49 protein-coding genes and 1 tRNA gene (2 of these 50 running past the window's edge) are annotated in these 57,671 nt (G+C 36.6%); 34 read left to right on the forward strand and 16 right to left on the reverse strand.

Annotated features, from left to right (window positions below):
• Together CQ046_RS05405 and CQ046_RS05410 are read left to right on the forward strand one after the other, a co-directional pair.
• Positions 1–827, forward strand: the 3' portion of a protein-coding gene (locus CQ046_RS05405; RefSeq protein WP_105701317.1) for an efflux RND transporter periplasmic adaptor subunit. It extends 259 nt beyond the left edge of the window; the window shows 827 of its 1,086 coding nt (coding positions 260–1,086); the start codon falls outside the window, past its left edge; the stop codon is at positions 825–827.
• Positions 828–896: 69 nt separating this feature from the next.
• On the forward strand, positions 897–3,995 hold the full coding sequence (locus CQ046_RS05410; protein ID WP_105701274.1) for an efflux RND transporter permease subunit: 3,099 nt from the start codon (positions 897–899) through the stop codon (positions 3,993–3,995).
• Positions 3,996–4,078: 83 nt separating this feature from the next.
• On the opposite strand, the gene CQ046_RS05415 is transcribed toward CQ046_RS05410, so the two are convergent.
• On the reverse strand, positions 4,079–5,578 hold the full coding sequence (locus CQ046_RS05415; RefSeq protein WP_105701275.1) for a DUF4394 domain-containing protein: 1,500 nt from the start codon (positions 5,576–5,578) through the stop codon (positions 4,079–4,081).
• Between the two features lie 322 nt (positions 5,579–5,900).
• Between CQ046_RS05415 and tuf the strand changes: the two genes are divergently transcribed.
• The 18 genes from tuf (at position 5,901) to CQ046_RS05505 (ending at position 27,623) form a co-directional block, all read left to right on the forward strand.
• Positions 5,901–7,112, forward strand: a complete 1,212-nt coding sequence (gene tuf, locus CQ046_RS05420; protein ID WP_105701276.1) for an elongation factor Tu — start codon at positions 5,901–5,903, stop codon at positions 7,110–7,112.
• A gap of 60 nt (positions 7,113–7,172) precedes the next feature.
• Positions 7,173–7,243: transfer RNA gene (locus tag CQ046_RS05425), tRNA-Trp, on the forward strand.
• A gap of 12 nt (positions 7,244–7,255) precedes the next feature.
• Positions 7,256–7,462 carry a preprotein translocase subunit SecE gene (gene secE, locus CQ046_RS05430; RefSeq protein ID WP_002976410.1) on the forward strand — a complete coding sequence of 69 codons (207 nt, stop codon included), beginning with the start codon at positions 7,256–7,258 and terminating at the stop codon, positions 7,460–7,462.
• Positions 7,463–7,482: 20 nt separating this feature from the next.
• A complete protein-coding gene (nusG, locus tag CQ046_RS05435) occupies positions 7,483–8,025 on the forward strand; it encodes a transcription termination/antitermination protein NusG (RefSeq protein ID WP_002976412.1) in 543 nt (180 codons plus the stop codon).
• A 106-nt stretch (positions 8,026–8,131) separates the two neighbouring features.
• Positions 8,132–9,229, forward strand: coding sequence for a hypothetical protein (locus CQ046_RS05440; RefSeq protein WP_123906575.1), 1,098 nt, complete (start codon positions 8,132–8,134; stop codon positions 9,227–9,229).
• 307 nt (positions 9,230–9,536) lie between these two features.
• Positions 9,537–10,157, forward strand: a complete 621-nt coding sequence (locus tag CQ046_RS05445) for a hypothetical protein (protein ID WP_105701278.1) — start codon at positions 9,537–9,539, stop codon at positions 10,155–10,157.
• An 8-nt stretch (positions 10,158–10,165) separates the two neighbouring features.
• Complete coding sequence (locus CQ046_RS05450; RefSeq protein WP_105701279.1) at positions 10,166–10,813, forward strand: hypothetical protein; 648 nt, start codon at positions 10,166–10,168, stop codon at positions 10,811–10,813.
• Positions 10,814–10,819: 6 nt separating this feature from the next.
• Positions 10,820–11,488 (forward strand): hypothetical protein, encoded by a 669-nt coding sequence (locus CQ046_RS05455; RefSeq protein WP_105701280.1) that lies wholly within the window; start codon positions 10,820–10,822, stop codon positions 11,486–11,488.
• 269 nt (positions 11,489–11,757) lie between these two features.
• Complete coding sequence (gene rplK / locus CQ046_RS05460; protein ID WP_105701281.1) at positions 11,758–12,201, forward strand: 50S ribosomal protein L11; 444 nt, start codon at positions 11,758–11,760, stop codon at positions 12,199–12,201.
• A gap of 11 nt (positions 12,202–12,212) precedes the next feature.
• The gene (gene rplA, locus CQ046_RS05465; protein WP_002976422.1) at positions 12,213–12,905 is read left to right on the forward strand and encodes a 50S ribosomal protein L1; all 693 of its coding nucleotides are present in this window, start codon (positions 12,213–12,215) and stop codon (positions 12,903–12,905) included.
• A gap of 17 nt (positions 12,906–12,922) precedes the next feature.
• Positions 12,923–13,507 carry a 50S ribosomal protein L10 gene (rplJ, locus tag CQ046_RS05470; RefSeq protein WP_105701282.1) on the forward strand — a complete coding sequence of 195 codons (585 nt, stop codon included), beginning with the start codon at positions 12,923–12,925 and terminating at the stop codon, positions 13,505–13,507.
• Positions 13,508–13,553: 46 nt separating this feature from the next.
• Positions 13,554–13,922, forward strand: coding sequence for a 50S ribosomal protein L7/L12 (gene rplL, locus CQ046_RS05475; RefSeq protein WP_105701283.1), 369 nt, complete (start codon positions 13,554–13,556; stop codon positions 13,920–13,922).
• A 273-nt stretch (positions 13,923–14,195) separates the two neighbouring features.
• Entirely contained in the window at positions 14,196–14,699 is a 504-nt protein-coding gene (locus CQ046_RS05480) for a hypothetical protein (protein ID WP_123906576.1), read from the forward strand.
• 129 nt (positions 14,700–14,828) lie between these two features.
• The gene (locus tag CQ046_RS05485) at positions 14,829–15,962 is read left to right on the forward strand and encodes a hypothetical protein (protein ID WP_123906577.1); all 1,134 of its coding nucleotides are present in this window, start codon (positions 14,829–14,831) and stop codon (positions 15,960–15,962) included.
• Between the two features lie 38 nt (positions 15,963–16,000).
• Entirely contained in the window at positions 16,001–18,595 is a 2,595-nt protein-coding gene (locus tag CQ046_RS05490) for a T9SS type A sorting domain-containing protein (RefSeq protein WP_105701286.1), read from the forward strand.
• Between the two features lie 441 nt (positions 18,596–19,036).
• Complete coding sequence (rpoB, locus tag CQ046_RS05495) at positions 19,037–22,858, forward strand: DNA-directed RNA polymerase subunit beta (RefSeq protein WP_105701287.1); 3,822 nt, start codon at positions 19,037–19,039, stop codon at positions 22,856–22,858.
• A 106-nt stretch (positions 22,859–22,964) separates the two neighbouring features.
• Entirely contained in the window at positions 22,965–27,230 is a 4,266-nt protein-coding gene (rpoC, locus tag CQ046_RS05500; RefSeq protein WP_105701288.1) for a DNA-directed RNA polymerase subunit beta', read from the forward strand.
• Between the two features lie 87 nt (positions 27,231–27,317).
• Positions 27,318–27,623, forward strand: a complete 306-nt coding sequence (locus tag CQ046_RS05505; RefSeq protein WP_027375539.1) for a DUF3467 domain-containing protein — start codon at positions 27,318–27,320, stop codon at positions 27,621–27,623.
• A 54-nt stretch (positions 27,624–27,677) separates the two neighbouring features.
• On the opposite strand, the gene CQ046_RS05510 is transcribed toward CQ046_RS05505, so the two are convergent.
• From CQ046_RS05510 to CQ046_RS05535, 6 genes are all read right to left on the reverse strand, one after another.
• Positions 27,678–28,844: a LuxR C-terminal-related transcriptional regulator gene (locus CQ046_RS05510; protein WP_165790470.1), complete on the reverse strand. Its 1,167-nt coding sequence runs from the start codon at positions 28,842–28,844 to the stop codon at positions 27,678–27,680.
• Positions 28,845–29,510: 666 nt separating this feature from the next.
• A complete protein-coding gene (locus CQ046_RS05515; RefSeq protein ID WP_105701290.1) occupies positions 29,511–30,101 on the reverse strand; it encodes a hypothetical protein in 591 nt (196 codons plus the stop codon).
• Positions 30,102–30,132: 31 nt separating this feature from the next.
• Positions 30,133–33,786 carry a beta strand repeat-containing protein gene (locus tag CQ046_RS05520; protein WP_165790462.1) on the reverse strand — a complete coding sequence of 1,218 codons (3,654 nt, stop codon included), beginning with the start codon at positions 33,784–33,786 and terminating at the stop codon, positions 30,133–30,135.
• Between the two features lie 97 nt (positions 33,787–33,883).
• Entirely contained in the window at positions 33,884–34,540 is a 657-nt protein-coding gene (locus CQ046_RS05525; RefSeq protein ID WP_123906578.1) for a hypothetical protein, read from the reverse strand.
• 77 nt (positions 34,541–34,617) lie between these two features.
• Positions 34,618–34,785 (reverse strand): hypothetical protein, encoded by a 168-nt coding sequence (locus tag CQ046_RS24015; RefSeq protein WP_317046988.1) that lies wholly within the window; start codon positions 34,783–34,785, stop codon positions 34,618–34,620.
• Positions 34,786–34,885: 100 nt separating this feature from the next.
• Entirely contained in the window at positions 34,886–35,308 is a 423-nt protein-coding gene (locus tag CQ046_RS05535; protein WP_105701293.1) for a transposase, read from the reverse strand.
• A gap of 1,178 nt (positions 35,309–36,486) precedes the next feature.
• Here CQ046_RS05535 and CQ046_RS05545 point away from each other — a divergent pair.
• The 8 genes from CQ046_RS05545 to CQ046_RS05580 all read left to right on the forward strand — a co-directional run bounded on the left by CQ046_RS05545 (position 36,487) and on the right by CQ046_RS05580 (position 42,718).
• Positions 36,487–37,137 (forward strand): Crp/Fnr family transcriptional regulator, encoded by a 651-nt coding sequence (locus CQ046_RS05545; RefSeq protein ID WP_105701295.1) that lies wholly within the window; start codon positions 36,487–36,489, stop codon positions 37,135–37,137.
• A gap of 125 nt (positions 37,138–37,262) precedes the next feature.
• A complete protein-coding gene (locus CQ046_RS05550) occupies positions 37,263–38,105 on the forward strand; it encodes a DUF5777 family beta-barrel protein (RefSeq protein ID WP_105701296.1) in 843 nt (280 codons plus the stop codon).
• 1 nt (position 38,106) lies between these two features.
• Positions 38,107–38,454, forward strand: a complete 348-nt coding sequence (locus CQ046_RS05555; protein ID WP_228406883.1) for a hypothetical protein — start codon at positions 38,107–38,109, stop codon at positions 38,452–38,454.
• 10 nt (positions 38,455–38,464) lie between these two features.
• A complete protein-coding gene (locus CQ046_RS05560; RefSeq protein WP_105701318.1) occupies positions 38,465–39,010 on the forward strand; it encodes a YceI family protein in 546 nt (181 codons plus the stop codon).
• On the forward strand, positions 39,007–39,531 hold the full coding sequence (locus tag CQ046_RS05565; RefSeq protein ID WP_105701298.1) for an ankyrin repeat domain-containing protein: 525 nt from the start codon (positions 39,007–39,009) through the stop codon (positions 39,529–39,531). Before CQ046_RS05560 ends, CQ046_RS05565 begins: the two co-directional genes overlap by 4 nt.
• A 4-nt stretch (positions 39,532–39,535) precedes the next feature.
• On the forward strand, positions 39,536–40,315 hold the full coding sequence (locus tag CQ046_RS05570) for a T9SS type A sorting domain-containing protein (protein WP_105701299.1): 780 nt from the start codon (positions 39,536–39,538) through the stop codon (positions 40,313–40,315).
• Positions 40,316–40,480: 165 nt separating this feature from the next.
• Positions 40,481–41,326 carry a GNAT family N-acetyltransferase gene (locus CQ046_RS05575; protein WP_105701300.1) on the forward strand — a complete coding sequence of 282 codons (846 nt, stop codon included), beginning with the start codon at positions 40,481–40,483 and terminating at the stop codon, positions 41,324–41,326.
• A gap of 108 nt (positions 41,327–41,434) precedes the next feature.
• Entirely contained in the window at positions 41,435–42,718 is a 1,284-nt protein-coding gene (locus CQ046_RS05580; RefSeq protein WP_105701301.1) for an ectonucleotide pyrophosphatase/phosphodiesterase, read from the forward strand.
• A 274-nt stretch (positions 42,719–42,992) separates the two neighbouring features.
• On the opposite strand, the gene CQ046_RS05585 is transcribed toward CQ046_RS05580, so the two are convergent.
• Positions 42,993–43,871 (reverse strand): NAD(P)H-binding protein, encoded by an 879-nt coding sequence (locus CQ046_RS05585; RefSeq protein WP_105701302.1) that lies wholly within the window; start codon positions 43,869–43,871, stop codon positions 42,993–42,995.
• Between the two features lie 81 nt (positions 43,872–43,952).
• Here CQ046_RS05585 and CQ046_RS05590 point away from each other — a divergent pair, with 81 nt between their 5' ends.
• Entirely contained in the window at positions 43,953–44,381 is a 429-nt protein-coding gene (locus CQ046_RS05590; protein ID WP_105701303.1) for a winged helix-turn-helix transcriptional regulator, read from the forward strand.
• Between the two features lie 54 nt (positions 44,382–44,435).
• Here CQ046_RS05590 and CQ046_RS05595 read toward each other — a convergent pair whose 3' ends face one another.
• Both CQ046_RS05595 and CQ046_RS05600 read right to left on the reverse strand, forming a co-directional pair.
• Positions 44,436–45,488, reverse strand: a complete 1,053-nt coding sequence (locus CQ046_RS05595; protein WP_105701304.1) for an NAD(P)-dependent alcohol dehydrogenase — start codon at positions 45,486–45,488, stop codon at positions 44,436–44,438.
• A 24-nt stretch (positions 45,489–45,512) separates the two neighbouring features.
• Positions 45,513–45,917, reverse strand: coding sequence for a cupin domain-containing protein (locus CQ046_RS05600; protein ID WP_105701305.1), 405 nt, complete (start codon positions 45,915–45,917; stop codon positions 45,513–45,515).
• Positions 45,918–46,048: 131 nt separating this feature from the next.
• On the opposite strand from CQ046_RS05600, the gene CQ046_RS05605 reads away from it, so the two are divergent.
• The 3 genes from CQ046_RS05605 to CQ046_RS23510 all read left to right on the forward strand — a co-directional run bounded on the left by CQ046_RS05605 (position 46,049) and on the right by CQ046_RS23510 (position 48,806).
• On the forward strand, positions 46,049–46,951 hold the full coding sequence (locus CQ046_RS05605) for a helix-turn-helix domain-containing protein (protein ID WP_105701306.1): 903 nt from the start codon (positions 46,049–46,051) through the stop codon (positions 46,949–46,951).
• 131 nt (positions 46,952–47,082) lie between these two features.
• The gene (locus CQ046_RS05610; RefSeq protein WP_105701307.1) at positions 47,083–48,423 is read left to right on the forward strand and encodes a carboxylesterase family protein; all 1,341 of its coding nucleotides are present in this window, start codon (positions 47,083–47,085) and stop codon (positions 48,421–48,423) included.
• Positions 48,424–48,638: 215 nt separating this feature from the next.
• Positions 48,639–48,806 carry a hypothetical protein gene (locus CQ046_RS23510; RefSeq protein ID WP_165790471.1) on the forward strand — a complete coding sequence of 56 codons (168 nt, stop codon included), beginning with the start codon at positions 48,639–48,641 and terminating at the stop codon, positions 48,804–48,806.
• A 74-nt stretch (positions 48,807–48,880) separates the two neighbouring features.
• Here CQ046_RS23510 and CQ046_RS05615 read toward each other — a convergent pair whose 3' ends face one another.
• The 6 genes from CQ046_RS05615 to lpxK form a co-directional block, all read right to left on the reverse strand.
• Positions 48,881–50,353, reverse strand: a complete 1,473-nt coding sequence (locus tag CQ046_RS05615) for an alpha-amylase (protein WP_105701319.1) — start codon at positions 50,351–50,353, stop codon at positions 48,881–48,883.
• Between the two features lie 44 nt (positions 50,354–50,397).
• On the reverse strand, positions 50,398–51,495 hold the full coding sequence (gene dinB / locus CQ046_RS05620) for a DNA polymerase IV (protein WP_105701308.1): 1,098 nt from the start codon (positions 51,493–51,495) through the stop codon (positions 50,398–50,400).
• Positions 51,496–51,698: 203 nt separating this feature from the next.
• Positions 51,699–52,154 (reverse strand): GNAT family N-acetyltransferase, encoded by a 456-nt coding sequence (locus tag CQ046_RS05625; protein ID WP_105701309.1) that lies wholly within the window; start codon positions 52,152–52,154, stop codon positions 51,699–51,701.
• Between the two features lie 84 nt (positions 52,155–52,238).
• A complete protein-coding gene (locus tag CQ046_RS05630; protein WP_105701310.1) occupies positions 52,239–52,754 on the reverse strand; it encodes a TlpA family protein disulfide reductase in 516 nt (171 codons plus the stop codon).
• Positions 52,755–52,945: 191 nt separating this feature from the next.
• The gene (locus CQ046_RS05635; RefSeq protein ID WP_105701311.1) at positions 52,946–53,761 is read right to left on the reverse strand and encodes a purine-nucleoside phosphorylase; all 816 of its coding nucleotides are present in this window, start codon (positions 53,759–53,761) and stop codon (positions 52,946–52,948) included.
• Positions 53,745–54,770, reverse strand: coding sequence for a tetraacyldisaccharide 4'-kinase (gene lpxK / locus CQ046_RS05640; RefSeq protein WP_105701312.1), 1,026 nt, complete (start codon positions 54,768–54,770; stop codon positions 53,745–53,747). Before lpxK ends, CQ046_RS05635 begins: the two co-directional genes overlap by 17 nt.
• Positions 54,771–54,858: 88 nt before the next feature.
• Here lpxK and truA point away from each other — a divergent pair, with 88 nt between their 5' ends.
• Together truA and CQ046_RS05650 are read left to right on the forward strand one after the other, a co-directional pair.
• Positions 54,859–55,611: a tRNA pseudouridine(38-40) synthase TruA gene (gene truA / locus CQ046_RS05645; RefSeq protein ID WP_228406884.1), complete on the forward strand. Its 753-nt coding sequence runs from the start codon at positions 54,859–54,861 to the stop codon at positions 55,609–55,611.
• A 458-nt stretch (positions 55,612–56,069) separates the two neighbouring features.
• A protein-coding gene (locus CQ046_RS05650; RefSeq protein ID WP_105701314.1) for an ABC transporter ATP-binding protein crosses the window boundary here: on the forward strand, positions 56,070–57,671 show its 5' portion. It continues 156 nt past the right edge of the window; only the first 1,602 of its 1,758 coding nucleotides appear in the window; it begins with the start codon at positions 56,070–56,072; the stop codon falls past the right edge of the window.

Genomic DNA, 57,671 nt, shown 5'->3' on the forward strand with positions numbered 1-57,671 from the left:
TGGGTGACTATGTGAAAAAAGGGCAGGTACTGGCAACCATAAGAAGTACTGAGCTTGCAGAAATTCAAAAAGATGTTAGCGATGCAAAAACAGATCTGGTAGTGGCTAAAAATAATCTTCGTGTCTCGAAAGAGCTCTATGAAGGAAAGCTGAATACAGAAAGAGATGTCCTGGAAGCCAAAAGCCAGCTGCAAAAAGCCGAAGACCAGCTGCAGAGAGCTACAGCGGTAAGCACAGTTTATAACGTGAGAACCGGAAATATATACAGTGTTGTAGCACCTATCAACGGTTATATTGTTCAAAAAAGTATCAATAAAGATATGCAGCTGAGAAGTGATAGAAGCGAAAATATTTTTGATGTTGCCAATACCACTAATGTATGGGCCATCATGAATGTCAACGAATCTGATATTGATAAAATTAACCTTGGAATGAAAGCTCAGGTATCCACACTTTCTTATCCGGATAAAATTTTTGACGGAAAAATTGATAAAATATTCAAAATTATTGATCCGCAAACCAATGCTATGCAGGCAAGAGTTGTATTAGATAATGCCAACGGACTGCTGATTCCAGACAGTAAAGCTACTATAAAAGTTTCCAGTCTGGAAAACAATAGTACATTGGGTGTTCCATCCAAAGCCGTGATCTTTGATGATAATAAGAGTTTTGTGGTGATTTTTAAATCCAGAACAGATGTGAAAATCAGAGAAATCAAAGTTTTAAAACAGGTAGGGGAGGTCACCTATATTGCAGAAGGTCTGAAAGAAGGAGAAGAAGTGATTACCAACAACCAACTGCTGATCTACCGTTCACTGAACAGCTAGTCTTATTAAACCATTAAGAATATTTACATTTTTCTTTAACGGCTTTTTTAGGTCATCAATTTATCTATCATGAATAAATTCATAAAAAATATAATCGCTTTTTCATTAAAAAATAAAGCATTTACCTTTATCTGGGTAGCGATTTTAGCCATCTCCGGTTTTATAAGCTTCAAAAATATGCCTATTGAAGCTTTTCCGGATGTAACCAATACCCAGATTGTAATCATCACTCAATGGAATGGGCGTAGTGCAGAAGAAGTAGAACGCTTTGTCACTACCCCCATCGAATTGGCGATGAGCCCGGTTCAGAAAAAGACAAGTGTGAGGAGTACCACCATGTTTGGGCTTTCCATTGTTAAAATTCTGTTTGACGACGGGGTGGACGATACTTTTGCCAGAAATCAGGTCAATAACCAGTTAAGAACCATTAGCCTTCCTGATGAGGTAGACCCCGAAGTACAGCCACCCTACGGGCCAACCGGTGAAATCTTCAGATATACCCTGGAAAGTAAAACAAAAGATTCCCGAACCCTGCTTACCCTGCAAAACTGGGTGATAGACCGTGCTTTAAGAGGAGTTCCTGGTGTTGCAGATATCAATGTTTTCGGAGGACAGGATAAAGTTTTTGAACTCAGTATCGATCCAAGAGCATTAGATAAATACAATCTGACTCCGCTTCAGGTATATGATGCTGTCACAAAAAGTAACCTGAATGTAGGAGGGGATGTGATTGAAAAAAATGGACAGGCCTATGTGGTAAGAGGAATTGGTCTCGTAAAATCAGTAGCAGATATCGGAAATATTACCATTCAGAATGACAGTGGAAACCCAGTTTTGGTAAAAAATGTAGCAGAAGTTCATGAGAGCTCTATGCCTAGAGTAGGGCAGGCCGCTTTGAATCATCATGACGATACGGTAGAAGGAATTGTTGTCATGAGAAAAGGAGAGAACCCAAGAGAAGTATTAATAGGAGTAAAGGCTAAAATCAAAGAGCTTAACGAGAAAGTACTTCCGAAAGATGTCAAGATGGTTACTTTCTATGACCGCGACAATCTGATGGATTTCACTACCCACACCGTAATGCATAACCTTATTGAAGGAATTGTACTGGTAACGGTAATCGTTTTAATCTTTATGGCAGACTGGAGAACAACCCTGATTGTTTCCATCATCATCCCTCTGTCCTTGCTGTTTGCCTTTTTATGTTTAAAACTGGCCGGGATGAGTGCCAACCTGCTTTCATTAGGAGCGGTAGACTTTGGAATTATCATTGACGGAGCCGTCGTCATGGTGGAAGGCCTCTTCGTTATGCTCGACCATAAAGCGAAACGATACGGAATGGAGAAGTTTAATAAACTGGCAAAGGGTGGCTGGATCAAACAGACCGGAACCGGATTAGGAAAAGCAATCTTCTTTTCAAAATTAATTATTATCACCTCTCTGATTCCTATCTTCTCATTTCAGAAAGTGGAAGGGAAAATGTTTTCTCCTTTGGCTTTTACATTAGGGTTTGCACTAATGGGAGCTTTGATATTCACGTTAACATTGGTTCCTGTTCTTTCCCATATTCTTTTAAATAAAAACGTAAGAGAAAAAAATAACCCGTTTGTTAACTTCTGGGACAGAATCGTTCTGAAAGGCTTTAATTTAACATTTAAGCATAAAAAAACTAGTATGATTGTCGCGATCTCTTTCCTGGCAGTCACTTTATTTTCAGGTAAATTTCTTGGGACAGAATTCCTTCCTCAGCTGAATGAAGGTTCATTGTGGATTACTGCTGAAATGCCGATGAGTTCCTCGCTAAAAGAATCTCTGAAAACGGCAGACCTTTTAAAGAAAGACATTATGAGCTTCTCGGAAGTGACAGATGTCTTGGCACAAACGGGAAGAAGTAATGACGGAACGGATCCCAACGGATTTGGATTCGTACAGTTTGCCGTAAACCTTAAGCCAAGGGAAGAATGGAAACGCAAAATTACTTATGATGAACTCATCAATGAAATTGACAAAAAGCTAAGAAGCTATCAGGGGATTACTTTCAATTATTCCCAACCTATTTCGGATAACGTAGCAGAAGCGGTAGCTGGTTTTAAAGCCGAAAACGGAATCAAAATCTATGGTGACAATCTGGAAACCCTGGACAAATTAGCTCATGAAGTTTTATTAAAGATTAAAGACGTAAAAGGAGTTAAAGATCCTGGAATTATTAAAAATATCGGCCAGCCGGAAGTAAGTGTTGTTTTGGATAGAGATAAAATGGCAGCTTACGGAGTAATGCCTGCGGATGCACAAGCAGTATTGGAAATGGCTTTTGGAGGAAAAACCGCTTCAGAAATGTTTGACGGGGAAAGAAAATTCCCGATCCGCCTTCGTTATTCTCAGGAATACAGAACCAATGAAAATGATATTGCCGCTTTGATGGTGCCTACACAGGATGGAGCAAAGATACCTCTAAAAGAAATAAGTACCATCGTTAAAGATAACGGAGCCGCATTTATTTACAGAGATAATATCAAACGATATATTGGAGTTAAATTTTCCATTCGTGACCGGGATTTGGGAAGTACAATTGCCGATGCTCAGAAAAAAGTGGAGACAATTGAACTTCCGGACGGTTATTCTGTAGGATGGACAGGTCAGTTTGAAAACCAACAGCGTGCGTCGCACAGGTTGGCACAGGTAGTGCCGGTGAGTATCCTGATGATTTTCTTCCTGTTGTTTATTCTGTTTGGAAATATGAAAGATTCTCTTCTGGTATTAGCAAATGTACCCTTTGCTCTGATTGGTGGAATTATCGCCTTGCATGTTACCGGAATCAATTTTGGAATTTCTGCAGGAGTAGGTATGATTGCCCTTCTGGGAATTTGTATCCAGAATGGGGTAATTCTTATCACGGAGTTTCATCAAAATGTTAAAGACGGAATGGATATAGACACAGCAATATTCAGCGGGGTAAAATCCAGAACCAGACCTGTAATTATGACAGCTCTTATGGCTTCTATCGGATTGATGCCGGCAGCCTTGTCTACAGGAATCGGGTCGGAATCTCAAAAACCTCTGGCAATTGTTATTATTGGAGGATTGATTACTGCAACAGTACTTACTCTGCTTATTTTCCCGATTATCTTCTGGATTTTCAACAGAACGAAAAAGCTCAGCCAAATTTAATTTATCTTTCATTTATATTAGTAAGAAGCGCGGAAAACAAAGTTTTCCGCGCTTCTCGATTATTGAAATAAAATAGGATGAGTTTAAAAACCTAATCCCAGGGTAAAAGCTTTTACGGTATTTGGGTAATCAGAAACAGAAGTGGCTGCTCCTGTTGTCGTATTGATAGAGTAAATTTTTGTAGATGAACCTACTGATGCCATTAAGTAAGCCTTTTGGCTCATACTTCCAATATCAAAACCATTAGCATTGGTAATGTTGATTCCTAAAGAACCTGTTTCAGCCAAAGTTCCGTTATTGGGAGGATTTTGCTGATACAATTTATCTGTATTATGATCAATGACAAATAGGGTAGTTGAGGTAGCTCCAGCAAAGTTGTTAGTGTAGGCAGCTGCGCTTATCATCGGACTTCCCGGATTTAATGCAAGATCTACGGCTGCAATTGTTCCGTCATTAGGATTGAGACGGAGATTTTGTCCTGTATTACTCACGACTCTTATTCTGTCCACAGTGGGATTAAAGTCAAATCCGAAATCAGTTCCGGAAAGTAAGGTTGAGAATGGAGACGCTCCCACAGCAGTAGCAGCACCTGTACCTAAATTGATCGTATACATTCTGCTTGAGCTTCCCAAAGCATACAATTGTCCGTTGGCAGGACGGAAATCTATTCCTAAAATATTCTCACCACTTTGTAATCCTGCTATTGTTTTTGAAACAGGCATAGGACTGTTTGGATTGAAAATTTGAAGATTATTTGAATTATCAATCGCATAAGCTACCGGTTCTGTTGGGATGGCAATATCAATAATTGGCTGTTGGAGGGAACCAATATAGGTTGCTTTGCCATTATTCAGATCCAGAATATGAAGTTTTTCATTTAAAGATAATAGAGCAGTGCTGTTATCATATTTGATGTCAAAAGCACACTGTCCTGTAAAAGTCGTTCCAAGATTTCCAACCTCTACTAAAGTTCCATTGTTGGGAGGATCCTGTTTGTATAATTTTCCCAGCATCGGATCAATATCATATAACACAGTAGTAGAAGCTCCTGCTTTACTGTTGGTATAAGCTAATCCGGTTATGGAAGGGTTTACTGTTCCGTTAATATTGATATCCGTAGCAGCAACAGCTCCCGTTTCCGGATGTAAACGCAGATTTTGCCCGGTATTACTCACTAAACGGATTCTGTCAACTGTTGGATTGAAATCAATAGAAGCAATTGTTCCTGCTATAGAAGGGATAAATGCTGTTGAACCTACCATTCTTGCTGAAGCATTGGAGGTATTGATAATATATAACTTGCTTGCATTGGATAACGCGTATAATTCTCCTGTAGCAGGTCTGAAATCTATGCTTAGTAATTTTTCTCCTGAAGTAATACCTGTTACAGCTGTTTTTGAAGTGAAAGTTTTTGGATTGTTGGAATTAAAATAAACGAGCTCATTCATAGTTGTTATTCCATATACCATAAGATCCGGACCCTGAGGTATATTTTCTGACATCATGTTTTCATCTGAATTATCACATGAAAACAGGGTTACAATGGCTATCAGAGCCCAAAATAGGTGTAGTAGTTTTCTCATAATATTAATTTTTAGTTGTTGTTTTTATATCTACGAGAAAAAGATAAGAATGGATTTACGAATAGAATTTTCAGGATTTTTTTCTTGTATATTGTATTCATAATTAATGAGATAGTTTATAATTTTAATAAAACATTTCTAAGGATTTTTTTCAATCCGGAAAAATGTGTAAATTTGCAGTCTCAATACGTTAAATATAAGGTTTGTCCTTCATTGGATGAGAATATTGAAAGTTTTTTTAATAAAAAGTTTTTGGTATTTAAAAATTCATTATATTTGCACACCGAAAATTTGAAAAACAATAAATAAATAATTTTAAATCATGGCAAAGGAAACGTTTAATCGTAACAAACCACACTTGAACATTGGTACTATTGGTCACGTTGACCATGGTAAAACTACTCTTACAGCTGCTATTTCTGCTGTATTAGCTAGCAAAGGTCTTGCTGAGAAAAAAGACTTCTCTGCAATTGACTCTGCTCCAGAAGAAAAAGAAAGAGGTATTACTATCAATACTGCTCACATCGAATACGAAACTGAAAAAAGACACTATGCTCACGTTGACTGTCCAGGTCACGCCGACTATGTTAAGAACATGGTAACAGGTGCTGCTCAGATGGATGGAGCTATCGTAGTATGTGCTGCAACTGATGGTCCTATGCCTCAGACTAGAGAACATATCCTACTTTGCCGTCAGGTAAACGTACCTAGAATCGTTGTTTTCATGAACAAAGTTGACATGGTAGACGATCCAGAATTATTAGAGCTTGTTGAAATGGAATTAAGAGACTTATTGTCTACTTACGAATTTGACGGAGACAACTCTCCAGTAATTCAAGGTTCGGCACTAGGAGCTCTTACTGCAGCTACTGCTTCTCCTGCTAACACAGAAGATAAGTGGTTCAAGAGCGTTGAAGAATTGATGGATGCTGTTGATACTTGGATCGAGCAACCACCAAGAGATACTGAAAAGCCATTCTTGATGCCAATCGAAGACGTATTCTCTATTACAGGTAGAGGTACTGTAGCAACTGGTAGAATCGAGGCTGGTGTTATCAACACTGGTGATCCAGTTGATATCGTAGGTATGGGTGACGAAAAATTAACTTCTACTATTACAGGAGTTGAGATGTTCAGAAAGATCCTAGATAGAGGTGAAGCTGGAGATAACGTAGGTCTATTGTTGAGAGGTATTGAAAAGACTGACATCAAGAGAGGTATGGTTATCGCTAAGAAAGATTCAGTTAAGCCACACAAAAAATTCAAAGCTTCTGTTTATATCCTTTCTAAAGAAGAAGGTGGACGTCACACTCCATTCCACAACAAGTACCGTCCTCAGTTCTACGTAAGAACTACTGACGTTACAGGTGAGATCTTCTTACCAGAAGGTGTAGAAATGGTAATGCCTGGTGATAACTTAGAGATCACTGTAGAATTGTTACAACCAATCGCTCTTAACGTAGGTCTTAGATTTGCAATCAGAGAAGGAGGTAGAACAGTTGGTTCAGGTCAGGTTACTGAAATCATAGACTAATCATCTTAAAAATATAAAAAAGCTTCCGTAAGGAATTTCTTTACGGAGCTTTTTTTAACTACGGGCATCGTCCAATGGTAGGATACCGGTCTCCAAAACCGTTGATCAGGGTTCGAATCCTTGTGCCCGTGCAAATATAAATTATGAGTTCATTTGTCGATTTTTTAAAAGGTTCTTATAACGAATTCAGACATAAGGTTGAATGGCCAAAATGGGCTGACCTTCAGTCTTCTACAATTGTAGTGACTATTGCGACAGTGATTCTGGCATTATTTACCTTTGGAGTTGATGAATTGTTTTCAAAAGCAATCAGCAACATAATAGGAATGCTAATCAACTTGTTCAATTAATAATTAAGTATTTTCCCATAATGAGCGAATTGAAATGGTATGTGCTGAAAGCAATCAGCGGACAGGAAAATAAAGTGAAAAACTATATTGAGACAGAAATCAAACGTTTAGGGTTTGAGCAGTACGTTACTCAAGTGGTTATTCCTATGGAAAAGGTAATCCAAATTAGAAACGGTAAAAAAGTTCCTAAAGAAAGACCTTACTACCCTGGATACTTGATGATTGAAGCTGACCTAATGGGAGAGATTCCTCACGTTATCAAGAATATCCCTGGAGTTATTTCTTTCTTAAGTTTAACCAAAGGAGGTGATCCTGTTCCAATGAGAAAATCAGAGGTTAACAGAATGCTTGGAAGAATGGATGAGCTTTCAGAATTTGCAAGCGATGTTGAAATTCCTTATGTAGTAGGTGAAAACGTTAAAGTAATTGATGGACCTTTCAACGGATTCAATGGTACAGTTGAGAAAATTCTTGAAGACAAAAAGAAAATTGAAGTTTCTGTATTGATCTTTGGTAGAAAAACTCCAATGGAACTTAGCTACATGCAAGTAGAAAAAGTATAATAGTTACTTATAAAAATATAAAAGAGACTGCTGATAAGCAGTCTTTTTTCATTCACGAAATAAGGTAGAATTTATGACATTATTTTCAAAAAAAAATAGCATCTTTTTGTTATATTGTTCCTTTCTAATCGTAATCTTTCTTTATGTAATTTTTAAATTATACGGAAAGGCTACTTTATCTATTCATGAATGGACGTTATCAGACTGGTTGGTAAATTATGAAGATGGAGGTTTTAAACGCCGGGGGATTACCGGAAGTATGTATTTTGCCATACAGGATAAATTTAGAATATCTTTACCTATTCAGGTTTATATGACGCAGATCATTTTTTATACTCTTATTTTTTATGCTTATTTCAGGCTATTATTAAAGAAGAAAATGGATTGGAATATTCTGGTGTTACTATGTTCCCCGCTTTGCTTTATGTATTTTCCCGTTAATTTGTCTTACTCCGGAAAAAGAGAAATGATTCTTTTTGTACTTGCTGTATTTTTTGCTTTAGGTAAGATGACTGTTCTTAAAGAAAGGATTTTTTTAATCTTATTTTGCCTAAGTCTGTTTATTCATGAAATGTTCTATTTCTTTCTTCCTTTTTTTATTGCGATACATGTTCTTAAAACTGGAGAAAAGAAATATTCTCTTTGGATGCTTTTTTTCGGTTTATCCACTATCATAATGGGTGTTCTGTTTTTTTTCGGAACTGAAATCAATAGTGGTAAAAGCTTAGAAATTATTAAAAATAGAGGGGTCGTTTTTAGTGACAATAATATTTTTCTTTATAAATTTTCAGATGGGTTTGGGCTCATAAAACAAGAAGTTATTTCTTATCTTTTATTCATTCTGGAACTTGCTCTTGAAGTTTCTATGTTTTTATATTACGTCTTTATATTTTACAGAAGTAAGTTTAATACATTTGCTAAGTTTGTTGTTGTGAGTCTTATTTGGGTGGCACCTTTGTATGTCTTGGGAATAGATTGGTATCGTTGGGATCACATATATTCTATGCTTTTATTAATTATTGTCATTGCTATTCTGCCAGATAAGGAGAGCTTCGGGATTTCATTCAATCAAAATGCTTTCTTAAAAAGTTTCCTTTTTATTAATATTATATTTTTTATCTTTTTCTTTATTCATATTCAATATGATGGAAGAGGTCTCTCACTGCAGAAAGTAAAAGAATATTATTTTTCCAAGTTTTTTTAATGTTTCAATTTTAAAACTCTATTCAAATGGTAGATTTTTTGTTGATACCTCTATAAAGAGTTTTGCTTCAATTCAATTATCACGTTATTGGGATTAAACTTGTTTTTCTGCATCCAGTGCCTTTGAACCGTGATTAATTCACCTGCAGATGGCATGCTTATTGCAACACTCTGTAAACTAATCCAAATATTTTTATATTTTTTTCATACACTGTTTACAGGTGTATAGTAGTCTTATATTTTTTAATTAAAAAATATAAAATCTGAATTAGTATTCAAAACACAAGCTTTAAATAAACACAACCCCAATGACAAAAATTATTTCGATGATCATTTTGGTGGGTACATCTATGCTCACAAGTGCTCAGGTTGGTATAAACACTACCGCGCCTGAAAAAGAACTTACCGTGAACGGTACAATGAAGACATCAGGAATTGTTTTCAAACAACCCATGGAAAAACTGAAAGCGGATGAGAATTACACTTTCATTATCAAATCTCCTGCTCCGGAAAACAAAATTACAGCGTACAATGATTCTTTTGTACCCAATTCACCGGCACCCATTAATCTTATTCAGTTCAAAATTACCTGTGACCCTTCAGATAAGGATTGGGTCAATCAATTTGACACCTTGATCAATTCTAACAAGTTTTTGGTGGTGATCTCTTCTTTTGGATTTACGCAGCCTACAAGAACTTTTTCTGCAGACTGGCTTACTCCAATGCCTCAGATTTTTGCTTATTCATCAGGAGGAACATGGAAGCTTAAAGCCGATTACCAGGGATTCGCACCTGATAACTCTTTTCCTACTGGTGTCTGGACACTAAACTTATTGGTGTTTGATAGATCATATGCCAAAGATTTTAGTCCTACTCAGAACCTTAATGCTTCAACTACAGGCGCAGCAGCGGCTCCGTTAATTCAATAAAATACATTATGAAAAAAATTATTACAATACTCTTTACTGCTTTTGCTGCTTTAAGCATAAATGCACAAGTAGGAATTAATACTAAAACACCTAAAGGTACTCTTGATGTAGAAGGAGAGACATTGGTACAATCCTATTTAATAGATACCGAAAATACAAAAGCAAGCGGAAACTATCTTCTGCTTACCCGTTCTAAAGATACTTCACCGGTAGGTAAGGTTAAGCTGTTGGATATATCGCTCCGTAATGTAGCCCCTGTAAATATGTATAATGTTGTATTGACTAATGTGAGACAGGATGAAGTAGTGAATCTCAATACAGGATTAGAGGTTAATAAATATGTAGTGGCAATTACAGGTGCTGTTTTTACAGGAGCGGTGTCAGCGGCAAATATGACAACAACTCCTAAATCGTTTGGTTCGTATGCAACTGAGGTTACGCAGGTAACCAGTGGAGGAAAGAATTACCATGCCATTAACCTGGCTTTTAAAGGAGCCGGAACTGTTTCTTCACAAAACGGAACATGGACACTTACTTTGAATGTCTTTGAAAGATCATTAGTTAAAGACTGGGGAACTTTCAATGGTTCTGTTTCTGCGTCCGCTTCACCAGGCTATTCAGGAGTATCAACTAACACGCCTCTTGGGCTTCAATAAACAAATATGAAAAGGAAAATTTATATCACAATAATCATGTGCCTTGGGATATTTTTAAATGCCCAGATAGGAAAAGTAGGGATAAATACAACAAACCCTGCGGAAACACTAGACGTCAACGGAAAGACCTATACGAATTCTTTATATCTGAGAAATCCGGGAGAGCCTACTATGACAGGAGGTAGCTTCTTGGCGACTTCACAGAATGGACTGCAGCTATACGATCCGGCTTTAGAAAGCAGTGGATTATTTAATTACATTAAGCTTACCCTTACCGGTGTATCTGGTGCAGGAATTGCAGATTATGACACCAAAATTGATGCAAACAATTTTCTGGTTATACTTCACAACTATTCATTCAAACTGAATGACGGAACTACCAATGTAATGCTTGATTATGGTGACAATGGTGTGAATGATAATAAACAAGGGTCTCCGGAGGTTGTTGCCTTCAAAAATAACGGAACTTGGCATATTAAAGCAAGATTTACAGATAGTAGAATTATTGCAACAACTTCTAATCCACCACCAAGAAATTATAATAATTTTACTGTTGATCTTTATCTGATGGCATATAGAAGATTGATTGAAAAACAAAATATCAGTGATATCAATGCTAACCTTGGAGGAACAGATGGTTCTACTCAGACGATTAGTAAGCCTTCAGGATTTTAATAAGTTTCTACTTTAATAAATATATTAAACGACTATTTACTATAAATAGTCGTTTTTGTTTTCCTGGAGGAGGATTCGGAAAATGAGTTGAAGGTTCCTTAAATTTTTTTTCTTAAACTTTTTAAAAATCAGCAATTTCCGTTTGCTATTTCAAAAATATTTTATACTTTTGCAGTCCAAAAAGTAGGTTTATTGTTATGTGAGTGCATAACCTACTGAATAATAAATGCTTCCAAACTCATTAATTATTCAAATTTAAAAAACAAACAATGGCTAAGAAAGTCTTTAAAATGGTAAAGCTTCAGGTGAAAGGTGGCGCAGCTAACCCTTCTCCACCAGTAGGTCCAGCATTGGGTTCTGCAGGTGTGAACATCATGGAGTTTTGTAAGCAATTTAACGGAAGAACCCAAGATAAGCCAGGGCAAGTTTTACCTGTAGTAATTACAGTATATGAAGACAAATCTTTTGAATTCATTATTAAAACTCCACCTGCAGCAATTCAGTTAATGGATGCAGCTAAGATCAAGGGAGGTTCTGGTGAACCAAACAGAAACAAAGTAGGTTCTGTAACTTGGGAACAAGTAAAGAAAATCGCTGAAGATAAAATGGCGGATCTTAACTGTTTCACAATGGACTCTGCTCTTTCTATGGTTGCAGGTACTGCTAGATCTATGGGATTAAGAGTAACAGGAACTAAACCAACTAACGCTTAAAACTTAAAGAAATGGCAAAACTAACTAAAAAGCAAAAGGAAGCTTTAAGCAAAGTAGAAAAAGGAAGAATCTATAACCTTGAAGAAGGTTCAGCTCTTGTAAAAGAAGTGAACACTACAAAGTTTGATGCTTCAGTAGATATCGCTGTAAGATTAGGTGTAGACCCTAGAAAAGCAAACCAAATGGTAAGAGGTGTTGTATCTCTTCCTCACGGTACTGGTAAAGATGTTAAAGTATTAGCTCTTGTAACTCCAGATAAAGAAGCAGAAGCTAAAGCTGCTGGTGCTGATTATGTAGGTCTTGACGAATATTTACAAAAAATCAAAGAAGGTTGGACAGACGTTGACGTTATCGTTACTATGCCAGCTGTAATGGGTAAATTAGGTCCATTAGGTAGAGTATTAGGTCCAAGAGGTTTAATGCCAAACCCTAAATCAGGAACTGTAACAATGGAAATTGGTAAAGCAGTAACTGAAGTTAAAGCAGGTAAAATTGATTTCAAAGTAGATAAGTATGGTATTATCCATGCTGGTATTGGTAAAGTATCTTTCGATGCTGCTAAGATCAAAGAAAATGCTCAGGAGCTTATCCAGACATTGATCAAAATGAAACCAACTGCTGCTAAAGGAACTTATGTGAAGAGCATCTATTTGTCTTCTACAATGAGCCCAGGTATTGCAATTGATACTAAATCTGTTAACTAATATTTAATCCTAAGACAATGACAAAAGACCAAAAAGTTGTAGCAATACAAGAGATCAAAGACTTGCTTCAGGATGCAAAAGTAGTATACGTAGCAGATCTAGATGGTTTGAACGCTGCTAAATCTTCAGATTTCAGAAGACAGGCTTTCAAACAAAATATCAAAGTGAAAGTGGTGAAAAATACACTTTTGCAAAAAGCAATGGAGCAAATCGAAGGAGTAGACTACTCTGAGATGTTTGAAACCTTCAAAGGAAACTCTGCTTTAATGATTGCTGAGACAGCTAACGCTCCTGCAAAATTAATCAAAGACTTTAGAAAGAAAGAAGAGAAGCCGGCTTTGAAGTCTGCTTTTGTACAAGAAACTTTCTATGTTGGTGACAACAACCTTGATACTTTAGTAAATATCAAGTCTAGAGAAGAAATGATCGGTGAAATCATCGGATTACTTCAGTCTCCAATTCAAAGAGTTGTTTCTGCTCTTCAAAACAAATCTGAAACTGTAGAAGCTCAAGCTGAAGAAGCTGCTCCTGCGGTAGAAGAAACTCCTGCTGCTGAAGCTCCAGCTGCAGAAAGCACTGACGAAACGCCAGCTGCTGAATAATTACACTCAAAAAATTAAATAAATAATCAACAAAAACATTACAACAATGTCAGATTTAAAAAATTTAGCTGAAACGCTAGTAAACCTAACTGTAAAAGACGTAAACGAATTAGCTGCTATCCTTAAGGATGAGTACGGAATTGAGCCAGCTGCTGCTGCTGTAGTTGTTGCTGCAGGTGGAGCAGGTGAAGCTGCTGAAGAAAAGACTGAATTCGATGTAATTCTTAAGTCTGCAGGTGCTTCTAAATTAGCTATCGTTAAATTAGTAAAAGATTTAACTGGTGCTGGTCTTAAAGAAGCTAAAGATATCGTAGACGGAGCTCCTGCTGCAATTAAGCAAGGTGTTTCTAAAGACGAAGCTGAAGCTCTTAAGAAGCAATTAGAAGAAGCTGGTGCTGAAGTAGAATTGAAATAATTTCAATTTTATTATAAATATAGAAGCCCGGGCATTTGCCCGGGCTTTTTTTTGTATGTAAGTCTTTGTAAATGTGTGTATTATTTAGTAATTGTATTTCAATATTATTGATTTACAGTTTGTATAATTTTATTATCATTGATTATTTGACAAAAATTAACATAATATTTTATTAGTTTTCCCATGTTTTATTATTTTGTGTAAATTTTTATTAACAAAGTGTTGTTTTGGTTAAAAAAATATTATATTTGTATCGAAAAAAACACAACATAATTGGATAGAAATTACTTTCTTTCCTACGGCCACAAGATTACACTTATATTACTTTTGGCAGCTGTAGGGAAACTAAACGCTAAGTTTATATCTGTAACGATGACGAAACCTGAGTTGTCCTATTGTACAGATATTAATAATCATCTGCAAAGATGCTTAGCTGATGTTTCTACTCATTTGTATGCTAAAGCTGGGAACAATGACTTGGTTGCTGTAAATAAAGAACCTGCTGGTCAAAATGAGACCCATTTATTCTTTTATAACGACTCTCAGTATAAAAACCCGTTCTTTCACCAAAATGACACTCAGATATCCTTCCCTGGAAATATAAAATATGTTGCGATAAGGAATGAAAAGAACTATTTATTTCTGAGCTGTAAAGAAAATACTTTCCTGGTATTTGAAGAGGTTAGAAATTTCTATACCAATTCCATTAAACTGGTTGATGGTTTTAAGTTTATAATCAAAATTCCTGATAAACTCAGCCATTCATTTATTTCATAATCATATCTCAAAACTTTAACGATTTCTTACAGTACAATCTGTTATTTCATTTATTATTTAAATGAGAATGCCTGAGAATTGCCCTTTAAAAAAAACACATATACATAAAAACAGCAAACATCAACAGAAATGAAAAACAAATTATTAACCATCGCTCTTTTATCATTTAGTTTGACCACATCCGCTCAGGTAGGGATTAATACATCACAGGCGCAAGCAACACTTGATGTCGTAGGATCACCTTCTAATACAAGTAAACTTGACGGTGTGATTGCTCCAAGACTTACGGGAGTACAATTGAAAGCCAAAAACTATACAGCAGCTCAAACCGGAGCAATAGTATATGTTACAGCGGCTGAAACTGCACCTACAGGACAAACTGTGGATGTTGTCTCACCAGGATACTATTATTTTGATGGTACCAAATGGGGAAACTTAAGCGGAAGTTGGCGAACTGTAGGAAATGGAGGAACAACAGCAACAGCAGCAACGCTGGGAACAGATATAGGAACGGGAAATTATCTGGGGACTAATGATGGCCAGAATTTAGTTCTGGCTACTCAGAAAAACGTAAAAGGAGTGTTAGACATTAATGGAACTTTACAGGGAGGAAATGCTAATTCTGCTACGGGTTCTTTCGCTTCATTTACTTGGGGTTCCAATAATACCCTTACCAACAGTACCTCCTCAAACGTTGCTTTGGGAAAAGACAATACGGTTTCTGCGCAGGGGAACTTTCCGGCTGTAGCTATTGGATTAAATAATACGGCTAATAATGGTGCTAAAGTAATAGGAAATAACAACAGCGCTACGGGTGCTAATAATCTGGTTTTCGGGAATGTTAATACGGTAACAGGACTTACTGGGCTTACTGTTGGGAATAACCACAATAACAGTGGTGGGATAGCCATCGGAAGCGGAAATACAACCTCATTGAACAATATTGCCGTAGGTTCTGCCAATACAGCTACAGGAACAGAGGCTTTTGCAATAGGATTTTCCGGGCAGGCAGCTGCGGGACAAATGGTTTATGCTAACAAAGAACATGTTTTCTTTAATAAAAATAACGGAACAGATACCATATTAGGAATTAATATGGCTCCTACCGCAGCTACATCTACAGGTGCAGCGATCCAGATGAAAGGAATTGCTTCAGGGGCTAATGCAGCATGTACAGCTGCTGAAGAAGGGGCAATCCGATATAATACAACCACTAAAGTACATGAAGGCTGTAATGGAAGCAACTGGAAAGCCCTTTACTAATTCAATAAAAATAAACACAAACCTTAAAAAAATAAAAAATGACCAAAAAATTATTCGAAAAGTTAGCTGCGATGCTCATGACATTGATAATGTCTGCAGTATTATTTGCGCAGCAGGGCTATGAACCTATCCGTGGGATGGGGGTAGAGGCGAAACCTGTTAACAATTCAGGGATTTGTCTTGCATGTTACAACGGAAGCATGAATCCTGTAGTGGATGCAAGCCTTGATAACAGCGTAAGTATGGGCAATTTCGCTTCTCTTTTAAGTGGAAACGGAATATCTGTAAAGAATAAAAATACAACCTATCCTGCGGGATATATCACCGGATTCAATGTAGATCTTGGAACAAGCTTTATTACAGTTGATCTTTTGAGTTCTTTAAGAATCAGTACTTATAAAAATGGGGTGCTTCAGGAAACAACTACCAGCAGTACACTTTTATCAGTACCTGCATTCGGGGGAAGCAAAAACAGAATATTCCTGCATTTTAAAACTTCAAAAGAATTTGATGAAGTAAGATTGTATCAGACCAATGTTCTTTCTGTATTCAGTGCAATGAATGTCTATTATGCATTCGCATTTGATCCTGTAAAAGTACCTACAGATAACAATGGTATTTGTGATGACATCATTGCGGGAAGTGGTGTAGATGGAAACGTATCCGGAAGCAGCAGTTTCCTGGCTCCGCTTTCTTATGTTCAGAATAAAGAAAAAATTGGTGACGGAAATAAAAACTCTTATGGATCAATAGTGCTGCCAATAGGATTATTAGGATCTTATTCAGTAGGAGTTCTTGACAAAAATCAAACTTATCCTGCAGGAAATAGAACAGGTTTTGTTATAGAGCCGGATGATCAGGGGAAACTGTTAAGTGCAGAATTCTTAAAAAATATTACCATAGAAACTTATCTTTTCGGTCAGCTTCAGGATTCAAAACAATTGTCTGACGGAGGAGGTTTGATTAATATTAAAGTATTAGGATATGGTTCAGGAAAACAAAAAGTGACTTTAACCACTACTAAGCCTTTCAATGAAGTAAGATTAAAAATTACCCAAACAGTAGGGTTTAACCTGGGAGCATTGAAAGTATATTATGCTTTCGAAGAACCTATTACTTGTGAATGTGATGATAAAATCCAGACAAGCGGTTCTGCAGTACCTGGAAATTTAGTTACAGGGACTACATGGACATCCGGTCCTGGGTTTCTTGGTCTTATTTTAGCTAAAATGACCAGTCCGGAAGCTATTGTGGATAACAATCCATCCAACTATGCAACGGCTACCGTTCCGGCAGCATCTATCTTAAGTCTTTTCTCAGCATTTGCAACAGTAGGTACTAATGCGGTGCTTCCTGCCAACACAATGGCTGGGTTTACTGTAGAAAAAGCAGGAAACCTTCTTGGAGTAAGTGTTCTGGAAAATATCACCGTAACATTATATAATGGGAATGTTCTTACAGATACTTTCACAAGTTCAGGAAGCCTTATCAGTGGAAATTTCTTCACTACAAATTCAAATAAATTCTACGTTGGAGGAAAGGCTACAAAACCTTTTAACCGTATTAAAATCACTTTCAACAGCGGAACTGCGATTCGTTTTCCTCAAAATTATTATATCTATAATGCTTTTGCAAGCAGAGATGATGATAATGACGGTGTTCCCAATTGCTTTGATCAGTGCCAGGGAGGAGATGACAGTATAGATAATAACGGAAACGGAATTCCTGACTGTGCTGAAGGATGTACAGCCGTAAATGACAAATCTCCTACACTGGATACAGATGGTGATGGTATTGTAGATGCTTGTGATTCAGATTCTGATAATGACGGTATTCCTGATTCAATAGAAGATTTTGATAAAAACGGTAAGTTCCAGGATGATGATAACGAAGGTGATATCCTGATAACGCCGGTACTGGGAGATTCTGTTCCTAATTATCTTGATCTTGATTCTGATAATGACGGTATCTTAGATTTATTTGAATCTGGAATTCCAACCTCAGTAATCAATCAGATTGATGCAGATCATAATGGAATTATCGATGCAAATGTTCCGGTAGGTAAAAACGGAATTGCAGACATTTTGGAAACTTCACCAGATTCAGGTGTATTAAAATATCCAATCAAAAATACAGACGGTGATGATAAACCAGACTTCCTGGATATTACTTCCAATGGTACAGATCTTGACCTTTATAAAATCGGAAAAGGAAACCTTGATACTTTAGGAGGTGGATTTATCTCTACCATTAATGATAAAGATAAAGACGGTATTCAGGCTGTAGTAGATACAGATCTTGTGAAAAGAGGATCTCCGGATTCACCGCTTTCACCTTATGCTTCATTGTTGAAAAATGCATCGAATGCTGCGAAAATTGCTGCAACAGACATTACAGAAGCAGCGAATGATGTAAAAGTATATCCAAACCCAGTAAAGGCTGGAGAAAATCTTAGAATTACATCAGCAGAAGAGGGAGTGTATACATTGTTCTCAGCACAGGGACAGGTAGTTAAAACAGATAAGTTCAATGCTCATACAGGTATTGATACGTCTTCACTTCCAACAGGGGTGTATATTATTAAGATAGAAACCAAATCGACGATAAAATCTTATAAGGTTATTGTGAAATAATCATAAGATTAGCTTGTGTTGTGGAGGGGCTGCTCATATTTGGGCAGTCTCTCCTATTTTTAAGAGTCTCAAAATGAGATGATTTATTTGTTTTTGTGGATAATTTTTTGTATATTTGCCCCTCTTTTGGCGCGAAAAATTGTTTGTAAATTTATAAAATACTGAAAATCAACTCTTTCATTGTGTGAAAATGAAGGGGATTTCCTGTATATAGATATTGCGGTAATATAGCCTCAAAAGTAATAAAAATATTTTGCATTACGCTGTGAAAAGATATACCAGCGTTGCAGTTAGAAAGAATCAAGTACAAAGTTTAAAAGAGCCTAAGGTCCTTTGTGAGCGCCAAAAACACTTTTACCTTTTACTTTTATTTTGTTTATTGTTCTTTTCTGATATTTTTTAATGAATCAAAATATTTTTTAACCCTTTCTTAAAAGTTTTATGAGTAAAACAAAATCAACAACTCAAGGAAATCCGAGAATTAATTTCTCATCAGCGAAAGGAAAAATCATCACTCCAGACTTTTTGGATATCCAAATTGAGTCTTTCAGAGAATTTTTCCAGCTTGATACACTTCCTGAAGCCAGAAAGACAGAAGCTCTTTACAAGACTTTCCAAGAGAATTTCCCAATTACGGATTCAAGAAACCAATTCGTATTAGAATTCTTAGACTATCTGGTTGATTCTCCACGTTATTCAATCGATGAGTGTGTGGAAAGAGGACTTACTTATTCAGTTCCTCTAAAAGCTAGACTTAAATTGTATTGTACTGACCCGGAACACGAAGATTTCCAAACTGTGGTTCAGGACGTATACTTAGGTCCGGTTCCTTATATGACGCCAAGTGGTTCTTTCATCATCAACGGTGCTGAGAGAGTTATCGTTACGCAGCTTCACCGTTCACCTGGTGTATTCTTCGGACAGACTTACCACGCGAATGGGACCAAACTTTACTATTCAAGAATTATCCCTTTCAAAGGATCTTGGATGGAATTTACAACAGATATCAACAGCGTAATGTACGCGTATATCGACCGTAAGAAAAAATTACCATTAACAACTTTATTAAGAGCTATCGGTTATGAATCTGATAAGGATATCCTTCAGATCTTCGACCTTGCTGAGGAAGTGAAAGTTTCTAAAGCTGCCCTTAAAAAAGTAGAAGGGAGAACATTGGCTGCGAGAGTATTGAACACTTGGTTCGAAGATTTCGTAGACGAAGATACAGGTGAAGTAGTTTCTATCGAAAGAAACGAAATCATCTTAGATAGAGAAACTATTCTTGAAAAAGAACATTTAGATCTTATCTTGGATGCTGGTGTGAAATCAATCCTGATTCACAAAGAAAACAGCAATGAATTCTCTATCATCCAGAATACATTACAAAAAGACCCTACTAACTCTGAAAAAGAAGCGGTAGAGTATATTTATCGTCAGTTAAGAAATGCAGATCCACCAGATGAGGAAACTGCAAGAGGAATTATTGAAAAATTATTCTTCTCTGAGCAGAGATACTCTTTAGGTGAAGTAGGACGTTACAGACTAAACAAAAAGTTAAGCCTAAACATCCCAACTACCACTGAAGTTCTTACAAAAGAAGATATCATTGCGATTGTAAGACACTTAATTGAGTTAGTAAACTCAAAAACTGATGTAGATGATATTGACCACTTATCAAACAGAAGAATTAAAACTGTTGGTGAGCAATTAGCAGGACAGTTCGGAGTAGGTCTTTCAAGAATTGCAAGAACAATCAAGGAAAGAATGAACGTTAGAGATAACGAAATCTTTACTCCACTTGACCTTGTAAATGCGAAGACATTAACTTCTGTAATCAACTCATTCTTTGGTACCAACCAGCTATCTCAGTTCATGGACCAAACCAACCCTCTATCAGAGATCACTCACAAGAGAAGATTATCTGCACTAGGGCCTGGTGGTTTATCAAGAGAAAGAGCAGGTTTCGAGGTTCGTGACGTTCACCATACTCACTACGGAAGAATTTGTCCGATTGAAACTCCGGAAGGACCAAACATCGGTTTGATTTCATCTCTAGGGATCTATGCAAAAATCAACAGACTAGGTTTCATCGAAACTCCATATAGAAAAGTTGAAGATGGTAAGATTGAGCTTAACGCAGATCCTATCTACTTAAATGCAGAAGATGAAGAAGACAAAGTAATTGCTCAGGCAAACGTTGAATTAAGTGATAACGGTGATTTCTTAACAGACAGAATTATTGCAAGATTGGATGGTGACTACCCAGTAGTTGAGCCTTCACAGGTAAATCTTATCGACGTTGCACCTAACCAGATTTCCGGTATTTCCGCTTCATTGATTCCTTTCTTGGAGCATGATGATGCGAACCGTGCATTGATGGGATCCAACATGATGCGTCAGGCCGTTCCTCTATTGAAGCCACAGGCTCCAATCGTTGGTACAGGGCTTGAGCAGCAAGTTGCAAGAGATTCAAGAATCTTAATTAACGCTGAAGGTACAGGTACTGTAGAGTATGTAGATGCTGACAGAATCGTTATTAAATATGAAAGAAGTGAAGACGAAGATTTAGTACAATTCGAGTCTGCTACTAAAACATACAAACTTACTAAGTTCAGAAAAACCAACCAGAGTACAACAATCACACTAAGACCAAACGTAAGAGTAGGTGATGTAGTGGAGAAAGGACAAGTACTTTGCGACGGTTATGCTACTGAAAAAGGAGAATTAGCTCTTGGTAGAAACTTAGTAGTAGCGTTCATGCCTTGGAAAGGGTACAACTTTGAGGATGCAATCGTAATCAACGAAAAAGTTGTACGTGAAGACTGGTTTACTTCAATCCACGTAGATGAGTATTCTCTTGAAGTTCGTGATACCAAATTAGGTATGGAAGAACTTACAGCAGATATTCCAAACGTATCTGAAGAAGCTACTAAAGATCTTGACGAGAACGGTATGATCAGAATCGGTGCTGAAGTGAAGCCTGGAGATATCATGATTGGTAAAATTACTCCAAAAGGTGAATCTGACCCGACTCCTGAAGAAAAACTTCTTAGAGCAATCTTTGGTGATAAAGCTGGTGATGTGAAGGATGCTTCACTAAAAGCTGACTCTTCATTAAGAGGAGTTGTGATCAACAAGAAATTGTTCTCTAGAAACATTAAAGACAAAAAGAAAAGAACTGAAGAGAAACTTAGACTTGAAGAGATTGAAAACACTTATAAGGCTAAGTTTGATGAGTTGAGAAATACTTTAATTGAAAAATTAAATACACTGGTAAGCGGTAAAACTTCTCAAGGGGTACAAAATGACCTTGACGAAGAAATCATCGGTAAAGGTGTGAAATTCACTCACAAATTATTGACTTCAGTTGAAGATTATGTAAACGTTAGTGGTGCAGACTGGACAGTAGATGCTGACAAGAATGAATTGATCAAACAATTGATTCACAATTACAAAATCAAATATAATGATATTCAAGGGGTTAAAAATCGTGAGAAATTTGCAATTTCAATCGGAGATGAACTTCCGGCAGGTATCATGAAGTTGGCTAAAGTTTACATCGCTAAGAAACGTAAACTGAATGTAGGGGATAAAATGGCAGGACGTCACGGTAACAAAGGTATCGTTTCAAGAATCGTTCGTGAAGAAGATATGCCATTCCTTGAAGACGGAACACCAGTAGATATCGTATTGAATCCACTAGGGGTACCTTCTCGTATGAACATCGGACAGATCTACGAAACCGTTCTTGGATGGGCTGGTAGAAAACTAGGACTGAAGTTCGCTACACCAATCTTCGATGGAGCAAGTCTTGATCAGATTACGGAGTACACTGAGAAAGCAGGTCTTCCTAAATTCGGTCACACTCACCTTTATGATGGTGGTACCGGAGAAAGATTTACACAGGCTGCGACTGTAGGTATCATTTACATGTTGAAACTAGGACACATGGTAGATGATAAGATGCACGCACGTTCTATTGGTCCTTACTCATTGATTACTCAGCAGCCGTTAGGAGGTAAAGCTCAGTTCGGAGGTCAGAGATTCGGAGAGATGGAGGTTTGGGCACTAGAAGCATTCGGTGCATCTAACATCCTTAGAGAGATCCTTACTGTGAAGTCGGATGACGTGATTGGTAGAGCAAAAACTTATGAAGCCATTGCAAAAGGTGAATCGATGCCTGAACCAGGTATTCCAGAATCATTCAATGTATTACTTCACGAGTTACAAGGTCTTGGATTAGACGTAAGATTGGAGGAGTAAATTAAAGATTTAATTACTAAAAATTAAAGAATTAATCAACTCCGAGATGATAAGAGCGAAAGTGTAAAACTTTCAATCTTTAATCTTTATAATCAAAAATAAAATTATGTCAAATAAAAATAAATCAAGTAGATTTAATAAAATAACCATCGGTTTAGCTTCACCGGAGTCTATCTTACAAGACTCAAGAGGGGAGGTTTTAAAGCCGGAAACTATTAACTACAGAACTCACAAGCCTGAAAGAGACGGGCTATTTTGTGAGAAAATCTTTGGTCCTGTAAAGGATTACGAATGTGCTTGTGGTAAATACAAGAGAATTCGTTACAAAGGGATCGTTTGTGACCGTTGTGGAGTAGAAGTTACTGAGAAAAAAGTAAGAAGAGAGAGAATCGGGCACATCAATCTTGTAGTTCCAATTGCACACATCTGGTATTTCCGTTCATTACCAAACAAAATCGGATACCTTTTAGGAATTCCTTCTAAGAAATTAGACATGATCATCTACTACGAAAGATATGTAGTGATTCAGCAGGGTATTGCTAAAAAATTAGACGGTTCTGATTTTGAAAATATGGAATTCCTTACAGAAGAAGAGTACCTTGATATCATGGAAACTCTTCCTGTAGAAAACCAGTATCTTGACGATTCTGATCCAAACAAATTCATCGCCAGAATGGGTGCTGAAGCTGTAGAAGATCTATTAAAAAGAATTGATCTTGATGCATTGTCTTTCGACTTGAGACATAAAGCTCACAACGAAGGTTCAAAACAAAGAAGAACTGAAGCTCTTAAGAGATTGAACGTTGTAGAAGCATTAAGAGGTGCTAATACAAGAATGATCAACAGACCAGAGTGGATGATCATGCGTGTACTTCCTGTTATCCCACCAGAACTAAGACCATTGGTTCCATTGGATGGAGGACGTTTCGCAACTTCTGACTTGAATGACCTTTATAGAAGAGTTATCATCAGAAATAACCGTTTGAAGAGATTATTGGAGATCAAAGCTCCTGAAGTAATCTTAAGAAACGAGAAGCGTATGCTTCAGGAATCAGTAGATTCATTATTCGATAACACAAGAAAATCTTCTGCAGTAAAATCTGAATCAAACAGACCATTGAAATCACTTTCTGATTCATTGAAAGGTAAGCAAGGTCGTTTCCGTCAGAACCTACTAGGAAAAAGGGTTGACTACTCTGCGCGTTCGGTAATTGTTGTAGGTCCAAACTTACAGCTTCACGAGTGCGGTATTCCTAAAGATATGGCAGCTGAACTTTACAAACCGTTTATCATTAGAAAACTAATTGAAAGAGGTATTGTAAAAACAGTAAAATCTGCAAAGAGAATTATCGACAGAAAAGAACCAGTAGTTTATGATATCCTTGAAAACGTGATGAAAGGTCACCCTGTTCTATTGAACAGAGCACCTACGCTTCACAGACTAGGTATCCAGGCTTTCCAACCTAAGATGATCGAAGGTAAGGCAATCCAGCTACACCCATTAGTAACTACGGCCTTCAATGCCGATTTCGATGGTGACCAGATGGCAGTACACTTGCCGCTAGGACCAGAAGCAATCCTTGAAGCTCAGTTATTGATGTTAGGTTCTCAAAACATCTTGAACCCTGCAAACGGTTCTCCAATTACAGTACCATCTCAGGACATGGTTCTTGGTCTTTATTTCATGACTAAAGAATTAAGCTCTACGGAGACTATGAAAGTAAAAGGAGAAGGTCTTGCATTCTATTCTCCTGAAGAAGCAGAAATTGCTTATGCTGAAGGTAGAGTATCTTTAAATGCTAAAGTAAGATGTAGACTACCTATCAAAGAAGAAGGAGAAATCGTTACAAGATTGATCGAAACTTCTGTAGGTAGAATCCTATTCAACCAGATTGTACCTAAGCAGGTAGGATATATCAATGAACTTCTTACGAAGAAATCATTGAGAAACGTTATCGGTAAGATCCTTGCTGATACAGATTTCCCTACAACTGTGAAGTTCCTTGATGCAATGAAAGACTTAGGGTATTCAAACGCATTCAAAGGAGGTCTTTCATTCTCACTAGGAGATATTGTAGTTCCTGTTGAGAAAAAGCAGATGATTGCTAGTTCAATTGAAACTGTAGACGAAATTAGAGCCAACTATAACATGGGTCTAATTACCGATACAGAACGTTATAACCAGGTAATCGACGTTTGGACAAACACGAACGCTGGATTAACTGAAATGATCATGAGCAGAATGAAAACTGACCAAGGTGGTTTCAACTCTGTATATATGATGCTTGACTCTGGAGCGAGGGGTTCTAAAGAACAGATCCGTCAGTTGTCAGGGATGAGAGGTTTGATGGCAAAACCGCAGAAAGCTGGTTCTACCGGAGCGGAGATCATCGAAAACCCGATCCTTGCCAACTTTAAGGAAGGTCTTTCGATTCTAGAGTACTTTATCTCTACCCACGGTGCTCGTAAGGGTCTTGCGGATACCGCTCTTAAGACAGCCGATGCTGGTTACTTAACGAGAAGATTGGTAGACGTTGCACAGGACGTTATCGTTACAGAAGACGACTGTGGAACGCTAAGAGGTACAGAAGTTACTGCACTTAAGAAAAATGATGAGATCGTTGAAAAAATCTCTGAAAGAATCTTAGGTAGAGTATCTCTTCATAATATTTATGATCCTGAAACTGACGAGCTTATTGCAAGTGCAGATCAGGTGATCATTGAAGCATTGGCGAAAAGAATCGAAGAAGCTGGATTAGAAGCAGTGGAGGTTCGTTCACCCTTAACTTGTGAAACTAAGAAAGGTATCTGTGCAAAATGTTACGGTAGAAACTTAGCAACAGGTAAAGTGATCCACATGGGTGAAGCGGTAGGTGTAATTGCAGCACAGTCAATTGGGGAGCCAGGTACTCAGCTTACGTTGAGAACCTTCCACCAAGGGGGTACTGCAGGAAACGTATCAGAAAACCCATCTATCGTTGCAAGAAGAGATGGTATCGTTGAAATGGACGAAGTAAGAACAATTACTTCTGAAGATGAAAACGGTAATACAGCTGAGGTTGTAGTTTCCCGTTCAACAGAATTTAGATTAGTTGCTGATAATGAGTCTAGAACTCCATTAATGGTAGCTAACGTACCTTATGGATCTATATTAGCTGTTAAACCAGGTGATAAAGTGAAGAAAGGGGATACAATCTGTAGATGGGATCCGTATAACGCGGTTATCATTGCTGAAACTTCAGGTAAGGTAGAATACGAGGATATCATCCAGGGTATTTCATTCCAACTTGAAATTGACGAACAAACAGGATTCGAAGAGAAAGTAATCTCTGAATCTAGAAATAAGAAAGCCGTACCTACCTTGAAGGTGGTAGACTCTAAAGGAGTTGAGCAAAAAGCTTACAACTTACCGGTAGGAGCCCACTTAATGGTAAACGATGGTGAAAAAATTAAGGCTGGTAAAGTCTTAATCAAAATCCCAAGAAAATCTGCAAAAGCAGGGGATATCACCGGAGGTCTTCCGAGAGTTACCGAATTATTCGAAGCAAGAAACCCTTCAAACCCAGCGGTTGTTACTGAAATCGACGGGGTAGTTTCTTACGGAAAAATCAAGAGAGGTAACCGTGAACTTATTGTTGAGGCTAAAACTGGAGAAAGAAAAATTTACTTGGTAAAACTTTCTAACCAGATTCTTGTTCAGGAGAATGACTTCGTAAGAGCAGGTTCTCCGCTTTCTGACGGTTCTATCACACCGGAAGATATCTTAAGAATTAAAGGCCCAACTGCCGTTCAGGAATACTTAGTAAATGAGATTCAGGAAGTTTACCGTCTACAGGGGGTAAAAATCGATGATAAACACTTCGAAATTATCGTTAGACAGATGATGACGAAAGTATCTATCGTAGATGGAGGTGATACTCAATTCCTGGAAGGAGCTCTTGAGCACAAGTTTGATTTCTTAGAAGAAAACAACAGAGTATTCGGTCTTAAAGTAGTAGTGGAAGCTGGTGATTCTAAAGAATTCCAACCAGGTCAGATGATTACTGCAAGAGAATTAAGAGACGAAAACTCTAAGTTGAAACGTGAAGACTTAAGCCTGGTAGAAGTAAGAGAAGCTCTTCCTGCTACTGCAACTCCTGTACTACAAGGTATTACAAGAGCAGCACTTCAGACGAAGTCATTCATGTCTGCAGCATCGTTCCAGGAAACTACTAAAGTTCTTAACGAAGCAGCAGTTGCTGGTAAGATAGACGATCTTAACGGTCTTAAAGAAAATGTAATTGTAGGACACAGAATCCCTGCAGGTACAGGTCTTAAAGAGTATCAGAACGTTATTGTTGGTTCTAAGAAAGAATTCGAAGACCTTAACTAAAATTAATGATTTGAAATTTGGGATTTGAAATTATTTTTATATTTTCACAATCTCAAATTTCGAATTTTAAAAACATAATTTATAACAATGGACAACAATCAAAATCCACAAGACGGAAACATCAACATCGAATTAAACGAAATGGTAGCTGCTGGTATCTATGCTAACCTAGCATTGGTAAACCACTCTCCATCTGAATTTGTAGTAGACTTTATTCAGTTGATGCCAGGTGTTCAGCAAGCTAAAGTAAGATCAAGAGTAATTCTTGCTCCACTTCACGCTAAAAGAGTATTAAGCGCTCTTCAACAGAACATCGCTAACTACGAGCAGCAGTTCGGAGAAATCAAAGAAGTTGAGCCTTTCGTATTAGGAGGAAACAACGTTCAAGCATAAGATTTTTCTTACAATATAAATCCCGTCTCGTTTTATTACGAGACGGGATTTTTTTTATAGATTTTTGAACCAGAGATAAAGATCAGTGTCTGAAGGAATATTAAGCTTTTTCCGTATGCCATTTTTCCGGTTTTGAACCGTTTTTGGTGATGTGAAAGTATATTCCGCAATGTCTTTTGTAGAAAAATTAAGAAATAGTAAAGCGCAAAATTTTAATTCACTGCTTATTAGCTGCGGATTAATTTTCAGGATTGCAGAACAAACTTGTGGATATACCTCCTGAAATCTTATGAAAAACTCTGGACTGTTATCTTTGGCGAGCTGTACAACCTCGTCAAAAGATTCATTTATTTTAAGCTTTAATTCGGTGGTTTCTATTTCTTTCTGCTGAATAATGTCTCTTTCTTTCTGAAGTGTTAAAAATGAGGAATCTTTTTTCCTTTTATGAGAGTAAACAGAAAATATGATGACAAGCAGAGTGATCAATAATATAATGGTGATAATCCAGTATAATCTGATCTCTTTTTTTCTAAAAACTTCATTTTTCTCTTTTATAACATTGTCTAATGTTGCTGCCCTCGCAGATCCTTGTATAGCATTGATTTTCTTTTCTATAGTAAATAATAAATCTTTGTATTCTGTCTGTTTTTTCTCATTTCCTAATATTTTATTTAATTTAATTAATAAGGTATAGGACTCGGATAGTTTATAAATATCCTCTTTTTCTTCGAATACTGTTTTAGCTTTTTCCAGATGATATTCAGCTGTTTTATAGTCATGAGAATGATAATATAAAACTCCAATTTTCTGCTCCAATACGGCACCTAATGTTATATCTTTTGCTTTATTATTATATAGAGCTGCTTTATTAAAATAATATTTGCTTGAGTCTATCCGACTATTCGTACTCCATACTTCTCCGAGATTAGTACAAATAGTAGCTCCGATAGTATTCTTTTTTTGTGTTTGCGTATTCTTGTAATCACTTTTGAAATAGTAATAGGCCTTACAATAGTAATAATAAGCAGAGTCTTTTGGCGTTTTTACAGTTTCGTATAAATTTCCGATATTATTATAATTTTTTGCCTTTATATAATTAATTTCTTCAGATAGCTCTCCAAGTCTGATTGCTTCCCGATATTTTTCTAATGCATCATTGTATAAACTTTGCTGATGGTAACAATTCCCAATATTGGTAATGATTTCAGATTTTAAGTCCATGTCTAATTGGGCATATTTTTCATTTAAAGCATTATTGAAAAAAAATAAAGCCTTGCCACAATCCCCAAGCTTCATATAGCATTTGCCACTAAATAAGTATGACCTCGCGATACCTTTAGAATAGTTTTTCTTTATAGATTCTTTTAATATGATGTTTTGCTTAGCAAGAACTCTTTTTAATTCACCACTTTGAAGATCGCTTTGAGAGGCTTCTAGCAAAGAGTCTATTGTATGGTTCTGAGATATTAAATTTTTGAAAGTAAATGTGATCAGAACTATAAAAACACATTTAAGTGCAAATGTGTTTCTTATTGAATAAAATTGATGCATATAATGAAATTTTATTGACCCGTTATTAGCGATTACCTACCGTTAAGATAGGGTAATATTAACTAATTATTGTTATATGTACAATAATATATGTTTATTGTAATGTTAAATACAAATTGCGTACAGCAAAATGGTGCTTCACAAATGATATGAGATATACGCATAGAAACGAGCTTAAAAACAAAATAACAGGTTTTATTTGGATCAATGCAGATTTGCTACAAACATTTTTTCACACCAAAGTGGCTATAAATAGATGGCAAATAATTTAGTCTTATAATAAATAACCACTTCATATAGAAGTGGTTATTTGTTTAACCGTTTAATAAAAGAAACTTAAGGTTTCCAAAATGACCAAACTTTGCCATTGAAAATTGCAAGCTGCTTTTTTACGGTATCATAAGCCATAGTTCCTGGTTCAGGATTTACAATATTCAGATGTGGACTTGCCACTTTAGGAAGAATCATTGCTTTATTATTCTCCTCCAACACTAATATTCCGGGAACAGCTGGGGTTGCTGGAGTTCCTATACTCACTTTAGCATTAGGATTATCTGTGTAAGAGTCCTGAAGGGTTGTGACCACTACTCCGGTTGTATCTCCAATTACCGGAACTGTTTCGTTTTTTGAAAGCGAAAACCAGTTTCCAGCGCCTGCACCATTTTTATACTTAACAATTTTATCAACCGTATCAAAAATAATAGTTCCAGGAACCGCAGCAGCTTTGTCCATATCCGCAGTAATCCAAGGTAAAATAATTCCTCTACCCAATAAGGCTCCGCCATAATCACCAAACTCTAAGGAAATAGATGGGTTTGTAGTTGTATTTGCGGGTGGGATGGTACTAATAGATGCCTTTCCTATTGCTACTTGTGCTGTAGCCAAATTAACAACGAACAGGCAAAATATTTTTATAATGTTTTTCATTTTTAAAATTTTTAAAATTCTACATTAATAATTAGTCAGGACAAGTTTGAGTTGAATAGCAACTCCACACTGTTCCGTTATAGATTTTCAGGCAGTTCGCTACTGTATCATAGACCATCATTCCTTCAACATAGTTTGCCGCAGGAATACTAGCTAAAGGCGGAGTTGTAGGAGTAGCAGGATTACTATCTGCATCCACAAATGCCATACGATTAACCACAAAACCTTTTGATTTGGACTCCAGAGCCGCCCATGCACTACGTCTTACTTCCGGCCATTCTGAAGAACCTGAACCCGCTCGGTTCAGCGCAGTGATACCAAATTTTACTGGATTAGGATTTCCTCCACCTGGAGATACAGGGGTTTTGTAACAAAAGCAAAGATTAACTAATGCATTGGTAGAATTACCAACAGATTGCCCGGCCCCTGCAATTGTAGGAACACCATTGCTTCCTACATTATTTCCAAGATTCTGATTAGGATTTTGGGTAGCAAGTGATCCTGTAGCTGTCACCAGATTAGCACTGGTAAAACCACCACCACCTTCAATAGCATCAGGACAACTGTCACCGTCAGAATCCAGATCCAGATAATCAGGAATACCATCACCATCTGTATCTTTATAAGAAGTACACACAGATTGCTCAGCTACAAATGCCCAGATGTTCATAAAAAGTTTATCATTATTGGATGTAACTCCGCTTCCTGCTGTAACACCACCAAGTGCAGTTAGGATATCAACATCTGCAATCATTAAGTCATTATAAATTCCATCTACATACATTACAGGCCCATTACTTCCATTGACTGCAAGCGCATTGGTTCCAAACGAGGAATTTACGGCGGAGAAATAACCTTGATAGCCTCCTGCCTGATTGAATGATGCAACCGTTCCAAAAGGCCCTTTGAAAATAGAAGTCTGGCTTCCGTATGATGTAGGTACATTTGGATTTGAAACTTGTGACACTACAGAGGTATCCCAGAATTGTGTCTGAATCTGGGTTGATACTACATAGTTATTTTGGGAATCATCTGACCAGTCTTTAATGGCTTTAAATTCGCCAGCTGACAAATATGAAGTGGTAAGATTATCAATACCGCCAAGGAAGATCGCATTCAGATTGAGTGAGTTAATAATTGCTTTGGTAATAGGAGCAGTTCCCATATCGACCAATACTATATTTGCTTTTACTGTGCCACTTGGACCAAAATTAGCAGGATTAGTTAATTTTAATGCTCCGGAACCACTCATTTGACTTCCGTTAAAGGTATATCCGTTATTTCCTGATCTGGAATCAGGAATATATCCAATTCTTATGGTTTGTCCTGTCAGTGGACAAGTTTTTTCGTTGAGATCCAGGATACCATCGTTATCGTTATCAAGATCATAAACATTTGTGATACCATCACCATCACTATCAGTACATGCATTTACATTACTGTTTTGTGAAACACCAATATTTTGCCCGGCTCCTGCAATTGTAGGAACACCATTACTTCCTACATTATTTCCGAGATTCTGATTAGGGTTTTGGGTAGCAAGTGATCCCGTAGCTGTCACCAGATTGGCATTGGTAAAACCGCCGCCACCTTCAACAGCGTCAGGACAACTGTCTCCGTCAGAATCCAGATCCAGATAATCAGGAATGCCATCACCATCTGTATCTTTATAAGAAGTACATGCAGATTGCTCAGCTACAAATGCCCAGATATTCATAAAAAGTACATCATTATTGGATGTCACACTGCTTCCTGCTGTAATACCACCAACTGTAGTCAGGATATCAACATCTGCAATCATTAAGTCGTTATAGGTCCCATCGACATACATTACAGGTCCATTGCTTCCATTGACTGCAAGTGCATTGGCTCCAAACAAGGCATTGATGGTAGAGAAATACCCTTGATATCCTCCCCCTTGAGTGAATGATGTAACCTTTCCAAAAGGGCCTTTGAAAATAGAAGTCTGGCTTCCGTATGATGTAGGTACATTCGGATTTGAAACTTGTGACACCACACTGGTACCCCAAGGTTGTGTCTGAGCCTGGGTTGATACTACATAATTATTTTGAGAATCATCTGACCAGTCTTTAATGGCATCGAATTCAGCCGCTGATAAATATGAATTGGGGGTAGCAGCAGCATCATTAATACCGCCAAGGAAGATGGCATTCAGGTTGAGTGAGTTAATAATCGCTTTAGTAATGGGAGCAGTTCCCATATTAACCAATACTATATTGGCATTCACAGCACCATTAGGGCCAAAATTAGCAGGATTAGTTAATTTTAATGCTCCGGAACCACTCATTAAAGATCCATCAAAAGTGTAACCAGTGTCACCATCTAAATCTCTGCTATTAGGAATATATCCAATTCTTATGGTTTGTCCTGTCAGTGGGCAGGTTTTTTCGTTGACATCCAGGATCCCATCGTTATCGTTATCAAGATCATAAACATTTGTGATGCCATCACCATCACTATCAGTACATGCGTTTACATTACTGTTTTGTGAAACACCAATATTTTGTCCTGTACCTGCAATTGTAGGTATCCCCATTGTTGTAGCAGTACTTCCTACTGTATTACCAAGATTTTTGTTTGGGGATTGGGTCGCAAGTGATCCTGTAGCAGTTACCAGATTTGCATTGGTAAAACCGCCCCCTCCTTCAACAGCATCAGGACAACCGTCACCGTCAGAATCAAGATCCAGATAATCTGGAATACCATCACTATCTGTATCTCTGTGATTACAGAAAGTAACTGTGTTCTGCACTATCGTGATAAGGCCTCTTGATGCATTTCCTGTTCCGGAACCGGGAGTAGTTGTGAGTGCCGTATAATCCCATGTGTATGTACTGCCATAACTTGCAGATAATGGCACCGTACTTGCTCCGCTTGCGGTATTTGCGGTGTTTTGAAGCTGCATTTTTGCATAATACCCATTACTAAGAGTACCACCGGCACCTGATGCATTAAAGGTTGAATATAAGTTTAACGCTGTATTACTGCTGTAAGAAGATAATAAACCTGTAACCGTAGGTAAATTTCCTATTGTAGTAGTAAAGGTTCCTAACTTGGTAATACTGTTGTTACCAAGCAGATATCTGAACCAACCATCTGGAGTACCCGGAGATGCTGCAGTGACATTTTCCGCCTGCGTATTATTGGCAGGAACTCCGGTATACAAAGAAGTCACATTTGGAACAATATTAAAATTTGATCCCGAAGTTCCGAATGATTCCCAGGTATGATTCTGTGCATTAACAGAATTATTAAGGTCAGAATAGCTGAAAGGAACGGTGAAACTGCTGCCCACCGATGGGACTGCGGTACCAGAGGTAAGTGTATATACTAAATTGAAGCTTCCGCCATTGGCACCAAAAGTAGCTCCGGCAAGCGTAGATGCCAAATTCAAGGTATATACTGATTGTGTATTACAATATCCTTCTGCGGTATCAGGAATTCCATCATTATCGTCATCAAGATCAAGATCATCTGTAACACCATCTAAATCTGTATCTGTAGCATATGCCACAGAAGACTTTGCGGGTTTAGGAGTTTTGGATTTAGTCCCTGCTGTTAGACTATTTACTATACTTTTTGCAAACTTACTATTTGCCAGTATAGTTTTAGAAAAAGCGATAGACGTACATAGCAGAAGTACCAGTACCCAATGCGTTTTCATATTTTTAAAAAAACATTTTAGTTTCATATTTTGAAATGTATTAGGTTTCCTTACAAAAGATTGTAAGAGTTTTTATAAAATTTAAAAATTCATTATTTTATAAAACTAATACAGGTGGAGGCCTTATAGAAAAGACATCAGAAAAACAAAAATCTAAAGATTTATTGTTATAAAATGTGTATTTCGGAGTGTGCAGATTATCTAAATCCCGATTTAAGAAACACTTTTTAGGATCTGCATATATTTTAGAAAAGTCATGCGGAGTATTACTTGGTGCAATGCAATTTTGCGAGGTAGAATGTGAAGATAAAAACTGAAATGGTGAAGGAAAACTATGGTAATCTTTTTTTTCGAAAGACTCTTTCTGGGCTTCATAATGATCTATCTCATTTTTGATTTCTTTAAGTAATTTCTTTTTTTTCTTTTCCTCAGATGATTTCACTTGTCGTGAAAAACTTGGAATTTTAGAATTAGGTGTCGAAACAATCAAAACTCTATGAGAATCATCATCTTCTTCAAAAGAAATATCTCCATTCTCTACAATAACTTTTCCTTGATCAACCTGATTATTGAAACTTTGATCTGCTGAATAAACCTCAGCTCCTTGAGCAATAAAGACCACTTGCACATTATCATCTGTAGCTTTTTTGTTCTGGGCATACAAAAAATTAAAGAAAATCTGAATACCTAGAAATATAGCACGACAGAAAAAAGAACTTCTATGTATTTCTTTTTTTATTGATAGTAGTGTCATAATTTCCAGTGTTTTACTTAGGTTAAAGCAGGCTTATACAACAAAGATTTTTTTCCACTTTGTTACGGTATTTCTACTCAGCTTGAAATGGATAGCCAATTGGATATTACTGAGCTTATGTTTTTTCTGGTAATCCAGTATATGAAAGATGTCAGATCTGCATAAGAACGTTGGCTTTGGTTGAACTCCTTACTTTGCTGGTTTCCTATCCCGAAAATCTTTTCGTTAAGCTCTATAACATCCATAGCAGATAAGCGTTTTTTTCAAGCAATTTTTCACACACGTCTTTTTTATGGGGATATTTTTGTGAGAGAATATCCAGATAGATTTGCTTGTAATTGGGTCCTAATTTTTGTACTTGTATATCCATTTATAAAGCGTGGTTTTTGGAATATTATATTCTTGAATAACCTGAGCTTTTGTTTTTTTCCCAGTTTCTATTAACTCTAAAATAAAATCTATTACTTCTTTAGTATAAATGTTTTTTCTAAACACTGGAAGCAAAGGTTTGGCAGCTATTACTGTTCTATTAGCCGCTAATTGAGGAGCATATAAAATCAAATGTTGGGTATATAATCTGAAAAAATCGTATTCAAGAAGTTTGCTCCATTTTAATATCATTTCAGTATCGAGGCTTTTAGATTGGTACATTTCTAATATTTCTTTTTCACTACATTTCAGAAAATTGCAGATTCTCATTGTATTTAGCCCGCTTTCCGTAACTCGTTGGGCAATGAGAATCCCAATGTGAATATCCTTAAAGTTCATCTTGTGTAATTATTATTGAGTTAATCAGTCTTTATTTGTAAAATTTACTTTTTTGACTTGTCCGGCAAGTGCCAGGTTCATAATTGATTGATATAATCGTAAGGGCTCCCGCCTTTTACGTAAACTATCATTTAAGGGGTGGATTGGGAATATTTTTGCACATCTGAAACTATAGGCAATACCGTCGCTTTTGTAGTAGATTTTAAAAACTAATATTCCTTCTGCTAAGGAGATATTGGCACCAATTATAAAACCTCCTTTTTCTGTGATAACGGTTGACTAATGCAATATTAACATTTGAGTATTAGTTACTTAAATTCTGCCAACTTCCATATAATACTTTGCAAAGAATCATCTGGTGCGCTAAGGATATCAACATCAAATCGACTCGCCATATTAGGTGTAGCTTCTTGATTCGTAAATGGATCGTTAAAAGTTGTAGAATTGGCACATACTGGTGTGACAAAATCGAATTTGAAAATGTTTGTCAAATTACCACTACAATTTAAAGGTATAATGGATATTTGCCCAAATACTGAAGTGCTGATAAAACAAACTATTAATAGGAACAGTCTGTATAGATCATAAGTACGAAAAGAGTGTAATTGTAAACTCTTCATCAATGTTAGGGAACTTTGTTTTTTCATGTTGTGTCTTGTAGAATCAGTTATGTCTGTAATTATTAATCCCTACTTGGTATTGCTATGCATTACGTAAAGGTAGAAATGTATTCAGTTACAATTGAGTTTGTGTATTTTTTCTCATCTTTATGTGTTTTAAGTTATTTGTATTTTTTTTCTTATGTATCGAATGCAATTTTACAATAATGAATATTTAAAAAACAAAAAACTACATACCCATTAGCTACCTATTGATTTTAATGTATTGATAAACAGGTTTCTATTTGTATTCGCTTCTGCGAAATTATCATTGAGAGTTAACAGCAGTTTTGAGAAATTAAAAAGTTCAACCTTTCGTATTAAGAGGAAAAAACGTTCAAGAAGATTTCTTTTACAATACAATAAGAATTGCCTATTTTTTACCAGGGCATTTTTTTATGGGCAAAATTCAATACCTGAAATTTTATAATTGTTAATTTTCTTTAATAAGGTAAAATTGTATGATAACGATATATCAATTTTATATCTTTGTTTAAGAAAAAGCAGAAAATATAAGATATGATTGATAACTCGTTCGCTGTAAGTAAATTTGGCTTTTTAGGTGCCGATTTTTTATCTGAGCTGGAAAAGCATGCTGTTGCCATTGATATAAAAGCAAAAACCGAAATCATTAGAGAAGGGCAGAAAAACAAGTTTGTACCTTTCTTAATAAAAGGTTCTATCAAGGTGTTTACCCTTAATGATGGAAGAGAACTCATCTACTATTATATCAAACCCAAAGACAGCTGTCTGATGACCTTTTCATCCATTCTGACAGATTATATTAGCAGGGTATATGCCACTGCAGAAGAAGATTCCGAAGCTATTCTTATTCCTGTTTCTATCATGCACGAATGGCTCATCAGATTTCCGGAAATTAATAAATTGTTTTACAATGAGTATGACCGAAGATTTTCAGAAGTCATGAATATGGTTAATGATGCTGTTTTCCACAGGCTGGACAAGAGAGTTCTGAATTATATTAAACAACAGATTTCGTCCACAGGAAGCAATCCTATTAAGATCACGCATCGTGAAATTGCCAACAGTTTGGGAACTTCAAGAGAAGTTGTAAGCAGAGTTTTGAAAAAAATTGAAAGCGAAGGCGAAATTGTTCAGACTAAAGAAGGAATAAAAGTTACTGTAAATGAAAATGTTAGCATGATCTAATTTTATTTGTTTGAATTGTTTATTTCTATCATTGATAAAAACAATTTGAGTGGTGACTTTTATCACCTATTTTTGAATTGAGAACTCGATAAGTTTGTTATATCATAATTTAAATCAAATTGTATATGACAAAAACTCTCTTATTTTTGTCAATATTTTCTTCAGGTCTTGTCTTTGCACAGGAAGATCTGTTGAAAGATATTGATACCGTTAAAACCAATTCAGAAACCTCACAACCCGCCTTCAAAGCTCTTCAGATTGTTACAGGACAATCTACAAAACTCGCTGCCAAAAAAGAATGGTACATTATTGTTGCCCACAGATTTGGAGATATAAGCGCAGGATTCAAAGATTTTTTTGGTCTGGATCATGCTTCCACCAAATTAGGCGTTATCTACGGTATCTCAGATGCTGTATCTGTAAGCCTTTCCAGAGAAACGAATATGAAAACGTTTGAAGGAGCAGTGAAATACAAACTGGTAAAACAAAGTGAAAACTTTCCGGTGGATATTGTGGGGTATAATGTAATGGGTGCCAATACTGAATTGGATAAAGATACCTATCCATATCTTAAATTCAGTGACAGGCTTTCTTATCTTACACAGGCACTGATCTCGCGAAGATTCAGTGATAAACTCTCAGTGCAGCTTACGCCTTCCTTTGTTCATAAAAACCTTTACGAACCTACTATTGAAAATAAAAATCAGTTTTTGGCGGGTTTGGGAGGACGCTATAAAATCTCAAAGAGAGTTTCTGTGAATGCAGAATACTTTGTGAATTTCGACGATCACAGTTTTTATAAAAATCCCCTATCATTAGGGGTAGATATAGAAACCGGGGGACATGTTTTCCAGCTTTTACTCACAAACTCCCAGATAAATTCAGATATCAGATATCTTACCAACGCTACCGGAAGATGGGGAAAGGGACATATTTTCTTTGGGTTTAATCTTTATAGAGTGTTTTAATATGAAAAAGCACACATCCTTATTGATATTGTCATCAGCAATCATACTGATGGCTTGTGACAGCAGAACTTATGAAGAGATTTCTGATAATACAGCCATCACTACACCTGTAAAATATACAGCAGATGTAAAACCAATTGTAGATAACAGCTGTATAGGCTGCCATTCAGCAGGAAGTTTTAAACCTTTGGCTACCTATGATCAGGTAAAAAATAATATAGACGGAATTCTGGACCGTATTCAAAGACCTAATGGTGATCCCGGGAAAATGCCACAAGGAGGATCTTTGTCTGCAGCTCAGATCAATATTTTCATCAAATGGAAAGCTGACGGATTAAATGAAAATTAAAAAAAATGATATGAAAAAATTAGCATTATTAAGCGTATTACTTCTTTCTGCGGGGTACGTTTCAGCACAAAAATACAGTTCTAAAACAGGGGAAGTAACTTTTGAAGCTTCGGTTCCTCTGTTTGATGATATTTTTGCTCAGGATGATAACAATATTGTTATTCTCAATGCAGACAACGGTGAAATGGCTTCGGTTTCAACCGTTAAAAACTTTCATTTTAAAACAAAATTAATGGAAGAGCATTTCAATGAAAGCTATGCAGAATCTGCAAAATACCCAAAAACAACCTTCAAAGGAAAGATCGTGAACTTTGATAAAACAAAGCTTACCGCAAGCCCTCAGAAGTATACCGTTCAGGGAACTCTAAACTTTCATGGGGTAGATAAAGCCGTTGCCTCTTCTGCTACTTTATATGCAAAAGACGGTAAGATCTATATGCAGGGTGGTTTTGTAGCCAGACCTGTAGATTATAAAGTGACTATTCCTAAAATGGTTACCAAGAAAGTGGCAGAAAATGTCAACATCGAATATAATTACATCATGGTAAAGCAATGAGACCTATAATCTTAGTATTAGGACTATTCCTGAGCTCATTGATATCTGCTCAAGATAAGACAAAATCAATATTTGATATTGCCAGAAGCGGAACTGTAGCTGAAGTACAGACACTGATGAAACAAAATCCTGATATCATTAATCAGACTAACGAGAATGGATTTTCACCGCTGATTTTGGCTTGCTACAGAGGAAATACTCCGGTTGCAGAATTTTTAATTACCCACGTTAAAAATATGAATTATGCAAGTGAAGAAGGAACAGCTTTAACAGCTTCTGTTTTTAAAGGAGATAGAAATCTCACTAAGAAATTATTAGAGAACAATGCTGATCCAAATGTGCCCAACAGCAGCGGTGTAACTCCACTGATATATGCTGTTCAGTCCCAAAACAAAGAAATGGTTGAGTTGTTGCTAAAGAATAAAGCCAATAAAACATTATCAGATAAACAGGGGAAAACTGTTTTTGAGTATGCCCTGTCTTCTAAAAATCAAGATATTATTAACCTACTAAAAAACTGACCATATGAAATTAAAAACTACATTATTATTGATTGGACTTTTTGCTTTTTTGCAAGTAAAAAGTCAGTATTCGACAGGTACTGTGCCTCTCTTTTCTACACCGGGAGGAGCAGATTTGGCTTATTCAGTTAAGATAGACCTTACCCCTTCTTTAGTTACTCTTACCCTTATCGGTCCTTCTTCAGGATGGTTAGGAATGGCATTCAATACAACGAATATGGATGATATAGGGAAAGATGTTGTCATTTTTGATGGTACCAACTTAAGTGACAGAACATTTAATGGGCAGGGAATTGTTCCGCCGTTGGACGCGACTCAAAACTGGACTGTAACATCCAATACAGTGGCAGGTAGCGTTCGTACTGTAATTGCTACAAGAGCTTTAAACACTGGGGATGCTAATGATTATGTCTTTACTGTTCCGCCTACAAGCCCTTTAAACATTACTTATGGACGCAGGCTGTCAAATTTTACAATTGCTTATCATGGCTCTAACAGCTGCGGTACTACAGCCCTTAATTTTGGTACATTAGGAACTAATGAAACAGTTCTGGAAAGTAAAAAAATGAATCTTTATCCCAATCCGGCTAAAGAAACAGTGAGCTTTAAAAATGCAGATAAAATAAAATCGATTGATATTTATGAATCTGCCGGAAGAAAAGTAAGATCTGTAAAAGTTGAAGGAGAAAATATCAGTGTCAGAGATTTAAAATCGGGTACTTATTATTTTGAAATCACTTTGAAAGATGGAACTGTGTCTTATGAAAAGCTGATTAAAGAATAATTTTTTTAAACCTTAAATATTTAGCAATGAGACCTCTGATTTTTCAGAGGTCTCATTTTTTCTTAAAGCCCCAATTTCAGGGAGATTGCTTTAAAATTCATATATTTGTGTATATCCCATTACTTAACAAAAGGCAGTTTCCTGACCTTATAATTTTTATAACCAATGGAATTTAAAACTTTAGCGAATATCACAATCGATGAGCTTTTATTCGTGTTTAATTATTCATTCTCTGATTATGTTGTTCCTTTTTCCTTAACGAAAGAGGTTCTTGTTTCAAAAATTGCAGAACAAAAATTAGATATGAATTTATCGGTCGGAGCATTTGAAGAGGGGAGATTAGTTGGATTTATTCTTCAGGCTGAAAAAGTTGAAAATGATGAAAAGATTATCTACAACGGAGGTACTGGAGTTGTGCCGGAAAGCAGAGGTAAGGGATTGGTAAGAAAAATGTATGATTTTATCATTCCTGTTTTAAAAGAAAGAAATCTCAATACGTTACTTCTTGAGGTAATTGAGGGCAATCAGCCAGCCATCAGGGCTTATGAAAATTTAGGATTTGCAATTGTCCGAAGGCTGCTTTGCTTTAAAGGAAATATTAAAAAAAGAAAAGGAAATTCTGAGATATCCATAAAAGACTTGAAAACTTTTCAGTGGGATTTACTATGTTCTTTTTGGGATATTGAACCTTCCTGGCAGGGTGCTGTTTTCGTATTGGAACCTATGCCGGAAAACTATATTACTTTAGGAGCTTATAAAGGTGAAAATCTGGTTGGATATATCATTTACGGCACTGCTTCAAGAAAAATATATCAGATTGCGGTTGATAAAAATTATAGAAATCAGGGAGTTGGAACAACACTTTTCAATGCTATTCTGGAAAGCAATGGGGGAGAAACTGTAATATTGAACAATGTAGATGATTCCTCAGAAGAGATCAGTAAATTTCTTAGTGAAAAAATAGGACTGAATAATTGGCTTTCACAATTTGAAATGAAAAGACCTATTTAACAAATTGTAATTTTGATTCAAAAAAATAAGAGGTTTTAATATACTTTTAATCTCTTAAACTTTTCAGGGAAATGTCTAGGATGTAACTTTGCCGAAAATTTTAAAATAATGAAGCGAGGAATCCATTTTTTACTGCTGCTAATTTCTTTTACGGCTTTTGCACAACAGGCCAATATTGATACTGCCCAGGTCGTTATACCAGGAAGACAAAACAGTACGGAAGCACAGTCAAAACCTTATTTGATCATGATATCAACGGATGGTTTCCGTTATGATTACGCCCAGAAATATAATGCTGAGAATCTTTTAAAACTGGCTAATGGCGGTGTAAAAGCTGAAGCAATGATTCCAAGTTATCCAAGTATAACTTTCCCCAACCACTGGAGCCTAATCACCGGGCTTTACCCTTCTCATCATGGTTTGATTGATAATTTTTTCTATGATTACAAGAGAAAGGAAAACTACGCAATGAGCAGCAAAAAAAATGCTGAGGACGGAAGCTGGTATGGAGGAACTCCACTTTGGGGACTTGCTGAAAAACAGGGAATGGTATCAGCCTCTTTAATGTGGGTAGGATCTGCAAGTGATGCAGGAGGAATGAGACCCACTTATTATTATCCTTATCACGAAAAATTTACCCCTTCTGAAAAAGTAGAAAAAGTAGTCAATTGGCTGAAACTGCCTGAAGATAAAAGACCACACTTCATTTCATTATATTTTCCGGAAGTAGATGGAAGCGGGCACCATTTTGGTCCTGATGCTAAAGAAACTGAAACTGCTGTTCACCTGATAGATCAGGCAATTGGCGATCTTGTTCAAAAAGTAAATGATTTAGGATTAAAAAATGTCAACTTTGTTTTTGTTTCAGATCATGGTATGATCAAAGTAGACGGAGGTACCCCTTTGGAAATTCCGGCTCTTCTTTTTGATAAGGATAGATTTGATTTTTACAATTCTCAGACTTTACTGAGAGTTTACGTTAAAAACCAAGATGAAGTAAAAGCAGTTTATAAACAACTAAAAGCTAATAAAACAGATGATTACGAAGTATATCTTGATAAAAAACTTCCTAGATATCTGCACTTTGCAACAAGAGATGACCAGTATAACAGGATAGGACAGATTCTTCTGATCCCCAAAGCTCCAAAAATATTTCTTGAAAAAGGTAAAAAATCATCAGTTGGAAAACATGGTTACAATCCTAAAATAGTTCCTGAAATGAAAGCTACTTTCTTTGCATGGGGGCCGGAATTCAAAAATAATCTGGTGATCTCTGAATTTGCCAACATTAATGTTTATCCTTTGGCTGCTGAGGTTTTAGGATTAAAAATAGATCAGCCTATTGATGGAAAACTGAAAGTCTTAAAAGAAACTCTGAAAGAGAAAAAATAATCTTAAAGATTAAGATATAATAGTTAAAATAGTTTCGGCGCACCTTTGGTGCGCCGAAACTATTTTTAGGAATTGACTTAGGAATTGAAAGCGTTAAAAAAATAAGTTTTGTGAACGTTAAGAAAATTCTACTGTTTGAAGCGCGGGAATTAAATTCTATAATAAATTAATAGTGAATCCGCGCGAGTTTAGAATTTTTAGAGAACAAAAATTATTTTTAGCATTTTAATTCCAGTCTTGAACTTTTGTTTCTTTTGTTTCAAGACAAAAGAAATTAGAATCTAGAAGAAAACTCCTTTGCAAAATCTTCTAGCTTAACATTTCCTGTAACTGGAGAACCGTGATCAATAAAATCTTTCTGTACAACACCGGTTCTTATTCCTCTACCCATTTCAACATACAGTTTAGCCATATCTTCCGGCAGTCCGGCTTGAAGCATTCCGTTTAAAGAATCTTCATCGGAGAATTCTACCCATGGAAGTTCAGGTTTATTAACAGAAGTTCCCAGAACCTTCGCAAAATCAGAACCTTTTCTTACGTCACTTACAACGTATCTGATGTTATTGGTATTTCCATCTTTTACCAGTTCCTCAGCGGCTGCTTTTGCAATATCGTTGGGATGTACTACTGGTACTTCAATATCTGCAGGATAATTGGCTCCAATGATCCCAGCATTTTGAATTAAAGGAATGTCATTGAAAAAATTATTGTAAAAATATCCGGCTCTTAAAAAAGTAAAAGAAGTGTTTTCTACTTCATTGTATATTTTTTCAATATTATGAAGACCTGCGATAGGACCGTTTTCTACAGGAGATTCAGCGCCCACACTGCTTAGCATTACGGCTCTTTTTACATTGGCATTTTTTAAAGCGTCTGCATAATTTTTTCCAGCATTGGTTGTATTTTCCACAATCTTATCCGGACTGATTGCTGGAGGAGTCATGACAAAAACGGCATCCGCTCCTTCAAATGTTTGTGTTAAAAAATCAACATCTGTAATAGATCCTATGGCTGGTGTTGCTCCCAGAGATTCAATATCCTGTTTTCTGGTATCGCTGCTGCTTACTACGGTAATATTGTGCCCATCAGCAATTAACTGTTGAGCTAACGGTTTAGCTACATTTCCTAGTGATCCTGTGATTATAATTTTCATAATAAATATTTTTTTATTTCTGGGAACAAAGTTATATTTGTACTTACTTTTATACAAGTACTTACCCTAAAGTATGTAGATATGACAGCCATTAAAGAAAGTTCAACCATTCAGGAGAATAAAAAGACAGTACAGGATTGTCCTGTAATGTATGTTATGGAAAGAATTGGCGGATTTTGGAAACCTATTATCCTGTTTAATCTTTCCACAGGAGAAAAAAGATACAGCGAATTGAAAAAAGCAATTCCTGCCGTAACAGAAAAAATGCTCATTCAGCATTTGAAACAGCTTGAAACAGACGGATTAATTATCAGAACTGCAAAACCTATAATCCCTCCTCATGTGACGTATAAACTGAGTGAAGCCGGTAATGAGCTGGCTCCCGTTATTGATGCCATGGCAGCTTGGGCTTTTCAGGATATGGAAAGAAATGATATAAAATGTACTGAAGGAAACAGATACATCACGAATCAGGATCAGAATGCTTTTAGCCAAAACCTGAAAAAATAAAAACAGGCTCTTCAATCCGAAGAGCCTGTTTTTGTTACTATTCTTATAGAAGAATTATAAAGACTGCATGTCGATAACAAAACGGTATCTTACATCACTTTTCAGCATTCTTTCATACGCTTCGTTGATTTCCTGCATTTTGATCATTTCAATTTCTGAAACAATATTGTGCTCTCCACAGAAATCCAGTAATTCCTGAGTTTCAGCAATACCACCGATTACAGAACCTGCTACTGACTTTCTTCCCAAAATCATAGGAACTGTATTTAGAATAGGCTCTAACCCTCCCAGGTATCCTACCAAAACATGAGTTCCATTGATATTTAAAGTAGTCACATACGGATTGATGTCATGTACATAAGGAACCGTATCAATAATCACATCGAATTTCCCTTTTACAGAATCCATTTGTGCTTCATCAGTAGAAATAACAACATGATCAGCACCCAATTGTTTTGCATCTTCAGTTTTTCCCGGAGTTCTTGAGAATAAAGTAACTTCAGCTCCCAGTCCTTTTGCTAATTTAATAGCCATGTGACCAAGACCTCCCAATCCTACAACAGCTACTTTAGAACCAGGACCTACATTCCAGTGTTTTAAAGGAGACCATGTGGTAATACCTGCACAAAGTAGTGGTGCTACGGCTGCCAGATCAAGATTTTCAGGTACTTTTAAAACATGGTGAGAATCCACAACTACTTTTTGAGAATATCCTCCAAAAGTATGACCTCCCAAATGTTTGTCTTTTCCATTGTATGTTCCGGTGAACCCGTTCAGACAGTATTGTTCAAGATCATGCTTGCAGCTGTCACAGTGTCCACAAGAATCTACAATACATCCTACACCAGCAAGATCACCAACTTTAAATTTGGAAACTTCGCTTCCTACCTTTGTAATTCTTCCTACAATTTCATGCCCCGGAACTGCAGGATACAAAGATCCGCCCCAGTCGTTTCTTGCTGTATGAAGATCAGAATGGCATACCCCGCAGTATAGAATTTCAATCTCTACATCTTTTGAGGTTACTTCTCTTCTTACAATATTCATTTCTTTCAGGTCTGCTGTGGTAGACTCTGCACCATAAGCTTTTACTGTAATTGTACTCATTTTTTATATTTAGTTTATTTAGGTTTATAAATTATGATATTCTTCATCTGTTACAGGCTCCAGCCATTCTACAATCCCGTTTTGGGTATTGGGATTAATGGCAATATGGGTAAACTCACTATCCGGAGCTGCTCCATGCCAGTGGATAATATCAGGGGGAATAGTAACAACATCTCCCGGGTTTAAAATCTGAGCAGGTTTTCCTTTTTCCTGATAATAGCCTGTTCCTGAAGTTACGATTAAAATCTGTCCGCCTCCATGAGAATGCCAGTTATTTCTGCACCCAGGTTCAAAAATTACATTTCCGATCTGGCAGTTCAGGTTATCTTCATTGGGTTTCAGAATATGAACCCACGCTGTTCCTCCAGAAAAATAATCCGGAGAAGCTTTTTCCCCTTTCGGGAAAATGTTGATATTAAAGGTTTCCATAACGATACAAAAGTCGAAACTTTCACTTAAACAAAACTTATACAGATTACCGAATTACTTACCAATTTTACAGACATCATTTCAGTTACAAATGAAAGTGGTAATTTTGAATAGCAATAAAAATATACTTCATGGAAAATCAGGAGGTTGAAATCTATAATACGGTCTCGGAATACAATAAAATGGCGAATCATGAAACCCTGCATCCGTTGGTAAGTATCATTGATTTTTCCAAATCCGATCCTATTTGTCAGTATAGAAGAAAATTTGGGTTTTATACCGTTTTTCTGAAAGACGTAATGTGTGGTGATATGCAATATGGAAAACACAGCTATGATTATCAGGAAGGAACATTAGTATTTATTGCTCCCGACCAGACGTATGGAATTTATAACAAAGACAAATCTGTTCAGCCAGCAGGTTTTGCTTTAATTTTTCATCCGGATTTAATCAAAGGGACCAACTTAGGGAAGAATATCAAAGATTATTCATTTTTCTCTTATGACGTACATGAAGCGCTTCATCTCTCAGAAAAAGAAAGAGAAGTGGTGCTGGATTGCTTTAAAAATATTAAACTGGAACTGGAACAGGCTATTGATAAACACAGCAAATCTTTAATTGTTAATAATATTGAGCTGTTCCTGAATTATTGTATGCGTTTTTATGACCGCCAGTTCATTACAAGAGATCATATCAATCAGGGAGTCATCGGGAAATTTGAAAATCTGGTAGATGATTATTTGAAATCTGAAAATCCAAAGAATATAGGTTTTCCAATGGTCAATTACTTCGCAGAAAAACTGAATCTTTCCGCCAATTATTTCGGAGATCTTATCAAAAAAGAACTGGGAATTTCCGCACAGGAATTTATCCACAATAAGCTTATAGATATTGCCAAAGAACAAATTCTTGATCAGGCAAAAACAATCAGTGAAATTTCTTATGATTTAGGCTTTAAATATCCACAACATTTTACAAGACTGTTTAAAACGAAAGTAGGTGTTTCTCCGAGTGAGTATAAAATCCTGAACTAGTTTTTAAACACTAATAGCACTAATTTTTTCTCAAATGGCACTATGATAATTCGTGGATATTTGTGCAATTATTTGTGAGATTTGTGTTTAAATAATTAAATTTAAGAAGAAAAGTTTTCACACTTGTAAAGATGACACCAAATCAGCAGAACACCACAATTTTCGAAACCCGTTTCGGGAAAATTTTAGCATTAAAAGAGAACGGAATTATCAGAGCTAAAAGTATTCGTTATGCCCATTCTGAAAGATTTAAAAAACCTGTTGCGGTAGATGCTTCCTTATCTTCAATGATTATTCCTCCGGAAAGAACACCGGTCTGCCCGCAGGCTTTAAGTCCGCTGGTGGAAAAAATGATCGGAGCGACACCTGTTGAAAGCTTCGAGGCTGATGAAGCGACACAATATCTTTCCATAACCCGTCCGGAAATTATAGCTGAAAATGAAAAACTCCCTGTTGTAGTCTGGATTCACGGAGGTTCTCATGAAATAGGCTGTGGAGATCTTGCTACTGCTGATCCTGCCGAATGGGTAAAAGAACAACATATTATTGTGGTTACTGTTTCATATCGTTTAGGGCTCTTTGGTTTTTTAGGTGGAGATGAAAACAGACCTGCTAATCTGGGATTGTTGGATATGATTGAAGCATTGAAGTGGATAAAAACCAATATTGCAGATTTTGGAGGTGATGAAAATAATATTACCCTTTTGGGGCAGTCTTCAGGTGGTGATGCCATTGCCCATTTAATGATATCAGAAGGTATAGACGGATTATTTCAACGTTTGATTATTCAGAGTGCTCCTTTGGGATTACGCCATAAAAGACAGAAAATGTCTGTAGAATTTCTAAGAAAAACAGAAGTGCTGAAAGATGAAACCGATGTTTTAAAAATGATGGATGAATATGGAAAATTTTTACCGTCTGTGATAAAGTATGGTTTGAAAGCCGCAATGCCTTTTGGAACTCAATACGGATATTATCCTTTATGCAAAGAAGAAGAGTCGGTGGACATGTGGAAAAAAAATGCTCAGAAATACGATGTGCTGATAGGTTTAAATAATGATGAAACTGCATTTTATCTTAAAACTTCAGAGGCTTTAAATAAATATTTCGGAAAAGGATTTGGCTTAAAACTTATGGATAAAGCTGTTGAAAAAACCACTGCACTTATCTATGGGAATCCGGCAAGACAGTTGGCCCAAAATCTGGCTGAAGCTGGTGGAAATGTTTATCTCTTCAAAATTCATTCGAAATTGAAAGATAATCCTATTGGAGCGCCGCATTGCATTGATCTTCCTTTGATCTTTGGGAATGAATCAGCCTGGAAATCTTCCGAACTGTTGAAAAATATTCCCTGGAGCCGTATTCATGAGAATGGTAAAAAGCAGAGGGCTCTATGGGCTGAATTTGCCCGCACCGGAAAAATATCTGATACCTCCGAAAGACCGGAAATCCTTGAGCTGCGAAAGATGTAGCTTCATATCTTAACAAATTTTCCAACTGAAGACGTAACCATTCCCCTCCTCTGGAGGAGTGGTAAAAATTCAAAGAATTTTTGAGGGAGTGGTTCATCATTTATCTTTAATAATGAAAATTATATATACTAAATCAAATAGTTAGTGTTAAATATTCATTCATAATTGTTATTTTTAACGTATATTTAATAGCTAAACCATAAAAAATAGTAATTATGAAAACACACAAAGAAATCAAAGTAAAAAAATTAAACCGTCAGGAATTAAAAAGTTTAAAAGCAGGAGATCTAAATTGGGGTAAGGTATGCTGTACTTCCAATGAAGAAGGTCAATGCTGTGAATGGGCTATAGATGTTTGGAATTGCAGATACATTTACTGCTAAATTAAAACCTGCTAATAAAATGATGACCCATGTCAAGGTTTTAAACCTTGACATGGGTTTCTGGTAAATTAATATCACTCAGGAACCCAAACACTCACATTTCCTGCCGGAGCAGGGAAATCTCCCCATCCGTTTTCATCAATGGTTACTTTCTCTTTGAATCGTTTCAACATATCTTTAAATTTTTTCCCGGAATAAATCGTTCCCACTTCCATAGGCTTATTGTAAGAATCTTTATTACTCAGAACAACAGCACATCCAGTATGTTCCTCATCTCCTGTACGTACCCATCCAAGACAATTGGCATCCTCAAAATAATCATGCTGGTCACCATAGGCATGGTCTTTCCTTGCTTTTAATAACTCTTCAATACCATCTACTTTAGGCATAAATATTTCCTGATCATTGCCTTCTCTGTCTTTATCCACATAATGGGCCCCATAAAGATCTGGGTAAAATACACATGGATAACCATCTTTTCTCAATAAAATAAGAGCATAGGCAATAGGTTTGAACCATGGTTCTACCGGAGCTTCAAGATCCTGCAAAGGCTGCGTATCATGATTGGCTACCAAACTTACAGAATGTATAGGATCTGCCTGGGTAAGAGTTTCGTCAAAAATTCTTCGAAGATCGTAAGAACCTCCTTCTCTGGAGGCTGTATGAAAATTATTCTGCAATGAGCTGTCAAAAAGACTCATGCATCCTTCCGTCACTTCAATATATTTTTGAAGAAGATGAAGATATCCAGGAGCCCAGTATTCCCCAACAGCGAAAATATCTTTTCCGGAATTGGAACGGAGCAGCATAAGCCATTCTTTATAAAAATCAAAAGAAATATGTTTTAAAGCATCCAGTCTCACCCCATCAAAATCGGTCTGGTCAAAATACCATTTAGCCCAGGTGTTGAGCTCTTCCCGCACAAAAGGATTCCGGTGCTCAATGTCATTATACATGAGGTAATCGTAATTGCCTTTCTCATCATCAATCATTTCTTCCCAGTCGTTTCCGTATTCTGACTGTATTTTAAAGATATGGGAATCCATACCTTCGGCGTAATCCACACCGCTGAAACAGGTGAAGTTCCATTCAAAATCAGAATATTGTTTTCCTCTTCCGGGAAAGGTGAATTTCGTGTAAGATTCTATTTCGATAACATCGGAAATCACTTTTTCCCTGTTCTCTTCATCTACTTTTACGACTTTAAATTTTTCCAGTTCGTCACCGCCGGCTTTATGCCCCAGAACAATGTCTACAATGACTTGTATATTGTGTTTTTTTAGGGCTTTAATGGCTTTTGTATAATCGTTTTTAGTGCCGTATTTGGTAGGAAGGGTGCCTTTTTGATCAAACTCTCCCAGATCATAAAGATCGTAGGCGTCATATCCGATAGAATAACCTCCATTTGTCCCTTTATAGGCAGGAGGAAACCATACAGAAGTAATTCCAAGTTTTGCTAAGTATTCGGCCTGTTTTTCGGTTTCTTTCCACAATTTTCCGTCGCCTTCAGAATACCAATGGAAAAACTGAATCATGGTTGGGTTCATAAATTTGCTGATTTGGTTCATACAAGGTAGCGAAAAAATATGACCTATTCATTTTCGAATTCTTCAAACGGGATTTTTAGTTGAACTGAAACCTGCTTTTTTTCTTCCGTATTCAGTTGGGAGAGAGATAATCCGAGCAGACGTACCGCTTTATCAAAAGGACGGAGTTCCCAAAGTTTTTTTCCGGTGCTGAAATATTGTTCCGGGGATGAGAAATAATCTTCCCTTGTTATACTTCTTGTGAAAAGAGAGAAATCTTTATATTTTATCTTTAAAGTTAAAGTTCTTCCGAGAATATTATTTTTCTGTAATCTTTGATGAATTTCCTCAGCAAGGCTTTCCAGCTTTTCATTGATCTGCTGTTCATCCAGAAGATCTTCAAAAAAAGTTCTTTCCACCGCCACACTTTTCTGAATCCGATGAGGTTTTACTTCTGAAGTATGAATCCCGCGCACCACATTGTAATAATGCTGGCCGGATTTTCCAAAAAGCCTTACAAGATCTTCAAGTGATCTCTTTTTTAAATCTTTTCCTTTATAAATTCCTAAACTAAACATTTTGTTAGCCGTCACTTTTCCAACCCCATAAAATTTTTCCACAGGTAATTCTTCCAGAAAATGCTCCATTTTATCAGGATGAATGGTTTTCTGGCCGTTCGGTTTATTAATATCGGAAGCTACTTTGGCTAAAAATTTATTGACGGAAATACCTGCAGAAGCTGTTAATCCGGTCTGTTCAAATATTTTTTGACGGATCTCTTTAGCGATCAGGTTGGCAGATTCCATTCCTTTTTTATTTTCAGTGACATCCAGATAAGCTTCATCCAGAGACAAAGGTTCTACCAGATCTGTATATTCATAGAAAATTTCCCGGATCTTTTTGGAGATTTCTTTATACCGGGCAAACCGGGGAGGAACAAAAATAAGATGCGGACATTTTTCCTTGGCTGTTTTACTAGGCATTGCAGAACGCACACCATATTTTCGGGCTTCATAACTTGCAGCGGCCACTACACCGCGGTGTTGTCCTCCTACGGCGATGGGTTTGCCTTTAAGTGTTGGATTATCATGCTGCTCCACAGAAGCATAGAATGCATCCATATCCACATGAATAATTTTACGAAGAGGCAGAGAAAAATCCATATACAAAGATATGGATTCCTTTATTGACGGTAAATTTTTTATATGATAGAAGTTTGAAGCTGGAGGCTGGAGGTTGGAAGTTAATGATGATGATATGGAAATTTAAGACCTATTTACTGAAATTTAAATAAAAAAATTATAGATTACTCCTAGGGCAAAAATTACTTCCATCTCCCATCCTCCATCTTCCATCCTCCAGCCTTCTACGACTTCAGTCTCATGTTGAGAATATGGGGTTCAAAACCTGCTTTTTCATAAGCTTTTATAGCGGATTCATTTTGAGCATATACTTCCAGTCTTATTTCACTGATTTCTCTTGACTTTGACCACGAAATAAGTACATCAGTAATCACTTTATTGATTCCTTTTCCTCTGTGTTCAGGCTTTACGTACATAAATCCCAGATAAGCATATTCTTTAAACTGATAGTAATTCTTCTCGGCTTTTTTAATCAGAGCATATCCTGATGCAATGATTTCATTATTTTCTTCGGCAACAATGACGGTGGCTTCCGAAGATTGTATCAGAGACTTTAAATCATAATAATGAATCTCTCCTTCAATCAATGTACTGTTGAAAGGTCTTTCGGCAGTTACAACTCCCTGTTCAAATTCTAAAAGGATTTCTAAATCCTGTTCTGTGGCTTCTCTTGTGATCATGGTGTTATGGGTATAAAATTTTAAAACTCACTGAAAGTTTTGATTTTCAATGAGTTTTTTATGTTTTTTCGGATTAAATAATAATTATTTTAAAAGCTTGTCTATGGTTTGTTGAATTTCAGGGTCTTCAGGAGATATTGCATAATATTTTGCAATGGAAGACTTCTGATCAATCACCATATATCTTGGAATCCAGTTTAGATCTATATAATTATTGAAATCGTTTTTCCAGCCTGTAGAAAACCAATAGTTTTCTTTGTTTTTCATATCAAATCTTTCCAGGCTTTTTTCAAATCCTTCTTTTGAACGGTCTAACGACAGAAATACAAAATCAATATTCTTATTCTTCTCTTCTAATTCTTTAGCTTTTGGAAGTGCATTTAAACAATCTCTACACCATCCGGCCCAGAAATCAATCACTAAAACTTTTCCTTTATGCTGAGCAAGAATCTGTTTGATGGTAACGGTTTTTCCATCTTCATCCTCCAGTTTCTGCTGTAAAGCTTCTTTTGAAAATCCTGTTTTAAGGACGGCAGGGACTTTTTGTGAATAGCTTATTCCAAAAATACCCATCATAAAAATTACTATCAACTTTTTCATCTCGTACAATTTCATGCCTACAAATCTAAACAATGAATTGGAATCTGAGATTGATTTCTTTGCAATTAGTAAAAATTTATAATATTGATGGATTCTATGGGGTAAACCACCCCGTCAAAAATTCTCTGAATTTTCGCCATCCCTCCGGAGGAGGGGAATGTTACGTCTTCAGTTGTAATATTGGACTATTTTTACTGATAGTTTTTAATCAATCCTTTGACAACCGCAATTACATTGGGCATTGCTTTGTTGGCTGCATTCAAAACTTCTTCGTGAGAAACGGCAAAAGCTACATCCGGCCCGCCAAGATCTGTGATGACAGAAATACAGAAAACATCCATTTCCATATGTCTGGCAACAATGACTTCAGGAACGGTGCTCATTCCTACCATATCACCGCCAATAGCTTTAATCATTCCATATTCGGCTGGAGTTTCAAAAGTTGGTCCCTGAAGGGCAACATAAACTCCCTGATGGATTTTTATTTGGTGATCTGCAGCTGCCTGTTCCGCAGTGGCAATCATTTTTTTGTTGTAAGGTTCACTCATATCCACGAATCGTGGTCCAAGCTCATCCATATTTTTTCCACGTAAAGGATGCTCAGGCATCATATTGATATGGTCTTTCAGAATGACGATATCTGCAACGCTGTAAGCTGGGTTTACGCCACCACAGGCATTGGAAAGAATAAGGTTTTGGATTCCCAGCAAATGAAAAACTCTTATCGGGAAAGTAACCGTTTCCATAGAATGTCCTTCATAATAATGGAAACGTCCGCTCATCATCAGTACTTTTTTGCCTTCCAGAATTCCGTAAATCAGTTTTCCGGTATGTCCGGCAACAGTAGTCTGTGGAAAATGGGGAATGTCTTTGTACTCTAAAACATGGATCGGTTCTACTTCATTTTGTAATTTCCCCAGCCCGGATCCTAAAACAACTGCAAAATCAGGAGTTTCCTGAATAATATTTTTAATAAAATCTGCAGTCTCTTTAATTTTTTCTAACATAATCTAAGATGATTTGATTGAATTCTTCTTTCTTATCAATAAGTACATTGATAGGCCAGTAGTAAACAATTTCTCTAAGATAGTCAAAAGTTTTCAGACGTACATAGTCTTTCTCTGTGGTTAATATCAGTTTATATTCTCCTAATTTTTTATACTCGGCAAGGATTTTTTTAATATCATCATCCGTAAAATTATGATGATCTCTGAATTTTAAATGCTTTACTCTTTTTGAAAATTTTGCCAGATGTTCCAGAAGCGGTTTAGGATTTGCAATTCCGGTGATCAGTAAAATATCATAATAATTCAGGTTGTTATCCGGAAGCATTTTATCTTTTCCGTATACATTTTCGTCATAGCCGATGGATGAAAAGAATACTTTCTGTCCATAAGCAGGTCGTATTCTTGAGATATAATACCTTTTTGTTTCTTCAGTAAGTTCATCAGGACATTTACTGACCATGATGATATTGGCTCTTTTATATCCCGCTCTTGATTCTCTCAGATCTCCGGCAGGAAGAAGATAATCCTTGAAAAATGGGTCGTTAAAATCGGTCATCAGAATATTGAATCCAGCTTTGATCGCTCTGTGCTGCATGGCATCATCCAATACCAGAACTTCAAGATCCATATCCTCAATTACTTTTTTGGCTCCGGGAACGCGTTCTTCGGAAACGGCAATGACAAAACGGTTTTTAAAACGCTCAAAAAGCTGCATGGCTTCATCGCCCACCATTTTGTAGTTGCTTTCGTAATTCGTTACTTCATAGCCTTTGGTAAGCCTTCCGTAGCCACGTGAAAGCACACCTGTTCGGTAATGTTTGGATAAGAACTGGGCAAGGTACATCACCATAGGTGACTTCCCGCTACCGCCCACAGAAAGGTTTCCGACATTGATTATCGGTGTTTTGAATTTTGTCGACTTAAAAGCTCCCAGATCATACATCGTGTTCCGGATACCCGTTACCAAATGATAACCAAGGGAAAAAGGATATAGGTACCATCTTTTCATACGATTGCAAAAATAGGAATTTTCATACGCATTTAGTGTAATATTCTCAAAGACTTTTCAACAAATATTTCGTGAAATTAAAGTATTTTTGTGGAGTTATTATAATACATTGAGATACTTTATTGAATTTTCTTACAACGGAAAGAATTATTTCGGCTATCAGATACAGCCGGATGCCATTTCTGTACAGGAAGAACTGGAAAAAGCGCTGTCTACTATTTTGCGCGAAGAGATTAAAACTACAGGTGCCGGAAGAACAGATACAGGAGTTCACGCTAAAAAAATATTTGCCCATTTTGATACGGAAAAAGAATTGGATGATCAGCTTACACGCAGACTGAATAGCTTTCTTCCTCCTGATATTTCCATAAAAAGAATTTTTCCGGTAAAAGAAGATTTCCATGCCCGTTTTGATGCTACTTTCAGAACTTACGAATATTATATCTCATTGGAAAAAAATCCGTTTACCCAGGAATCTGCATGGCAGCACTGGAAAAGAGGTTTGGATATCAATGCGATGAATGAAGCCTGTAAGATTCTTTTTGAATATGAAGATTTCACCAGTTTTGCCAAATTAAAAACCGATAACAAAACCAATATCTGTAAAATGTACAAAGCAGAATGGGAACAGAACGGATCGGAATTGAAATTTACCGTTTCAGCGAACCGCTTTCTCAGAAATATGGTTCGGGCTATTGTCGGAACGATGGTAGAAATTGGAACCGGAAAACTGAAACCTGAAGATCTTCGTAAAGTGATTGAAGATAAAAACCGGAATGCTGCGGGAACTTCAGCACCGGGACACGGATTGTATCTGGTGGATGTAGGCTACGAATTTTAATACTAAAAAATAAGATGCTGTTACTTCTTTAGCAGCAGTAAGAAAATCATTTGGTTACAAACATATTTAAAACAAACCTCCTGAGTCCTTGGGAGGTTTGTTTTAAATATACATGAGACTTCCGGAGAACTCAGGACGTTACAGACAACTCTGTTTTAAACCAACGGAGGACCTGGGAAGTTTGTTTCACTATTGTTGTAAACCTCCGAAGCTGTCGGGTAGGTTTCATACAATGATGTTTTAATTAATGCAATCATATCTTTTCCATATTTAATAAGGGATAAATATGGATTAATAATCAAACAATCAGTTTATCAACAGGTTGATACTATTCATTCTGTAAATAACAGGTATCTGAAATTTTCTATGACGATTTGCAAAAGTTGTAAAGGCAGTCCGGTTATAATATCTTATTTTTGCATAGAATTTTATTTTAATTCTTTCTTTCGATTCGTACAATGAAAAAACAAGATACCTGGGGAATTATAAAAAGGCTGTTCTTTATCGGAATGAAATTTCGTTCTTGGTTCATCCTTACTCTTATTATTTCCATATTCCTTTCCATCGTTTCTACTTACAGGCCTTATCTTACCATGCAGGTGGTGGATAATGACATTACAAAGCTGCATGATAAAGCTTTGATGATGAAACACATCTACCTGCTTGTAGGATTGGTGTTTGCTGAAACCGTTTTAAACTTTTTCCTGGTTTATTTCTCAAATTTCATTTCGCAGAATGTGATCAGGGATATCAGAGAGCGTTTGTACGCCAAACTGATTTATTTCAAGACTTCATTTTTTGATAAAACGCCCATCGGACAGCTGGTAACGCGTGCTGTAGGGGATGTAGAGACCATTGCAACGGTATATACAGATGGTTTCCTGATGGTATTCGGGGATATTCTGAGAATTCTGTTTGTACTGATCATGATGTTCAGTACCAATGTTCACCTGAGTTATATTACACTGGCGATTTTACCTTTAATGGTTGTTATCACAAGATTCTTCCAGAAAAGGCTGAAAAAAGCTTTTGGGGATGAAAGAAACTGGACGGCCAATCAAAACTCATTTGTTCAGGAGAGACTGGCGGGAATGTCGATTATTCAGGTATTCAACAGGCAGGAATCTGAGTTTAAGAAATTTGATGATATCAATATTACCCTGAAAGGAGCATTGCTGAGAACTGTATTTATTTTCTCGCTGTTCTTTCCTGTAGTGGAACTTATTTCTTCATTATTTATAGGATTTATTCTTTTCTATGGAGGATATATCACGATCAGTGCCGGAGTGGTAATTGCATTTATCCAGTATATTTCAATGCTGATCCGTCCTTTGAGACAAATTGCAGACCGTTTCAACAATATCCAGCGAGGAATTGTAGGAGCAGAAAGGGTATTGGGATTAATGGACGAAGAAAACTCCATGCCGAATAACGGAACAGTGAAAAAAGATCATTTTGCAGGGAAAATTGAATTCCAGAAAGTACATTTTGCTTACGATGAAAAGCAGGAAGTTCTGAAAGGAATTGATTTCAAAGTAAATCCGGGCGAAACAGTTGCGATTGTAGGAGCTACAGGTGCCGGAAAATCTACGATTATCAGTTTGATTACAAGACTGTATGATATCAATTCCGGAAATATTCTGATTGATGATGTGGATTTAAAAGATTACGAATTATATAATCTGAGAAGTCATATCGGAGTGGTATTGCAGGATGTTTTCCTTTTCCACGGAAGTATTTTTGAAAACCTTGCCTTTGGAGATGACAGCATCACATTGGATAAAATAAAAGCGGGAGCCAGAGAAATTGAAGTTGATGATTTCATCCAGCAGCTTCCTGGCGGATATGATTATGTGGTGAGCGAAAGAGGATCGTCCATCTCTTTAGGTCAGAGACAATTACTGTCTTTCTTGAGAGCCTATTTATCGGATCCGAAAATTTTAATTCTGGATGAAGCTACGTCTTCCATTGACCATGAAAGTGAGAAGCTGATCCAGAGAGCAACAGAAAAAATTACTAAAAACAGAACATCTATTATTATTGCTCACAGACTTTCTACG

Source organism: Chryseobacterium sp. MYb7, assembly GCF_002979455.1.
In the GTDB taxonomy this organism is placed as follows: domain Bacteria; phylum Bacteroidota; class Bacteroidia; order Flavobacteriales; family Weeksellaceae; genus Chryseobacterium.

Excerpts from the sequence above, each read along its gene's own strand:
- CQ046_RS05410 (WP_105701274.1), top strand. The coding sequence starts at position 897 with ATGAATAAATTCATAAAAAATATAATCGCTTTTTCATTAAAAAATAAA.
- CQ046_RS05415 (WP_105701275.1), bottom strand. The coding sequence starts at position 5,578 with ATGAGAAAACTACTACACCTATTTTGGGCTCTGATAGCCATTGTAACC.
- tuf (WP_105701276.1), top strand. The coding sequence starts at position 5,901 with ATGGCAAAGGAAACGTTTAATCGTAACAAACCACACTTGAACATTGGT.
- secE (WP_002976410.1), top strand. The coding sequence starts at position 7,256 with ATGAGTTCATTTGTCGATTTTTTAAAAGGTTCTTATAACGAATTCAGA.
- nusG (WP_002976412.1), top strand. The coding sequence starts at position 7,483 with ATGAGCGAATTGAAATGGTATGTGCTGAAAGCAATCAGCGGACAGGAA.
- CQ046_RS05445 (WP_105701278.1), top strand. The coding sequence starts at position 9,537 with ATGACAAAAATTATTTCGATGATCATTTTGGTGGGTACATCTATGCTC.
- CQ046_RS05450 (WP_105701279.1), top strand. The coding sequence starts at position 10,166 with ATGAAAAAAATTATTACAATACTCTTTACTGCTTTTGCTGCTTTAAGC.
- CQ046_RS05455 (WP_105701280.1), top strand. The coding sequence starts at position 10,820 with ATGAAAAGGAAAATTTATATCACAATAATCATGTGCCTTGGGATATTT.
- rplK (WP_105701281.1), top strand. The coding sequence starts at position 11,758 with ATGGCTAAGAAAGTCTTTAAAATGGTAAAGCTTCAGGTGAAAGGTGGC.
- rplA (WP_002976422.1), top strand. The coding sequence starts at position 12,213 with ATGGCAAAACTAACTAAAAAGCAAAAGGAAGCTTTAAGCAAAGTAGAA.
- rplJ (WP_105701282.1), top strand. The coding sequence starts at position 12,923 with ATGACAAAAGACCAAAAAGTTGTAGCAATACAAGAGATCAAAGACTTG.
- rplL (WP_105701283.1), top strand. The coding sequence starts at position 13,554 with ATGTCAGATTTAAAAAATTTAGCTGAAACGCTAGTAAACCTAACTGTA.
- CQ046_RS05485 (WP_123906577.1), top strand. The coding sequence starts at position 14,829 with ATGAAAAACAAATTATTAACCATCGCTCTTTTATCATTTAGTTTGACC.
- CQ046_RS05490 (WP_105701286.1), top strand. The coding sequence starts at position 16,001 with ATGACCAAAAAATTATTCGAAAAGTTAGCTGCGATGCTCATGACATTG.
- rpoB (WP_105701287.1), top strand. The coding sequence starts at position 19,037 with ATGAGTAAAACAAAATCAACAACTCAAGGAAATCCGAGAATTAATTTC.
- rpoC (WP_105701288.1), top strand. The coding sequence starts at position 22,965 with ATGTCAAATAAAAATAAATCAAGTAGATTTAATAAAATAACCATCGGT.
- CQ046_RS05505 (WP_027375539.1), top strand. The coding sequence starts at position 27,318 with ATGGACAACAATCAAAATCCACAAGACGGAAACATCAACATCGAATTA.
- CQ046_RS05510 (WP_165790470.1), bottom strand. The coding sequence starts at position 28,844 with ATGGACTTAAAATCTGAAATCATTACCAATATTGGGAATTGTTACCAT.
- CQ046_RS05515 (WP_105701290.1), bottom strand. The coding sequence starts at position 30,101 with ATGAAAAACATTATAAAAATATTTTGCCTGTTCGTTGTTAATTTGGCT.
- CQ046_RS05520 (WP_165790462.1), bottom strand. The coding sequence starts at position 33,786 with ATGAAAACGCATTGGGTACTGGTACTTCTGCTATGTACGTCTATCGCT.
- CQ046_RS05525 (WP_123906578.1), bottom strand. The coding sequence starts at position 34,540 with ATGACACTACTATCAATAAAAAAAGAAATACATAGAAGTTCTTTTTTC.
- CQ046_RS24015 (WP_317046988.1), bottom strand. The coding sequence starts at position 34,785 with ATGGATGTTATAGAGCTTAACGAAAAGATTTTCGGGATAGGAAACCAG.
- CQ046_RS05535 (WP_105701293.1), bottom strand. The coding sequence starts at position 35,308 with ATGAACTTTAAGGATATTCACATTGGGATTCTCATTGCCCAACGAGTT.
- CQ046_RS05545 (WP_105701295.1), top strand. The coding sequence starts at position 36,487 with ATGATTGATAACTCGTTCGCTGTAAGTAAATTTGGCTTTTTAGGTGCC.
- CQ046_RS05550 (WP_105701296.1), top strand. The coding sequence starts at position 37,263 with ATGACAAAAACTCTCTTATTTTTGTCAATATTTTCTTCAGGTCTTGTC.
- CQ046_RS05555 (WP_228406883.1), top strand. The coding sequence starts at position 38,107 with ATGAAAAAGCACACATCCTTATTGATATTGTCATCAGCAATCATACTG.
- CQ046_RS05560 (WP_105701318.1), top strand. The coding sequence starts at position 38,465 with ATGAAAAAATTAGCATTATTAAGCGTATTACTTCTTTCTGCGGGGTAC.
- CQ046_RS05565 (WP_105701298.1), top strand. The coding sequence starts at position 39,007 with ATGAGACCTATAATCTTAGTATTAGGACTATTCCTGAGCTCATTGATA.
- CQ046_RS05570 (WP_105701299.1), top strand. The coding sequence starts at position 39,536 with ATGAAATTAAAAACTACATTATTATTGATTGGACTTTTTGCTTTTTTG.
- CQ046_RS05575 (WP_105701300.1), top strand. The coding sequence starts at position 40,481 with ATGGAATTTAAAACTTTAGCGAATATCACAATCGATGAGCTTTTATTC.
- CQ046_RS05580 (WP_105701301.1), top strand. The coding sequence starts at position 41,435 with ATGAAGCGAGGAATCCATTTTTTACTGCTGCTAATTTCTTTTACGGCT.
- CQ046_RS05585 (WP_105701302.1), bottom strand. The coding sequence starts at position 43,871 with ATGAAAATTATAATCACAGGATCACTAGGAAATGTAGCTAAACCGTTA.
- CQ046_RS05590 (WP_105701303.1), top strand. The coding sequence starts at position 43,953 with ATGACAGCCATTAAAGAAAGTTCAACCATTCAGGAGAATAAAAAGACA.
- CQ046_RS05595 (WP_105701304.1), bottom strand. The coding sequence starts at position 45,488 with ATGAGTACAATTACAGTAAAAGCTTATGGTGCAGAGTCTACCACAGCA.
- CQ046_RS05600 (WP_105701305.1), bottom strand. The coding sequence starts at position 45,917 with ATGGAAACCTTTAATATCAACATTTTCCCGAAAGGGGAAAAAGCTTCT.
- CQ046_RS05605 (WP_105701306.1), top strand. The coding sequence starts at position 46,049 with ATGGAAAATCAGGAGGTTGAAATCTATAATACGGTCTCGGAATACAAT.
- CQ046_RS05610 (WP_105701307.1), top strand. The coding sequence starts at position 47,083 with ATGACACCAAATCAGCAGAACACCACAATTTTCGAAACCCGTTTCGGG.
- CQ046_RS23510 (WP_165790471.1), top strand. The coding sequence starts at position 48,639 with ATGAAAACACACAAAGAAATCAAAGTAAAAAAATTAAACCGTCAGGAA.
- CQ046_RS05615 (WP_105701319.1), bottom strand. The coding sequence starts at position 50,353 with ATGAACCCAACCATGATTCAGTTTTTCCATTGGTATTCTGAAGGCGAC.
- dinB (WP_105701308.1), bottom strand. The coding sequence starts at position 51,495 with ATGGATTTTTCTCTGCCTCTTCGTAAAATTATTCATGTGGATATGGAT.
- CQ046_RS05625 (WP_105701309.1), bottom strand. The coding sequence starts at position 52,154 with ATGATCACAAGAGAAGCCACAGAACAGGATTTAGAAATCCTTTTAGAA.
- CQ046_RS05630 (WP_105701310.1), bottom strand. The coding sequence starts at position 52,754 with ATGAAAAAGTTGATAGTAATTTTTATGATGGGTATTTTTGGAATAAGC.
- CQ046_RS05635 (WP_105701311.1), bottom strand. The coding sequence starts at position 53,761 with ATGTTAGAAAAAATTAAAGAGACTGCAGATTTTATTAAAAATATTATT.
- lpxK (WP_105701312.1), bottom strand. The coding sequence starts at position 54,770 with ATGAAAAGATGGTACCTATATCCTTTTTCCCTTGGTTATCATTTGGTA.